This is a genomic window from Shewanella aestuarii (assembly GCF_014647215.1).
GTDB classification, from domain to species: domain Bacteria; phylum Pseudomonadota; class Gammaproteobacteria; order Enterobacterales; family Shewanellaceae; genus Shewanella; species Shewanella aestuarii.
Map to the genome: position 1 here is coordinate 115,344 of NZ_BMOT01000009.1, position 57,671 is coordinate 173,014.

The 57,671-nt window shown below is 42.8% G+C and carries 37 protein-coding genes and 4 tRNA genes (2 of these 41 cut by a window edge); 21 read left to right on the plus strand and 20 right to left on the minus strand.

Features of this window, described 5'->3' with window-relative positions; translation table 11 throughout:
- The 4 genes from IEY03_RS13565 to IEY03_RS13580 form a co-directional block, all read right to left on the minus strand.
- Nucleotides 1-2,551 carry the 5' portion of an EAL domain-containing protein gene (locus IEY03_RS13565; RefSeq protein ID WP_229778335.1) on the minus strand. The gene continues 1,964 nt to the left of window position 1, outside the view, so only the first 2,551 of its 4,515 coding nucleotides appear in the window; its start codon is at nucleotides 2,549-2,551; its stop codon lies off the left edge, out of view.
- Nucleotides 2,552-2,728: 177 nt separating this feature from the next.
- Nucleotides 2,729-3,655, minus strand: coding sequence for a 1-acylglycerol-3-phosphate O-acyltransferase, YihG family (gene yihG, locus IEY03_RS13570; RefSeq protein WP_188842596.1), 927 nt, complete (start codon nucleotides 3,653-3,655; stop codon nucleotides 2,729-2,731).
- Between the two features lie 6 nt (nucleotides 3,656-3,661).
- A complete protein-coding gene (yihG, locus tag IEY03_RS13575; protein WP_188842598.1) occupies nucleotides 3,662-4,597 on the minus strand; it encodes a 1-acylglycerol-3-phosphate O-acyltransferase, YihG family in 936 nt (311 codons plus the stop codon).
- A 74-nt stretch (nucleotides 4,598-4,671) separates the two neighbouring features.
- A complete protein-coding gene (locus IEY03_RS13580; RefSeq protein ID WP_188842600.1) occupies nucleotides 4,672-6,195 on the minus strand; it encodes a YifB family Mg chelatase-like AAA ATPase in 1,524 nt (507 codons plus the stop codon).
- Nucleotides 6,196-6,490: 295 nt separating this feature from the next.
- Between IEY03_RS13580 and paeA the strand changes: the two genes are divergently transcribed.
- A complete protein-coding gene (gene paeA, locus IEY03_RS13585) occupies nucleotides 6,491-7,783 on the plus strand; it encodes a polyamine export protein PaeA (RefSeq protein ID WP_188842602.1) in 1,293 nt (430 codons plus the stop codon).
- Here the strand turns inward: paeA and ilvY are convergent.
- A complete protein-coding gene (ilvY, locus tag IEY03_RS13590) occupies nucleotides 7,780-8,652 on the minus strand; it encodes an HTH-type transcriptional activator IlvY (protein WP_188842604.1) in 873 nt (290 codons plus the stop codon). The genes paeA and ilvY overlap by 4 nt on opposite strands.
- 193 nt (nucleotides 8,653-8,845) lie before the next feature.
- On the opposite strand from ilvY, the gene ilvC reads away from it, so the two are divergent.
- From ilvC to IEY03_RS13625, 7 genes are all read left to right on the plus strand, one after another.
- Nucleotides 8,846-10,327, plus strand: a complete 1,482-nt coding sequence (gene ilvC / locus IEY03_RS13595; RefSeq protein WP_188842607.1) for a ketol-acid reductoisomerase — start codon at nucleotides 8,846-8,848, stop codon at nucleotides 10,325-10,327.
- Between the two features lie 512 nt (nucleotides 10,328-10,839).
- On the plus strand, nucleotides 10,840-12,525 hold the full coding sequence (gene ilvG, locus IEY03_RS13600) for an acetolactate synthase 2 catalytic subunit (protein ID WP_188842609.1): 1,686 nt from the start codon (nucleotides 10,840-10,842) through the stop codon (nucleotides 12,523-12,525).
- Nucleotides 12,525-12,782 carry an acetolactate synthase 2 small subunit gene (ilvM, locus tag IEY03_RS13605; RefSeq protein WP_188842706.1) on the plus strand — a complete coding sequence of 86 codons (258 nt, stop codon included), beginning with the start codon at nucleotides 12,525-12,527 and terminating at the stop codon, nucleotides 12,780-12,782. The genes ilvG and ilvM overlap by 1 nt, the downstream gene beginning before the upstream one ends.
- Before the next feature lie 71 nt (nucleotides 12,783-12,853).
- A complete protein-coding gene (gene ilvD, locus IEY03_RS13610; protein ID WP_188842611.1) occupies nucleotides 12,854-14,713 on the plus strand; it encodes a dihydroxy-acid dehydratase in 1,860 nt (619 codons plus the stop codon).
- A gap of 1 nt (nucleotide 14,714) precedes the next feature.
- Nucleotides 14,715-16,280 carry a threonine ammonia-lyase, biosynthetic gene (gene ilvA, locus IEY03_RS13615; protein WP_188842613.1) on the plus strand — a complete coding sequence of 522 codons (1,566 nt, stop codon included), beginning with the start codon at nucleotides 14,715-14,717 and terminating at the stop codon, nucleotides 16,278-16,280.
- Nucleotides 16,281-16,579: 299 nt separating this feature from the next.
- Nucleotides 16,580-17,719 (plus strand): pyridoxal-phosphate-dependent aminotransferase family protein, encoded by a 1,140-nt coding sequence (locus tag IEY03_RS13620; protein WP_188842615.1) that lies wholly within the window; start codon nucleotides 16,580-16,582, stop codon nucleotides 17,717-17,719.
- 504 nt (nucleotides 17,720-18,223) lie between these two features.
- Nucleotides 18,224-19,018, plus strand: a complete 795-nt coding sequence (locus tag IEY03_RS13625; protein ID WP_188842616.1) for a substrate-binding periplasmic protein — start codon at nucleotides 18,224-18,226, stop codon at nucleotides 19,016-19,018.
- Nucleotides 19,019-19,063: 45 nt separating this feature from the next.
- On the opposite strand, the gene ubiK is transcribed toward IEY03_RS13625, so the two are convergent.
- On the minus strand, nucleotides 19,064-19,312 hold the full coding sequence (ubiK, locus tag IEY03_RS13630) for a ubiquinone biosynthesis accessory factor UbiK (protein ID WP_188842708.1): 249 nt from the start codon (nucleotides 19,310-19,312) through the stop codon (nucleotides 19,064-19,066).
- Between the two features lie 143 nt (nucleotides 19,313-19,455).
- Between ubiK and rep the strand changes: the two genes are divergently transcribed.
- Nucleotides 19,456-21,468, plus strand: a complete 2,013-nt coding sequence (gene rep, locus IEY03_RS13635; protein ID WP_188842618.1) for a DNA helicase Rep — start codon at nucleotides 19,456-19,458, stop codon at nucleotides 21,466-21,468.
- 120 nt (nucleotides 21,469-21,588) lie between these two features.
- Here the strand turns inward: rep and IEY03_RS13640 are convergent, their stop codons facing one another.
- Nucleotides 21,589-24,210, minus strand: a complete 2,622-nt coding sequence (locus tag IEY03_RS13640; RefSeq protein WP_188842627.1) for a sensor domain-containing phosphodiesterase — start codon at nucleotides 24,208-24,210, stop codon at nucleotides 21,589-21,591.
- Between the two features lie 220 nt (nucleotides 24,211-24,430).
- Here IEY03_RS13640 and IEY03_RS13645 point away from each other — a divergent pair.
- The 4 genes from IEY03_RS13645 to IEY03_RS13660 all read left to right on the plus strand — a co-directional run bounded on the left by IEY03_RS13645 (nucleotide 24,431) and on the right by IEY03_RS13660 (nucleotide 24,904).
- Nucleotides 24,431-24,507: transfer RNA gene (locus tag IEY03_RS13645), tRNA-Arg, on the plus strand.
- A 47-nt stretch (nucleotides 24,508-24,554) separates the two neighbouring features.
- Nucleotides 24,555-24,630 (plus strand) — tRNA-His (locus tag IEY03_RS13650).
- A 48-nt stretch (nucleotides 24,631-24,678) separates the two neighbouring features.
- A tRNA-Pro gene (locus tag IEY03_RS13655) sits at nucleotides 24,679-24,755 on the plus strand.
- A 72-nt stretch (nucleotides 24,756-24,827) separates the two neighbouring features.
- Nucleotides 24,828-24,904: transfer RNA gene (locus IEY03_RS13660), tRNA-Pro, on the plus strand.
- A 400-nt stretch (nucleotides 24,905-25,304) separates the two neighbouring features.
- Here the strand turns inward: IEY03_RS13660 and rimO are convergent.
- From rimO to IEY03_RS13700, 8 genes are all read right to left on the minus strand, one after another.
- Nucleotides 25,305-26,729: a 30S ribosomal protein S12 methylthiotransferase RimO gene (rimO, locus tag IEY03_RS13665; protein ID WP_188842628.1), complete on the minus strand. Its 1,425-nt coding sequence runs from the start codon at nucleotides 26,727-26,729 to the stop codon at nucleotides 25,305-25,307.
- Between the two features lie 180 nt (nucleotides 26,730-26,909).
- Entirely contained in the window at nucleotides 26,910-28,022 is a 1,113-nt protein-coding gene (locus tag IEY03_RS13670; protein WP_188842630.1) for a PepSY-associated TM helix domain-containing protein, read from the minus strand.
- A 111-nt stretch (nucleotides 28,023-28,133) separates the two neighbouring features.
- Nucleotides 28,134-30,278, minus strand: coding sequence for a TonB-dependent siderophore receptor (locus IEY03_RS13675; protein WP_188842710.1), 2,145 nt, complete (start codon nucleotides 30,276-30,278; stop codon nucleotides 28,134-28,136).
- A gap of 499 nt (nucleotides 30,279-30,777) precedes the next feature.
- Nucleotides 30,778-32,520, minus strand: coding sequence for a bifunctional UDP-sugar hydrolase/5'-nucleotidase UshA (gene ushA / locus IEY03_RS13680; RefSeq protein WP_188842632.1), 1,743 nt, complete (start codon nucleotides 32,518-32,520; stop codon nucleotides 30,778-30,780).
- A 156-nt stretch (nucleotides 32,521-32,676) separates the two neighbouring features.
- Nucleotides 32,677-35,334, minus strand: coding sequence for an endonuclease (locus tag IEY03_RS13685; RefSeq protein WP_188842634.1), 2,658 nt, complete (start codon nucleotides 35,332-35,334; stop codon nucleotides 32,677-32,679).
- Between the two features lie 74 nt (nucleotides 35,335-35,408).
- Nucleotides 35,409-38,657: an ExeM/NucH family extracellular endonuclease gene (locus tag IEY03_RS13690; RefSeq protein ID WP_188842636.1), complete on the minus strand. Its 3,249-nt coding sequence runs from the start codon at nucleotides 38,655-38,657 to the stop codon at nucleotides 35,409-35,411.
- A gap of 32 nt (nucleotides 38,658-38,689) precedes the next feature.
- Nucleotides 38,690-39,742 carry a porin gene (locus IEY03_RS13695; RefSeq protein ID WP_188842639.1) on the minus strand — a complete coding sequence of 351 codons (1,053 nt, stop codon included), beginning with the start codon at nucleotides 39,740-39,742 and terminating at the stop codon, nucleotides 38,690-38,692.
- Nucleotides 39,743-40,716: 974 nt separating this feature from the next.
- Nucleotides 40,717-41,820: a phosphoribosylaminoimidazolesuccinocarboxamide synthase gene (locus IEY03_RS13700; protein ID WP_188842641.1), complete on the minus strand. Its 1,104-nt coding sequence runs from the start codon at nucleotides 41,818-41,820 to the stop codon at nucleotides 40,717-40,719.
- Nucleotides 41,821-42,057: 237 nt separating this feature from the next.
- On the opposite strand from IEY03_RS13700, the gene IEY03_RS13705 reads away from it, so the two are divergent.
- Nucleotides 42,058-43,017 (plus strand): DMT family transporter, encoded by a 960-nt coding sequence (locus IEY03_RS13705; RefSeq protein WP_188842643.1) that lies wholly within the window; start codon nucleotides 42,058-42,060, stop codon nucleotides 43,015-43,017.
- Nucleotides 43,018-43,190: 173 nt separating this feature from the next.
- Here IEY03_RS13705 and IEY03_RS13710 read toward each other — a convergent pair whose 3' ends face one another.
- From IEY03_RS13710 to uvrA, 5 genes are all read right to left on the minus strand, one after another.
- Nucleotides 43,191-43,760: a LemA family protein gene (locus IEY03_RS13710; RefSeq protein ID WP_188842645.1), complete on the minus strand. Its 570-nt coding sequence runs from the start codon at nucleotides 43,758-43,760 to the stop codon at nucleotides 43,191-43,193.
- 9 nt (nucleotides 43,761-43,769) lie between these two features.
- Nucleotides 43,770-44,831, minus strand: a complete 1,062-nt coding sequence (locus tag IEY03_RS13715) for a hypothetical protein (protein ID WP_188842647.1) — start codon at nucleotides 44,829-44,831, stop codon at nucleotides 43,770-43,772.
- A gap of 168 nt (nucleotides 44,832-44,999) precedes the next feature.
- Nucleotides 45,000-46,859 carry a DEAD/DEAH box helicase gene (locus IEY03_RS13720; RefSeq protein WP_188842649.1) on the minus strand — a complete coding sequence of 620 codons (1,860 nt, stop codon included), beginning with the start codon at nucleotides 46,857-46,859 and terminating at the stop codon, nucleotides 45,000-45,002.
- Between the two features lie 206 nt (nucleotides 46,860-47,065).
- Nucleotides 47,066-48,076 (minus strand): M20/M25/M40 family metallo-hydrolase, encoded by a 1,011-nt coding sequence (locus IEY03_RS13725; RefSeq protein ID WP_188842651.1) that lies wholly within the window; start codon nucleotides 48,074-48,076, stop codon nucleotides 47,066-47,068.
- Nucleotides 48,077-48,115: 39 nt separating this feature from the next.
- On the minus strand, nucleotides 48,116-51,007 hold the full coding sequence (gene uvrA, locus IEY03_RS13730; RefSeq protein ID WP_188842653.1) for an excinuclease ABC subunit UvrA: 2,892 nt from the start codon (nucleotides 51,005-51,007) through the stop codon (nucleotides 48,116-48,118).
- A 227-nt stretch (nucleotides 51,008-51,234) separates the two neighbouring features.
- Here uvrA and IEY03_RS13735 point away from each other — a divergent pair, with 227 nt between their 5' ends.
- The 7 genes from IEY03_RS13735 to IEY03_RS13765 all read left to right on the plus strand — a co-directional run.
- Nucleotides 51,235-52,602: an MFS transporter gene (locus IEY03_RS13735; protein WP_188842655.1), complete on the plus strand. Its 1,368-nt coding sequence runs from the start codon at nucleotides 51,235-51,237 to the stop codon at nucleotides 52,600-52,602.
- Between the two features lie 54 nt (nucleotides 52,603-52,656).
- Complete coding sequence (locus IEY03_RS13740; protein ID WP_188842657.1) at nucleotides 52,657-53,334, plus strand: single-stranded DNA-binding protein; 678 nt, start codon at nucleotides 52,657-52,659, stop codon at nucleotides 53,332-53,334.
- Between the two features lie 163 nt (nucleotides 53,335-53,497).
- Nucleotides 53,498-54,511 (plus strand): glycosyltransferase family 9 protein, encoded by a 1,014-nt coding sequence (locus IEY03_RS13745; protein WP_188842659.1) that lies wholly within the window; start codon nucleotides 53,498-53,500, stop codon nucleotides 54,509-54,511.
- 50 nt (nucleotides 54,512-54,561) lie between these two features.
- Nucleotides 54,562-55,515, plus strand: coding sequence for an ADP-glyceromanno-heptose 6-epimerase (gene rfaD, locus IEY03_RS13750; RefSeq protein WP_188842661.1), 954 nt, complete (start codon nucleotides 54,562-54,564; stop codon nucleotides 55,513-55,515).
- Nucleotides 55,516-55,552: 37 nt separating this feature from the next.
- Nucleotides 55,553-56,398 carry a glycosyltransferase gene (locus IEY03_RS13755; RefSeq protein ID WP_188842663.1) on the plus strand — a complete coding sequence of 282 codons (846 nt, stop codon included), beginning with the start codon at nucleotides 55,553-55,555 and terminating at the stop codon, nucleotides 56,396-56,398.
- 46 nt (nucleotides 56,399-56,444) lie between these two features.
- Nucleotides 56,445-57,221 (plus strand): glycosyltransferase family 25 protein, encoded by a 777-nt coding sequence (locus tag IEY03_RS13760; protein WP_188842665.1) that lies wholly within the window; start codon nucleotides 56,445-56,447, stop codon nucleotides 57,219-57,221.
- A gap of 8 nt (nucleotides 57,222-57,229) precedes the next feature.
- Nucleotides 57,230-57,671 carry the 5' end (the start) of a glycosyltransferase family 9 protein gene (locus tag IEY03_RS13765; RefSeq protein WP_188842667.1) on the plus strand. It continues 668 nt past the right edge of the window, so the window shows 442 of its 1,110 coding nt (coding positions 1-442); the start codon lies at nucleotides 57,230-57,232; its stop codon lies beyond the right edge, outside the window.

The following is a 57,671-nucleotide window of genomic DNA, read 5'->3' on the forward strand; positions in this document are numbered from 1 at the left end:
CTACAATATTCCAGTCCCACATACCGTCACCCGATGCCCACAATGCAAGCTTTAGGCGTTCTTCTGATGCTCGAATACTTTGCTCAAATTCCCGTTGTTTTTCATGTTTATGATGTCTTGCATACATAAAGTATGACAGCAAACTAAAGCTCAATATGCCGTAGAGCATGTAAGCTAAGTGGCTCATATAAAATGGCGGGATAACCGAAACAGGGACAGTTAGCGTGTATTCATCGTAGGAGTTGAGCCCAAGAGAGTGACGAACAATAAGTTGGTAATTTCCAGGTGGTAAATTGGTATAGGTAATTTTGCTGCCAGTGGGCAACTTATGCCAAACCGAGTCAAACTCTCTTAAAAAGTAACTGTATTGACTGAGGTTTTGATAACTAAAATTGAGGGCGCCCACTTCAAAGCTGATTAGCTGTTTCTCATAGGGCATGTCAATTTTAGGGGTGTGGCTGAGATCCAACACCGGGTAACTGTGCTCACCTATTGTATATTTAGTCAGAGCCAATTTGACTGATGGTCGTTGCTGCGGGATCTCACTGGGCACAAAGTAATTTATGCCATTCACGCCGCCAAACCACATATCGCCATTGGCGTCTTTAAATCGCGCCGCGCCATTAAACTCGAGGGCTTGTAGGCCTTCATGGGTATTAAATGAGGTAAAACTCTTCGTTTGTGGGTTATAGCGAGCAATACCTGTGTTGGTACTGAGCCAGAGGTTTTGATCATTATCCTCAAGCAGGCTGTAAACGGTATTGATAGCTGAGTCATTATTGACTGCCAAACGTTCAAATTTAAAAATACCATAATCTGTGGTTAATTTGTCAATACCACCATGTGTTGCTACCCATAAATCGCCATTTTGGGTACGTAGAAAATCCCTGACACGATTATCACTTAAACTAAAGGGATTATTGGGTTCATTGCTGACAAACACTAATTCTTTTTCTTCCGGATTTAGGCGCACTAAGCCACCGATAGTGCCAATCCATAAATACCCTTCGCTGAAATGTAAGGTAAGAATTTGATGCTTATATGGCGAGTAATCTTTTTGAAACCCAAAGTTATAGGGCAACATTTGTTGATTATCATTAGAGATAAAATATAGCCCTAAGGTGCTTGAAAGCCAAACTCTGTCTTTATCATCAATGGCTATGCTACGGAAGTTTAAGTCATTATGCAGCGCAGGGTTATGTGGTTTAATTGGGACTAATTTATCTTGCTTATCTAAAACAAACACCCCTTGGGTAGTCGCAAACCAAAGGTTGCGCTGGCTATCTTCTTGAATATCATTGACGTGCAGGTCAAGGTCTGATTCGGGGATGTTCAATAACTGCGCAAATTGGCTATTTAGATAAATATATTCATTTTTATCATTTAAATATTTCGCGCCGTCACCATCGGTACCTATCCATAAACGTTGTTTATGATCGCGATATATGGAACGGATCATATTGCCCATGCGGGTATTTGAGGCATTGTTGTCGTACAAGTGCGCAAAGTATTGGTGACTTAAGTTAATTTTGTCTATACCGGAAAAACTGGTGCCTAACCATAATGTGCCGTTTGGATCTAACATCATGGTCTGCAGATCATTCTCGATTAAACTCTCCCGGTTATTGACCTTATTTTTATGGTACTGGCTATGCCATTGTTTACCATCAAAATCCAGTTGAATAAGTCCTGAATTACTGCCGATAGCCCATATTTGATTCGCATTCACAACCACAAAATCTTTAATGATTTTCTGTTTGCCTAATGCATCCGGACGTTGCCAGATGAGTTCTTTTTGATGAGTATCAAGGTTATAGCGCCAAATTTCATTATCTATAGCTAGCCAAACTGCAAAAATAGAGCTGGATTGTATGCGATTGACTTGAACACCACTTGGAATGTCTAAACGATTAATAGTATTAGTATCAATTGCATAAGTGCCAACTTTATCTGTGCCGACAATCACAAATTTGTCGTCGACATTCGCTAAGCTGGTAATGTTAGGCTCTAGACTATTACCTAGACCGATGCGACTTATTTTATGGGTTTTAAGCGACATCATGAATAGGCCTGAGCGAGTGCCTATCCATAATGTTTCTCCGATCACCGCAAGATGAGTGACTTGATTGTCGGTTAAACCGTGGTCATTACTGTAGCGTGTAAATTTGCCTGTTTTCAGGTCAAGTTGGTTTAAACCACTATTTAAGGTGCCTATCCAAAGTGTGCCATCGGGGGATTGGATAATATCTGTGATGAAGTTATCTGAAATGCTTTCTGGGTCGCCAGAGCGTTTAAGGTACATTTGGAAGTCAACACCATTATAGCTGTGTAAACCATCCTGAGTACCAATCCATAACATACCTGCGCTGTCCATAAACAGATCAGTGATGGTGTTCTGGTTTAAGCCTTGTTCACTATTAAAGTGTTCGAATTTGATCTCAGAAATATTGCCATATTTACCCTGATATTGCGCAGTACTTGGCGTTGCATACAATAATAATGTTGCAAAAAATAAGCCTGTACAGATAAATGTAAATAAGCGTGAAATCAAATGACACCTTTTTATTATTGTATTTTTATCGTTATAGGAAGTGTGCTAAAAAACAATATTACCCTGTAAGGGTTAGAATTCAATTAATAATCATACATCATTGATTTTATTTTTAGGTATTTCCCCCTGACAGGTCATTATAGTCAACTTCAATGAATCACGATCAGGTGGTTATGGTTATGGATTTTGCAGATGACTATTGTTGTATTGCTGCATAATAGCTTCGATTTGATCGTCTTTTTCAAGCCATAGGTCGTTCAGCCAACGCTGAAATTCAGCGCGGTATTCAGCTTGAGAAAAATACACGTCGGCATTCACTTCAGGAACAGGTAAAACCTCTACTCTCATAACGACTTTTTTCACTCTGCCATTCATTACCCCAAATAAGATATCTTCATCGGGCTTTGAGTCAGGATAGACTAAAGTAATATTTAAAAGGTTGGTGAATTGTTCGCCCATTGCCGACAGAGTGAAGGCTATCCCGCCAGCTTTAGCACGCAATAAATGCTTGTATGGAGACTGCTGACGCTGATGTTTTTCTAAAGTAAATCGACTACCTTCAACATAGTTGATAATTGAGGTGGGTAAGTGTTTGAAACGAGCACAGGCTTTGCGCGTGGTGGCTAAATCCTTGCCTTTGAGTTTAGGGTTTTTACGCAATTTAGCTGCGCTGGTACGGTGCATAAAAGGCATATCTAACGCCCAACAGCCTAATCCCATAATTGGCACGTACATAAGCTCTTGTTTAAGAAAAAACTTCAGCATGGGAATATGGTTACGCAGTAAATAGGTTTGTGCCGCAATATCAAAACCACTTAAATGGTTGCTGATGAGTAAGTACCAACTATTTTTATCAAGTTTATCAAGCCCTTCAACATCCCACTCAATATTTGAAATGATGGCAAGAATACCGCCATTACACAGTGCCCAGCACCACATAAAACGATTCATTAGATGGGATAGCCCCAAACGAATTGTTTTAATGGGTAGCAATAACTTAATAATGCCACCAAGACTAATTAATGACCCCCACAGAGCAGTGTTGATGATCAATAATGTTAGGCTGATGAAATATAAAATAGGGCCGGGTAAAAACGATAACATTGAAACTTACACCTCTCGTTCAGGCTTGCAGCTAATAGTGTTGAGGTCTTTCTTAGCACTATCACCAAGATAATATTGTTGTAACTGTTGATCTTTATTAAACCAAAATCGATTTAATTGCTCTTGAAAATCAATCTTAAACTGGCGATCGTTAATATAGTCACCACGCATGGTTTGCGGTATATCAGTTATTTTAATGTCCACTTTAATATGCGTCGTTTGCCCACAAAGGTATTCCCAAAATGAAGGGACTTTTTCAGGGTAATAAATGGTGACGTTGACTAACTTATTAATGTGTTCACCCATAGCTGATAATGCGAAGGCCATACCACCGGCTTTCGGTTTTAATAAATGCTGGAAAGGCGAGCTTTGCTTGTCATGTTTACTTTGACTGAAGCGCGTACCCTCAACAAAATTCATTACACTAACAGGCTTGGTTTTGAATTTTTCACAGGCTTTACGTGTGATTTCAATATCTTTGCCTTTTAACTTCGGATTCTTTTTTAATTGCGCATTGCTAAAACGGCGCATAAATGGAAAGTCGAGTGCCCACCAAACTAACCCGAGTACTGGCACATATAGCAATTCTTGTTTAAGGAAAAATTTTAAAAAGGGGATTTTGCCATTTAATATGCGCTGCAATACTAAGATATCGACCCATGATTGATGATTAGCCACCACCATATACCATTGTTTACGGTCAAAATCAGTATCACCTGTAATTTCAAACGTCACAGGGTGAAGGAGTTTTTCGCTAAGCGTGTTGCCATAAATCCATGCAGAGGCGCAGTTATCTGTAATATAACTGCATGTTTTGTCTATTATTTTCAGAGGGATAAGTTTTATTATCCCAAAAAGCAGAATAGGAATCGCCCAAAATAGGGTATTCAATAGGTAGCATAAAAATGCTAGCGCGCCTTTAAATTGTGAAAACAACGACATTTATCCCTCCTGCAAATGGAGGCCTATGTTACTCGTTGTATAGGTTTAGCTCAATCAGTAGCTATGTTATTTTGCTATTGCCTGCTTAAACTTGCCAATAAACGGTCCATCGCACGGTAGCCTAATGCCTGCGCTATATGGCTTCTTTCAGTGTTTTGACAGCCCTGTAAGTCGGCGATAGTCCTTGCGACACGTTGAATGCGATGGAAGCTGCGTACCGATAAGCCTAACTTAACCACGCTTTGCTCTAAAAAGGCTAAATCTTGTTGGTTGATGCCACTATGCTGGTTAAGTAGTTTGGGGCTTAGTTCGCTATTGAGTATACCGCATCGACATAGTTGTGTATCTCTAGCCTGTTGGACCCGCTTAGCAATGCTGGCGCTGGTTTCGCTATTTTTTGGGGGTTGAGTCAGCGAGCCCGCAGGTAATTTTGGCACATCAATGGTTAAGTCAAATCTATCTAAAAATGGGCCGGATAATCGAGATAAATATCGTTGAATTTGATCTGGAGTGGCACGGGCGTGCTCAGTATCGCCACAGGGACTTGGGTTCATAGCCGCAATTAATTGAAATCGACTTGAAAATGTCAGTTTGGCGGCTGCGCGCGATATGACAACTTCACCACTTTCCATCGGCTCCCTTAAACAATCTAATACCTTGCGAGGAAACTCCGCAATTTCATCAAGAAATAAGATACCACGATGGGCGAGTGATATTTCCCCTGGTTTAGGATGTGCTCCTCCACCCACTAATGATATCGAAGAACAAGTATGGTGCGGGGCACGAAAGGGGCGATTGAGAAAATTAGCCGGCTTTATCGGCAAGGCTGCAACTGAATGAATTGCAGCAACCTCAATGGCTTCTTCATAGGTTAGCTTGGGCATTAACGGAATAATGCGATTGGCTAACATGGATTTCCCTGTTCCTGGTGGGCCTAACATCAACATGTTATGACCGCCTGCTGCCGCAATTTCCAATGCATGCTTAGCTTGGTGCTGACCAATCACTTCACTCATACAATGATAGCCTTCATCTGTGGGTTCATCATTAATCCATTGTGGAAGATTATCGAGTTTGGGCAGTTGTGATTGTCCATGCATAAAGGCGGCTAAATGCTGTAAGTGGGCGACAAAGTAGCATAGCTCATAGCCAACTAGTTCGGCTTCATAGCGATTATCAAGAGGCATAAATAAATGATGGTTTTGATTTTTTGCCGCAATAATTGCCGGCAAAATACCGCTGCAAGGTCGGATCTGCCCAGATAAGGCCAGTTCACCAATAAATTCATATTGCGCAAGATGATTAGCGGGAATTTGTCCTGATGCAGCTAAAATACCAATGGCTATGGGTAAATCGTATCTGCCACCTTGTTTAGGTAAGTCAGCGGGGGCTAAATTGACAGTAATTCTTCGTTGAGGCACTTCAAAACCGGCATTAATCAACGCACTGCGGACACGCTCTTTTGCTTCTTTAACGGAGGTTTCTGGCAGACCGACAAGATTAAATGCCGGTAAACCATTACTTAAATGCACTTCAACAGTGACGATAGGGGCATCAACGCCACAACTGGCGCGAGTATTGACACAGGCAATTGCCATAAACAAATCCTTTGCGGTGATTAATCCTATTTCCATGGATTAATTGAGACGTATCAAAAAACATCAATATTTACTAAGTGTAGACTATTTTGTTGATAATTCTTCTAGTAGGATACGCCGCTTTAAACATCCCCCTCCAATATTTAAGTCGCCAGTGTTTAGGTTAGTCGCTGAATCTGTTCAGTGCTGATAAGGCTATGGGGTTTTATTCTTGTTAATTTGCTGTAATTGAACATTATTGAACCATGTTTATTAAAGCGTTAATCAGTCTGTATATTTATGGGCAGAGGTAGTAATGGGTTTTGTAGACAATTTTCTAATAATGATGGCGCTGATTGCTATTAGCTGCTTTTTTTCTATGTCTGAAATCGCTTTGGCCGCAGCGCGTAAAATTCGCTTACAAGCCCTTGCTGACGAGGGCGATTTTAGAGCATTAAAAGTGCTTAAGTTACAAGCGCACCCAGGCAGCTTTTTCACCGTAGTGCAAATAGGCTTAAATGCAGTGGCCATTATGGGCGGTATTGTTGGTGAGGGCGCTTTTAGGCCTTATTTTGAAACTTTATTGTCACCCTGGATTGAGCCTGAATGGGTAAGTCAAAGCAGTTTTGTATTGTCATTTATTTGCGTGACGTCTTTTTTTATCTTATTTGCCGACCTAATGCCCAAGCGCATTGCTATGGTGATGCCTGAAAAGGTCGCGGTCAATTTTGTGTCAGCTATGGTGCTGTGCATCAAGCTGTTAAAACCGTTTGTATGGTTATTTAATGGTTTGGCCAATACTTTATTTAAATTGCTGCGCATTTCGATGACTCGCAATGATCAAATCACCCATGATGATATTTATGCCATTATGAGTGCAGGTACGGAGGCTGGCGTCTTGGATAAAGGCGAACAGCAAATGATGGAAAATGTATTTGAAATGCAATCCGTGCCAGTGACTTCAGCTATGACCGCCCGTGAAAGCTTGATTTACTTTTTGCAGCAAGACTCTGAAGAGGTGATTAAGCGTAAAATTGCCGACGAACCGCATAACAAGTTTTTAGTGTGTAATGGTCAGTTAGATACCATTTTAGGCTATGTTGACGCTAAAGAGATTTTGTTAAGAGTCATCAGCGGTCAAAGCATTAATCTAAAAGATTCAACATTAGTGCATAACTGCTTGATCATTCCAGACACCCTGACGTTATCTGAAGCGATGGAGTATTTTAAAAATAGTCGCGCAGATTTTGCCGTAGTGATGAACGAATATGCCTTAGTGGTTGGCATAGTCACCACTAATGATTTACAAAGTGCGGTAATGGGCGCCTGGTCATTACATGAAAGTGAAGAGCAAATTGTTAGCCGTGATGATAGTTCGTGGTTAGTCGACGGCGTAACCCCCATTACTGATGTGATGCGGGCATTTAATATTGAGGTATTTCCCCAAAGCCAAAATTATGAAACCATCGCTGGGTTTATGATGTATATGCTAAGGAAGATCCCCAAGCGCACCGACTTTGTTAATTTCGCCGGTTATAAGTTTGAAGTGGTCGACATTGATTCGTACAAAGTCGACCAACTTTTGGTCACCAAAATCGAGTCGATTTAAATGACCTGTAAAAACGCATTGATGATGGGATCGTCAGTGCGTTTATCTTTGCAACAACAGCCTAGTTCAAACCCCGGTATCTCGACAGGTGAAGCCACCATTTGAATGCGTCCACGAACGGGACTGTTTTGAATAACAACATCAGGGCTAATACCTACCCCGCATCCTAATGCCACCATAGAGGCAATCGCTTCTTGCCCGGCAACTTGTGCATAGATATTAGGTTTAAAACCCATTTGCTTGAACCAATTATCAATTCGACGTCGGCCCGGACCATGGTCCGGCACAATAAACGGCAGTTGATCCCATTCAATATCTGTTTGAGACACCATTTGTTGCACCTGACATGGCATAGTCGGTGCAATAATCGATAACGGAACATAATCAATTTTACTGAAGTGTATACTTGGCGCTAAGCTGTCAGGCATCGCTAATATGGCAATATCGGCTTTATTTTGCTGCACTTCATTAATCGCATTGGCGGGATCGCCTGTGGTTAAATTAATTTCCACATGGGGATGTTCACGCCTGAAGCGTTCTAATAATGCAGGTAAATGACTATAGGCCGCAGTCACAGAGCAGAAAATATTCAGTCGGCCACGTAACACATTTTGTTGTGGGTCGATTCGTTGCCTCAGTTGTGCCCATTCAGATAAGGTTTGTTCAGCAAAACGTTTAAACTCAACACCAGCGTGGGTTAAGCTCACACTACGATTGTCTCGCTCCAGTAATTTACAGCCCACTTCCTCTTCTAATCTTTGCATGGCTCGGCTGAGTGTTGATGGGCTGACATGGGTTTGCTCGGCCGTTTTGGCAAAATGCAAACTGTCACATAAATGTAAGTAAAGCTTGAGTGATCGAATATCCATAACGCCCCATAGCACTTTGTGTGTTGTTTGATATCGCAAACTATATCATTTCATTAATTGCAATTACAAATGTCAAATATATCATTTTAAGCAATTATATGCTTGCGCTATAGTGAACCCAATCACAACTTCCGATAAGTTTAATTGTCAGAATGTTGCGTCTCAAATTAATGAATTTTATAGGTGGTATCAGATGGCTAACTATTTTAACTCTCTGAATTTACGTCAGCAATTATCTCAATTAGCACAATGTCGCTTTATGGACCGCAGCGAATTCTTAGACGGCTGCAATTATATTAAAGATTGGAACATTGTTATTTTAGGTTGTGGTGCCCAAGGTCTTAACCAAGGCTTAAACATGCGCGATTCAGGCCTAAATATTGCTTTTGCTTTACGCCCTGAAGCCATTGCTGAAAAACGTGCCTCTTGGAAAAAAGCCACAGATAACGGCTTCACCGTTGGCACATTTGAAGAGCTAATTCCAGCGGCCGATTTGGTATTAAACCTCACGCCTGATAAGCAGCACACTAACGTTGTTAATACGGTTATGCCGTTGATGAAGCAAGGCTCAACGCTTTCATATTCACATGGCTTTAATATCGTTGAAGAAGGCATGCAGGTACGTTCAGACATTACGGTAGTGATGGTGGCGCCTAAGTGTCCAGGCACTGAAGTACGTGAAGAATACAAGCGTGGTTTTGGCGTACCAACTTTGATTGCCGTTCACCCAGAAAATGACCCAAATGGCGATGGTTTAGACATAGCTAAGGCCTATGCGAGTGCCACAGGTGGTGACAGAGCAGGTGTCTTATTATCATCGTTTATTGCTGAAGTTAAGTCTGACTTAATGGGCGAGCAAACCATTTTATGTGGCATGTTACAAACGGGTGCCATTTTGGGTTATGAAAAAATGGTGGCTGACGGTGTTGAGCCAGGCTATGCCGCTAAACTTATCCAGCAAGGCTGGGAAACGGTTACCGAAGCGCTTAAGCACGGCGGCATTACCAACATGATGGACCGTTTATCAAACCCAGCAAAAATCAAAGCCTTTGATATGGCTGAAGAATTAAAAGAAATCTTGGCCCCGTTATTTGCTAAGCATATGGATGACATTATCAGTGGTGAATTTTCTCGCACTATGATGGCTGACTGGGCAAACGATGATGCCAATTTACTTCGCTGGCGCGCAGAAACCAACGAAACTGCATTTGAAAATGCACCGGTTTCTAGTGAGCACATCGATGAGCAAACCTACTTTGATAAGGGCATTTTCTTAGTTGCGATGATCAAAGCGGGCGTTGAACTGGCATTTGATACTATGGTTGCATCTGGCATTGTCGAAGAATCAGCCTATTACGAGTCATTACATGAAACGCCGTTAATTGCTAACACCATTGCCCGTAAGCGTTTGTATGAAATGAATATTGTTATTTCAGATACCGCTGAATATGGTTGTTACTTATTTAACCATGCAGCAGTGCCATTATTACGCGATTACGTTAACGCCATGTCACCAGAGTTTTTAGGTGGTGGTTTAAAATCAACATCAACTGGCGTAGATAACTTACGTTTGATTGAAGTGAATGATGCGATCCGCAATACCGATGTTGAATTTGTGGGTGCTGAATTGCGTGGCTATATGACAGATATGAAAAGCATTGTTGAAGCCAGTTAATACCTTGAAGTGGCTGCAAAAGTAGTCACTACAATTGTTGGGCTTGTTTTGTAAAAAGTACTGATGAAGTACCTGTTCAGTTTAGGTTGTTAAGTTAACAATAAGTTGTCGGACAGGCATTAAAGGGAGGTATATCTCCCAAGCTAATTTTTTAGTTTGTTGTTTGCATTGTCTCGGCAAGGAAGCTGAATTTTTTTTACAAAACTGATTTTTGCTTGTGTTTGGTGAAGTTTCTATGATATCACTTAAAACACAGTTGAAGTTCAACGTTAATAAATTAGGAATTCAGTTCTTTTATGTTTAACCAAGCAGCCCTACTCATTATTGCAATTATTACCGTAGTGATTATTAAGTCACAGCGGGGGCTGCATTTGGAAAAAAGACTGACCTAACGGTTACAAATTCCAAAAACCCCCGCTCCGAAAGGACCGGGGGTTTTTTGTTTTAAGGCATTTGTCACTTCGCAGTAACCATTGAGATCTAGCCGCGTAAATAAAAGTAGAGAGCACACTATGGAAGTAGGGCAAAAAATAAGAGGCGCAGACGCCGTCATTAAAGTTATCGCTGCACATGGCGTCACCACAGTATTTGGTTACCCAGGTGGTGCGATTATGCCGATTTATGATGCTCTTTATGGTAGCCCTGTTGAGCACTTACTAAGCCGCCATGAGCAAGGTGCAGCCTTTGCTGCACTAGGCTATGCAAGAGCAAGTGGTAAAACCGGTGTTTGTTTTGCCACATCAGGACCTGGTGCGACAAATTTGATTACCTCACTGGCCGATGCGCTGCTCGACTCTGTGCCTTTAGTGGCAATCACCGGCCAGGTTTCAACCAGTGTCATAGGAACAGATGCTTTTCAGGAAATAGACGTGCTTGGTATGTCTCTGTCCTGCACTAAGCACAGCTTTATGGTTACCGATATCAATGAGCTTATTCCCACCTTATATCGCGCCTTTGAAATTGCCGCATCTGGCAGGCCGGGCCCTGTGTTGGTCGATATTCCAAAAGATATCCAAATTGCTGAGCTTGAATACAAAACCCCATTGCAATCGGTTGAAGATGAACTGCAGGCGCAGCCTTGCGATCTTGCTGCTGCCGCTGAGCTTATCAAAGCCGCCAAAAAACCTATGCTGTATGTAGGTGGCGGCGTAGGAATGGCAGGCGCTGTTGCGCATTTACGTCAGTTTATTAACCAAACAAAAATCCCCTCTGTTGCGACATTAAAAGGCCTTGGCAGTATTGCCCATGACACGCCAGGTTACCTTGGTATGTTAGGTATGCATGGTGGCAAGGCGGCTAACTTAGCAGTACAGGAGTGTGATTTATTAATGGTGGTGGGAGCCAGGTTTGATGACCGGGTGACCGGACGATTAGCCAGTTTTGCCAGTAATGCAAAGGTGTTACATCTAGATATTGATGCTGCTGAGCTTGGTAAGTTACGTCAACCTGATGTCGCCATCGCAGCGGAGCTTCGTTATGTACTCCCAGCGTTATCTGCAGCGGTTGTCGATGCGGTGCATATTCAGCCTTGGTTACAAGATATCACAGATATGGCGCGTCAATATCAATGGGATTATAACCACCCAGGTGAATTGATTTTTGCCCCTTCAATGTTGCGCCGCTTAGCCAATAAGTTACCTGAAGATAGCGTGATCAGTTGCGATGTGGGCCAGCATCAAATGTGGGTTGCACAACATATGTGGTTTAGACGACCTGAAGATCATTTGTCGAGCGCGGGTCTAGGCACCATGGGATTTGGCCTTCCTGCGGCAATCGGGGCGCAAGTTGCTAGACCCGATGCGACCGTGGTCACCGTTTCTGGTGATGGGTCATTTATGATGAACGTGCAAGAGCTTACGACCATTAAGCGCCGTAAGTTACCGGTGAAAATTTTACTTGTAGATAATCAAAAGCTCGGCATGGTGAAACAGTGGCAACAATTGTTTTTTGAAGAGCGCTACAGTGAAACCGATTTATCCGACAACCCTAACTTTGTATTAATGGCGTCGGCTTTTGATATCCCAGGTCGCACCATTACCCGTGCAGATGAAGTTGAACAAGCATTAGATGAAATGATTAATACCCCTGGTCCATTTATGTTACATGTGGCCATTAATGATGCTTTTAACGTTTGGCCTTTAGTGCCACCAGGGGCAAGTAACAGTGACATGATGGACCAAATGGAGAAACAAACATGATGATGCATAACCTTGAAATCACCGTTAAACAATGTCCTGAGGTATTAGAGCGTGTGTTACGCGTAACCCGTCATCGCGGCTTTAAAGTAACGCAAATGCACATGAATACCCAAGGTGATAACAGTTTGGCTATTAATTTGTGGGTTGAAGCCGAACGTGCCATTGAATTATTAAGTAACCAATTAGATAAACTGATTGATGTGACCCAGTGTAAAGTATTACCTGGCGCGCAATTGGACAAAACTGTCAACGCTTAGGTCTTAGTTGGTCGTAGTAAACAAGAAACAAGATATCCTAAGTCGTCATGAATTAAACAAGGAATTAAGCAATGCCAAAATTACGTTCAGCAACCAGTACCGAAGGCCGTAACATGGCGGGAGCCCGTGCTCTGTGGCGTGCAACCGGTGTGAAAGAAACCGATTTTGGTAAACCGATTATCGCGATTGCTAACTCATTTACCCAATTTGTACCGGGTCATGTACATTTAAAAGATATGGGCTCTTTGGTTGCTAGTGCGATAGAAGAGGTCGGCGGTATCGCTAAAGAATTTAATACCATTGCGGTAGATGACGGCATTGCGATGGGGCATGGCGGTATGCTTTATAGTTTGCCATCGCGGGAGTTAATTGCTGACAGTGTGGAATACATGGTCAATGCACATTGTGCCGATGCCTTAGTGTGTATCTCCAACTGCGATAAAATTACCCCTGGCATGTTAATGGCAGCATTACGATTAAATATCCCTGTGGTATTTGTCTCGGGCGGCCCAATGGAAGCCGGTAAAACTAAATTGTCAGATAAAATCATCAAGCTTGATTTAGTTGACGCTATGGTCGCTGGTGCTGATACCAATGTTAGCGATGAAGACAGCAAACAAATTGAGCGTAGCGCTTGTCCAACCTGTGGCTCTTGCTCTGGTATGTTTACCGCAAACTCAATGAACTGCCTAACTGAAGCCTTGGGTTTATCTTTACCCGGTAATGGCTCAATGTTGGCAACCCATGCTGATCGCCGCGAGCTGTTTTTAGAAGCGGGTCGCCGGGTGATGAAACTGGCCGAACGTTATTATAAGCATGATGATCAAAATGCGCTGCCACGTAATATTGCCTCATTCAAAGCGTTTGAAAACGCCACCGCACTAGATATCGCCATGGGTGGTTCATCAAACACTGTATTGCATTTATTGGCAGCGGCGCAAGAAGCTGAAATTGATTTTACCATGGACGACATTGATCGTATGTCGCGCCTAGTGCCGCATCTTTGCAAAGTCGCGCCGTCTACACCGAAATACCATATGGAAGATGTACATCGCGCCGGTGGCGTAATGGGCATTTTAGGCGAGTTAGACCGTGCTGGTTTGCTGCATAATGATGTACCGCACGTCGCCGCAGACAATGGCGGTGACCTAAAGTCAGTATTAGCCAAATATGATATCAAACAGACCGACGATGCACAGGTTAGACGCTTCTTTAGTGCAGGCCCCGCAGGTATTCCAACCCAAAAAGCCTTTAGCCAAGATTGCCGCTGGGACTCGGTTGATGATGACCGTGAAAATGGCTGTATTCGTAGCCGTGAATTTGCCTTCAGTCAAGAAGGCGGCTTAGCCGTATTATCGGGTAACGTGGCTGAAAATGGTTGTATTGTAAAAACCGCGGGTGTGGATGAGTCAAACTTAGTGTTTGTGGGCAGTGCGCGGATTTACGAAAGCCAAGATGATGCCGTTAGCGGCATTTTAGGTGGGGAAGTGGTTGCTGGGGATGTAGTGGTGATTCGATATGAAGGCCCTAAAGGTGGCCCTGGTATGCAAGAGATGTTATATCCAACCACTTACCTTAAATCACGTGGTTTAGGGACAAAGTGTGCGTTAATCACCGATGGACGTTTTTCTGGTGGCACATCCGGTTTATCTATTGGACATATTTCTCCAGAGGCGGCATCTGGTGGCACAATCGCGTTAATTGAAAATGGCGATCAAATTGCTATCGATATTCCAAGTCGTAGTATCAAGCTCAATGTCAGTGATGAAGTATTAGCAACACGTCGTCAGGCGATGGAAGCTAAAGGGCTACTGGCGTGGAAACCATTAGAGCGTGAGCGTTATGTGTCACTGGCGCTAAAAGCCTATGCATTATTAGCCACCAGTGCTGATAAAGGCGCGGTGCGCGATCGCAGTAAGTTGGAGGGGTAATATGTTAGCCTTGGCATCTCAAACGCAGTTAGATTTGGCCCATTATTATTTACAGAAGATTTTGCTGTCGTCAGTTTATGACATTGCCAAGGTCACGCCATTATCTGGCATGAAAAAGCTGTCAGCCCGTTTAGGTTGTGATGTGTTTTTAAAGCGAGAAGACATGCAGCCCGTGCATTCATTTAAGCTGCGCGGCGCCTATAATCGCATTGCTGAGTTAACCCCTAAACAATGCGAAGCAGGCGTGGTATGTGCCTCGGCAGGTAATCATGCTCAAGGTGTGGCAATGTCAGCGGCAAGTCGTGGCATCAATGCTGTGATTGTGATGCCAAGCACCACCCCCGATATTAAAATCGATGCAGTAAAACGACTTGGCGGCACTGTGGTACTGCACGGTCAAGCATTTGATCAAGCCAATGATTATGCCAAAGCTTTATCAGAACAAGAAGGCCGAGTGTATATTGCTCCTTTTGATGATGAAGCTGTTATTGCAGGACAAGGCACTATTGCCCAAGAAATGCTCCAGCAACAACGCGGGCTAGAAGTGGTATTTGTGCCTGTAGGCGGCGGCGGATTGATTGCGGGGATCGCGGCGTATTACAAAGCAGTGATGCCGCAGGTAAAAATCATTGGTGTTGAGCCTGAAGATGCGGCGTGTTTAAAGGCGGCATTAGAAGCTGACGAACCTGTCACATTAAGTCAGGTTGGGCTATTTGCCGATGGTGTGGCAGTCAAACGCATCGGTAATGAGCCGTTTCGTCTTGCCAGAGAATATGTAGATCATGTTATTACCGTCACCTCTGATGAAATTTGTGCCGCTGTCAAAGATATTTTTGAAGATACCCGAGCCATCGCTGAACCCGCAGGGGCGTTATCTGTCGCCGGGCTAAAAAAGTACATGCTTCAACATGATGCTGAAACCGACAAACCGTTAAAAGTGGCGGCCATTTTAAGTGGCGCTAACGTTAACTTTCATAGCCTTCGTTATGTGTCTGAACGTTGTGAGCTAGGTGAGCAAAAAGAAGCGGTGTTAGCTGTAAAGGTGCCTGAGCAACCGGGTAGCTTTTTACGCTTTTGCGAGTTACTTGAAAAACGCGTGATGACAGAGTTTAACTACCGATTTAGCAGTCGAGATATGGCGGTGGTGTTTGCGGGTATTCGCTTAAGTGGTGGTCAAACTGAGCTTAAAAGCATTATCGCTAAGCTCGAGTCTGAAGGCTTTGAAGTGCAGGATTTATCGCAGGATGAAACCGCAAAATTACATGTGCGTTATATGGTCGGTGGTCATCCACTTGAGCCGTTAGAAGAGCGTTTATTCAGCTTTGAGTTTCCTGAGCATCCAGGGGCACTGTTGAAGTTTTTAACCACATTACAAAGTCAGTGGAATATCAGCTTATTTCATTATCGTAACCATGGCGCAGCATTTGGGCGAGTATTGGCAGGATTTGAAGTGCCGGCAAGCGATGATATTCCGTTTGCGCGTTTTTTAACGGATTTAGGTTTTGTATATCAAGAAGAAACTCACAGTCCAGCGTATAAATTGTTTTTAAATGCAAATAAATCGTAAGTCCAAGGTGATGTAAGGTTATTCACTTACCTTTTGTGGTAACTAAGGCGCGGCGCGTATTTCTTGGGTTTGCAGTAAGTTTGGTATTGCGGTTAGTGTATAAAATAAATTTTCGCATATTGGCGTGATTTAGTTTGTCAGTGTGCTAAGTTAGCTCACGCATTTCTTTTGAGGTGACCTTGGTTCATTTTATTACCAAAACGAGAGCATACTCGTAGGTAAGTAATTGTTTTTTATGTAGGGTAAATTTTAGACTCACACTATTTTAAAGATAGTTATATCTAGTTAAGGAGACATTGATGTTGCCCGTACCGCAAATTTCCGCTTTTAACCCTCCACGTCGTATTTTGATGGGCCCTGGGCCGTCTGATGTATATCCAGAAGTGTTAGCTGCTCAAGCTAAGCCGACCATTGGCCATCTAGATCCACTTTTCGTCAATATGATGGATGAGTTAAAGCAACTTATTCAATATGCGTTTCAAACAAAAAACGAGATGACATTAGCCGTTTCAGCACCTGGCAGTGCCGGTATGGAAACCTGCTTTGTTAATCTTGTCGAGCCAGGTGAAAAGGTCATCGTTTGCCGCAATGGTGTTTTTGGCGAGCGTATGCGCCAAAATGTTGAACGTGTCGGTGGCGTTGCTGTTGTGGTCGATAACGAATGGGGTCAACCCGTTTGTCCGCAGGATGTAGAACAAGCTTTAGTGGCGCATCCAGATGCAAAATTTTTAGCATTTGTACACGCTGAGACCTCTACAGGCGCCTTATCTGATGCTCAAACCTTGTGTACTTTGGCGCAATTGCATAATTGTCTGACCATTGTAGATGCCGTTACTTCGCTCGGTGGTGTTGAATTACGGGTTGATGAATGGGGAATTGATGCTATTTATTCCGGTAGCCAAAAGTGTTTGTCTTGTGTGCCGGGATTGTCACCAGTGTCGTTTTCAGACAAAGCGGTTGCCAAACTAAAGAGTCGCCAAACACCTGTACAAAGCTGGTTTTTAGATCAAACGTTAGTGATGGGATATTGGGGTAATGCCGCTGGTGGTAAGCGCAGTTATCACCACACAGCTCCAGTGAATGCACTATATGCATTGCATGAATCATTTAGAGTGTTAGCCAATGAAGGCTTAGAAAATGCCTGGGCGCGTCACCATAATATGCATGTGCTGTTGCGTGATGGACTCAGTAAGCTTGGGCTAAAGTTTGTGGTAGATGAAGCGTATCGCTTACCGCAACTGAATGCGGTGTATATTCCTGAAGGTATTGACGATGCGTTGGTGCGTAAGCAGTTATTGGAACAATACAATTTGGAGATAGGTGCCGGTTTAGGGGCGTTAGCGGGTAAAGCCTGGCGTATTGGCCTGATGGGCTTTGGTGCAAGAAGAGAAAATGTCGCCTTATGTCTTAAAGCACTGGAAGATGTTATACCCAAATAACTTGAAGATACGTGTTTCAGAGCTTCACCGTGTTTTCAATACTAGGCGCGTTAATGCGGTAATGTAGGTACCTTATAAATTAGCGCAACAACGCTCCTGATTTAAAAATCAGGGGAACACGGTGAAACTCCCTGAGGGCAAGTTTTACACGCGTTTATGCTGCGTTATTGATTTTGAAAAGGGAATAACCATTACCCGCAATCAATGCCTTGCCTAAACGCGTGTAAATTCTTGCTGAAATCGAGCATCTTCAGGTTGTTTGGGTATATACGCTAGTTGAAATAAGCAGGCATTTTAAAGCAGGTACCAATAAGGTGCCTGTTTGCTTATCAAGGGTTTGTGACTTGCTTTGTATGATTGGTTACAACTATGCTTACAGTCAGCCGTTGAGTAAAATATTGAGTGTTCAGGATGCCTAAATGGTGACACATTAGGCTGCTTTTGAATGATTCAGTGTTAAGAAAATCATTATTTTACGCAGAATTAACAGGACGAAAACCGTATATGCGAAGGTGTCAAATCAAGTCTCAGCAGTGGCTGACAATCTTCACCGTATTGTGGCTGTTGGTATTATCTTTATTTCAGGTTGTTCATGCTGAAAAAGCCGCTTTGCCAGAAAATAACAAAGTCATAAAAATCGCCTCAGCGGACTCGCGTCCGCCTTATATTTTACAGGAAGAACGTTCAGGTCTGGAGTTAGACATTATTCGCTCCGCATTTGCCGAACAGGGCATTGATGTGAATTTTCAATTTTCCTCACGTAATCGACAAATGCTCCATTTTGAACAGCATAAAGTTGATGCCATTATTACGGTGAATGAACATTCAGGTGTCAGTGGCTTTTTTTCAGATAATTACATCAGCTATCAGAATGTGGCGATTAGTTTGGCAAATAATGACTTACGCATTAGTGATATTAATGATTTGGGTAAATATAGCGTAGTGGCTTTTTTAAATGCCAATAATGTCTTAGGTGATGCCTTTCATACAATGGCAGAAAAAAACTTGTCATATTTAGAAGTGTCACCACAACAAAAACAAAATAAAATGCTCTACCTGAAAAGAGTCGATGTTGTGATTGCTGATAAATACGTATTTCAGTATTTAAACACCTTAATTGCCAGAGAAGTGGATGTTAGCGAGAATTTGCATTACCACATGGTTTTCCCTGCATCAGAGTATTTTGCCAGTTTTCATGATGAAAAATTGAAAAACACCTTTAACCTAGGGTTAAAAAATATTCGTCGTAATGGGGTTTATCAGCAACTTGTGCAAAAGTATGTGGGTGCAGCGCAATAAAATAAAGCCTCATTTTGAGGCTTTATTTGCGTTACGAATAGTAAACTAATCAGCTAAACGCTTTTCTAATTCAGTCACTTGAGCTTGCAGAGCTTCAAGTTTCTCACGGGTTTTTAATAACACGTGTTGCTGTACTTCAAATTCTTCACGTGAGACAACATCTAACTTCATCAGCTGGCTTTGTAAAACTTGCTTGCTGCGCTCTTCAAATTCTGCGGCAAACTGTTTAACGCCACTGGGTAAGTTACCACTTAGCTGCTTGGCAACTTCTTCAATTTTCTTTGGATTAATCATCATTTGTATTCCTGCGCCAATATTGCTGCCATTGTAGCTCAGCGATACCTCAGCCGCAAAATATGACGACAAAATTGTTAACTCTACCAAGTTGCCATCTGCTATGATCCGCCTTCGTGTTGAATCGTAGGAATGTTATTAAAATGAAACTCAATCCAGGACAAAATGATGCCGTGCATTATGTCTCCGGCCCTTGTTTAGTATTAGCAGGTGCGGGCAGTGGAAAAACGCGAGTTATCATTAATAAAATTGCCTACCTAGTGGAAAAGTGTGGTTACAAAGCCCGTAACATTGCCGCAGTCACCTTCACTAATAAAGCCGCCCGTGAAATGAAAGAGCGTGTGGCGCAATCTATGGGCAGAAAAGAAGCCCGTGGCTTATGGATCTCCACCTTTCACACCTTGGGCTTAGAAATTATTAAGCGTGAGCATAAAGTGCTCGGGCTTAAGGCCGGTTTTTCCTTATTTGATGACCAAGATACCTTTGCGTTATTAAAAGAGTTAACGCAAGACGAATTGGACGAAGATAAAGATTTAATTAAGGCTTTAGCCTCAGCCATTTCAAATTGGAAAGGTGGCTTAGTGATTCCGCAACAAGCCCGCAAAATGGTTAAAGACGAGCAAGGCCAGCTGTTTGCCATGTTGTATCAACGTTATGCCCAACATATGAAAGCGTATAATGCGCTTGATTTTGATGATTTAATTTTGATCCCTACATTGCTATTACGCATGAATGAAGAAGTCCGTACCCGCTGGCAAACGCGGATCCAATACTTGCTGGTGGACGAGTACCAAGATACCAACACCAGCCAATATGAACTGGTTAAATTATTGGTTGGTGAACGGGCAAGATTTACCGTGGTTGGTGATGATGACCAGTCCATTTATTCATGGCGCGGCGCTAAACCCCAAAATTTAGTTTTATTGGGAAGCGATTTTCCGAAGCTAAAATTGATTAAGTTGGAGCAAAACTATCGCTCTAGCCAACGAATTTTACGTGCCGCCAATATCCTCATTGCCAACAATCCGCACGTGTATGAAAAAGCCTTGTTTAGTGACTTAGCCTACGGTGAACCTTTACGAGTATTGATTGCCGCCAATGAAGAGCAAGAAGCTGAGCGCGTGGTGGCTGAAATCATACGCCATAAGTTTGTCGGGCGAACTCAGTTTGGCCAGTACGCCATTTTGTATCGTGGTAATCACCAGTCTCGTTTGCTTGAACGAGCCCTAATGACAAACCGAATTCCCTATAAACTCAGTGGTGGGACATCATTTTTTGCCCGCGCTGAAATTAAAGACATCATGGCTTATCTGCGTTTAGTGGTAAATCCTGATGATGATAATGCATTTTTAAGAGTGGTTAATTTACCTAAACGTGGTATTGGTCCAGCAACATTAGAGCGACTGGGTAACTTTGCTAATCAAAAACACATCTCAATGTTCGAAGCCATTTTCGATGCAGGGCTCAATCATGAGCTAGCGCCCGCAGCGGTTAAATCCTTATACCAATTTGGGCAGTTTATCGTTGATACGGGTGAAATTGCTAAGCGCGGTGAATCGGTAGATGCGATTAAGAAACTGATCCGCAGTATTAATTACGAAGACTACCTCTACGAAACCAGTACCAGCGCTAAAGCGGCTGAAATGCGTATGAAAAACATTTCTGAATTGTATCGCTGGGTGACTGAAATGCTTGAAGGTGATGAGCTTGATGAGCCGATGACATTACCGGAAGTGGTAACTCGGTTAACTTTGCGTGACATGATGGAGCGCAATAGTGAAGATGAGGGCGGCGATCAGGTGCAGCTAATGACCTTACATGCCTCCAAAGGGCTTGAGTTCCCATTTGTATTTATGGTCGGCGTTGAAGAACGTATATTGCCGCATCAATCGAGTATCGATGAAGATAATGTCGACGAAGAACGACGACTTGCATACGTGGGAATTACCCGTGCCCAACGTGAGTTATGGTTTGTTATTTGCCGCGAACGACGTCAATTTGGTGAAACCATGCGCTGCGAACCCAGCCGTTTTTTGATGGAGTTGCCTCAAGATGATTTAATTTGGGAAAACCGTAAACCACAGCAAACGGAGCAACAAAGGATGGCCACAGGAAAAAGTAATATTGCCAATCTTAGGGATATGTTTAAAAAGTAATGAAGATAGCCTTGGCTTGGTTATAAGCTAAGGCTTACTTGAAAAGCAAGCTAGCAATATTAAGCGATAGCTGACTTAGGGCGATGTTTAATATTGCCCCTTGAGGATTAATCGCCATGGTTAAGCGCAGTAATTTATTATGTTAACTCTGTTTTCGTTTTTTTTTTCCAATGTGCGTCCTGTTGCTAGTTGATAACCCATTTCAATAAATTGCAGTTTTTGCTGCAGAGTATCTATGCCAGTTGCAATCATATTTATGTCTAAGGCCTCTGCTGCTAAGCGGTAAGCTTTGACTAACTTTAATTGATTGTCATTGAGTAAATGTTTACTGATTTCTTGATCAAGCATTAAGGTGCTGATAGGTAAAAAACTTAAGCTGCTTAGTGAGCTATAGCCAGTTCCGAAATGATCTATCCCGATATTTGAGCCCAATTTTTTAATAATTTCGAAGGCATTGAGATGATTTTCAGTATCTTTAACTAATGATTTCTCATTAAAGAAAACCGTCAGTTTAGATAAATCTATTTTGCTACTTTTTAAGGTGTTTTTGAGGCCGCGCAAGGCATATTTATGGTTAACATGTTGGCTTGATATCGACATATACAGTTGCGTTACTGCACCATATTGCTGTTTTAATACCGGATAATCTTTGTTTAATTGCTGAAAAATATAATCATCAAAAATTAATGATAATTGTGCATTAGTTGTCAGTTGTAGCAGTTTATTATGATCCCAGACCCCATGCGTTTCATGCTGCCATTGTGCTTGTGGCTCTATTGCAACAACAGTTTGATGCACTAAATCATAAATAGGCCGATAGCTAACCTTGATAAGATTTTGACTAAGCGCCAGTGTTAATTGCTCATCCAAATCATTTCGTTGCTCAGATTGATAACTTAAGTCACTATCAAAAATTACATAGCAACCCTTACCATTTGATTTTGCTTGATACATGGCTCTATCTGCGTCACGCAAAATAGACTCACTGGTTTCTAATTTATCAGTGCGGCTAAAGGCGATGCCAATACTGGCGCCTGAGACAAAGTCTTTATTCGATAATGAATAAGCTTGGCCCACCTGATGTAAAATACGCTCGCTGACCTCTATCGCATCTTGAGTGCCGTGAATCGAATCAAGTAAAATAACAAATTCATCTCCTCCCATTCTGGCTAAGGTGTCATTTTCACGGATACAGCTTTTCAGACGTTTGGCGGTTTCAATCAAAAAACGATCACCTTCAAGATGGCCAAAGGTATCGTTAATTACTTTGAAGCGATCTAAATCAATGAATAGCAGGGCAAATTGATCTAATCCATGGCGCCTGACATGTTTTAATGCTTGCGATAATCTGTCCATTAAGAAATTACGGTTTGGGAGCCCCGTTAATCCGTCATGTTGTGCATCATGGACAAGTTGAGCTTCAATTTTTCTACGTTGATTTATTTCTGTTTGTAAGTTGCGATTGACTTGAGCAAGTGCTTGAGTGCGGGTGGCGACTTTTTCTTCTAGCAGTTCGTGGCTTCGCTTTAATGATTCAACCGCGTGTTTACGTTCAATCGCATTGGCAATGTGTTGAGATACAAATGTCAGCAGTTCAAGGTCTTTAATTTGATAGTTTTGTTTGCTGTCTAAACTATAAATTGTTAGGGCACCAACAACATGATCATTAATGATTAACGGTACACCTATCCATTGATGCATATGTTCCGTACGGTTCAACTCAGGTGATTTTGCATATATATCACCAAGCTCTACCAGTTTCTTGATGTCTATATTACTGAGTAATCTAGGTTGCTTATGCTGTAAAATATATTCGGTTAACCCATCTTGTACCGGGCGAGTTGAAGGGTAGTCATTGTCCATTTGCGAGACATAAAAAGGGAAGGACAACATGTTGTTATCAATTAATGAGATAAAACAGTTCTCAGCGGGTAATAACTGGCTAATAATTTGATGAATGTGGTTATAAAAGTCTTTCTGGGCAAGCTTAGATGAGGAAAGATCTGCAATTTGAAATAATGATTTTTGCAGATTTTCCGCTTTGATGCGCTCTTTTACCTCTGATTTTAAGCTGTTGTATGCTTGGCTTAATTCTCGAGTGCGTTCTTCAATGGCGACTTCAAGTTGTTCATTATGAAGCAATCGTTCCATTACTCCTGAAATATGTTGACTAATAAAGCCCATTAATTCCAGTTCAAGCTCGCCATAGCTAATTTCAGTGTTATAACTTTGAACGACTAAAACGCCGTTTACAACTTCTCCGTTTTTAATCGGCACACCTAACCATTGATGGCATGGAGAGCCTAGCCCTTGAATTTTACCTTGCGCAATCAGCAAACGAAATTCATCTTCATTACATAATAATGGCAACCCTTGTCTAAGCACATAGCCAGTAATGCCGCGATTTAATATTTGGGAAATTTCTTCATCGGGAAATAACTCGCTAGGGTGAGCGTCTTTTTCATCGGCGAAAAAAGGCAGGCTAATGAGACCCGTTTTGGGGTTTTGTGCAGCGATGAAAAAGTTATCTGCGGGAATGAGGCGCTGTAAGTGTTGATGAACTCCGGTATAGAAGTCATCTAAACTGTTTACATCATTAGCTATATTAGAGATGCCTAATAGTGCGTTTTGCACGATTTCAGCGCGTTTATATTTTTTAGCTAAACGCTTTAGTCGAGCAATACGACGTTGAAGAGAATCAACATCGGTAGGTAACTTAGGGCTATTAATTTCCTTATTCATACCTGCGGCCACACTATCCTATTAACAATACTCAGAAATTTATAAAGCCAACAAGTATATTTAACACAATTTAAAATGTGATCCAAGTAATATAATTCGGCGTAAAATGAGGATAAAACGCGCTGATTAGTCAAAACTTAATCACTCAGATAAAAAAAATGAATCATGACTAGACGTAGAGGTAATTTATCCCTACTATATGCGTCGCTAACCAAGGCGAGCGCCCATAGCTCAGCTGGATAGAGCGTACCCCTCCGGAGGGTAAGGCCGAAGGTTCGAATCCTTCTGGGCGCACCATTCGGTATATGCTTTTGGAATTTGGTTAGTAAGATTGAACATCAGTGGTGATTGTAGCTCAGTTGGTAGAGTCCCGGATTGTGATTCCGGTTGTCGTGGGTTCGAGCCCCATCAGTCACCCCATTCAATCTAAAACGTTGTTGATAACGTAACATGTTAAATATCAATATTCGGTGATTAGCGCAGCCCGGTAGCGCATCTCGTTTGGGACGAGAGGGTCAGAGGTTCGAATCCTCTATCACCGACCACATTTTCGCTTTTAATAGCGTGTATAACCCACAGGTTAAACAAATATTAAACTTGCCAGCAAGTAAAAATCTCGGTGATTAGCGCAGCCCGGTAGCGCATCTCGTTTGGGACGAGAGGGTCAGAGGTTCGAATCCTCTATCACCGACCAAATACAACAAAAAAGCCACTCTTATGAGTGGCTTTTTTGCTTTCTGGCTTTTTAATTTTAATTAACCCAACTTCGATTAAGCGACAAATAAACAACATTGAAATCGCCCTCATTCACTTACTTGCCGCCAAATTTGCACTTTGCCCTGATTACAAGGCGAATTTACGCCTCAATTGCTAGCCTATTATAAGTAAATGTAACACAGATTAGTTGTTCAAAGAGCAGTTTGAAATACAGTGTCTCTCCCAAACTGAGGTTGATGGCTTTAAGGCTATGAGCAAACACTGCCATTTAATCATTGCTGAGTTTTAGTTGAATGGATATCGCAGATACAAAAAAGCATGAAGGTGAGTTCATGCTTTTAGGAGGTTAACGGCAGTGATAGCAAGTCGTGGTAGCTTTAATCCTCTACGCGAACACCCCATACGTCATGTTCGTCAGCATGGATAATTTGCACCCAAATCTGATCACCAGGTTGTACATCAAACTCATCGGTTAAGTAAACTTTGCCGTCAACTTCAGGTGCGTCCATGTACGAACGTCCTACAGCGCCTTCGGTGTTTACCTCATCAATTAACACTAGGTATTCTTGACCTATGCGGGCTTGCAGTTTGTCAGCACTAATTTGCGCCTGTACAGCCATGAAGCGTTGTAATCTGTCTTCCATCACATCATCAGGTACATGATCGGGCAGGTCATTGGCTTTTGCCCCGGCTACGGGAGAATATTTAAAACAACCGACACGGTCTAATTGCGCTTCTTCTAAAAAGTCGAGCAGTTCTTCAAATTCTTCTTCTGTTTCACCAGGGAATCCGACAATGAAGGTTGAACGGATAACCAGCTCAGGACAAATCTCGCGCCATTTTTTGATCCGCTCTAATACTCTGTCCGAACTACCAGGACGCTTCATTAACTTAAGAATACGCTTGTTGGCATGCTGAAAAGGGATATCCAGATACGGTAAAATTTTACCTTCCGCCATTAATGGAATAATGTCGTCAACATGCGGGTAGGGATAAACATAATGTAAGCGAACCCAAACCCCTTGCTTAGCCAATTCCTCACACAATTGTTGCATATGCGTTTTTACTGGCATGCCATCCCAAAATGCCGTTTTATGCTTAACATCAACGCCATAGGCAGATGTATCTTGAGAGATAACCAATAGCTCTTTTACACCCGCTTTGACTAAACGCTGTGCTTCACCTAATACATCACCAATAGGGCGAGAGTCCAAATCACCGCGCATTGAAGGAATAATGCAGAAAGTACAGCGATGATTACAGCCTTCCGATATCTTCAGATAAGCATAATGTTTTGGCGTAAGCTTAATGCCATGATCAGGCACTAAATCCATCAGAGGGTTATATTTAGGTTTTTCAACATGCAGATGCACCTGTTTTAACACTTCGTCATAGGCATGTGGGCCTGTGACTCCAAGTACGTTAGGATGAAGTTCAATAATTTCATCTTTCTTAGCGCCTAAACATCCGGTCACTAATACTTTGCCATTGGCTGCTAATGCTTCACCAATGGTATCCAATGATTCCTGTACCGCAGCATCAATAAACCCACAGGTATTGACGATAACCATATCGGCATCGGCGTATGTGGATACTACGTCATAACCTTCAGTGCGTAGTTGAGTCAAAATTCGTTCGGAATCTACCAGGTTTTTTGGGCAGCCAAGGCTAACAAAACCAATTTTAGCTACGCTAGCGGAAATAGGGCCAGTGATTGATGCGGATTGTGCTTGTTCCTCTATGACCTTTTTGGGTGTCGCTAGGGTTGTGGTTTGTTTCGGGTCATAGTGATTAACAGTCATAGTGCCTCTATAGATAGGTATAAAATAGACCAGCATAAAATAGCCAAAATTGAGTGGCAGAATTATACAGCAGTATTTTAGGGAATTCAGCTATAGAAAATGATGCACAACAAAATGAAGGCTTAGTGGTTAGGCTAAACCTTGCTTATTGACCATGAATAACAGAGGCGAGTTTTGAGCTTAGGTGGCATTGACCATTTGCTGACGCTTTTGTTTTGATTGCACTTTTGACTGGCGGCGTTGCCAATACAAGTATAATCCCGTAAAGGCGAGCAAGACTGGCATCAAGCCTAAAACACACCAAATAATACGGGTAATTAATCCGCCAAAATAACCAAAATGCAATTTTCTGAAACTGTCTAAAAACACCGTCAACAAGCCTGCTTCACGAATATCTTGCTTTGATAGCAATTGAGCTGTGGTTTTATCAAAACTGACTATGCTGCTGTATTCACTATTGAACGGGTTGCTACTATCCACTTCACCGTAAAAGCTAATATCCCTGTCGGGTTCATGCGGCATAGCGAGATACCCAGCTTTAAAGCTGCTGATTTCTTTTGCCGACTGCTGCAGTAATGCTTCAAACGAGATATCTGCGCGATAAAGCGGTTGAGTGATATAAACATGCGCACCATCGCCATGTTCAGTCACTTCATGAATGATGCCACTAATGTTCCAATATGCGCCTGTAAATGCCAAAATAATCAACACAGGTGAGCTGATTATGCCAACCATTTTATGAATATCGCTATAGAGAATACGTTTTACTGCACCTAAACGCAGGGTGAACAACTTTGTCCAAAATCGACGGTATATGATCATGCCGCTGATCCCCAGAAATAGCATAATCAATGCGGCAACAAAAGCGATAGAGGCACCTTTAACATGTAATAAAAATGAGTAGTGCAATTCAAGTAGCCAATCGGTGATAAAGTGATCCATTGGTTTTGGTTGAGATAATAGCTCTCCAGTATATTGATTAATATAAACTTTATGCCAATCATCAGTGCCACGTTTAATTAGGTAAGCCGCGTCAGATCGTGATTTATCATCGTACAGCTCCCAGCCGCCTAACTCATACTCGGGGTTTTCGCTTAATGCGCTTTGCATTAAGGTGTCTAGGTTTATACGCGGTGTGGAAGATTGTGCCTCAACCAGCATATGACTTGGCCGCAGTAAACTGTCAATTTCTACTTTGAACACCAAAATACTGCCGGTGATTGATATGATTAAAATGGGCAACATGGCAATGAGTGCGCCATAAGAGTGCCATTTAAAGAGGGATTTTCTCATGCTTACCTCTGTTGGTACTAAGCTTGTTATTGCGGCTTAGTAGGGAAGAACGGCCAAAGACATAGCGCAGAGTTGTCTACGCTATGTTTACTTAATGACTTAGATGAATTGCTATAAGCGCCAGCTTAGCGTGGCACTGTAGTTGGCAGGGGCACCATAAAAACCTTGGGCCCAATAAAGGCTAGTTAGATACTTTTCATCGGTGACATTGTTGGCATTGACGGTCAGATCCATAGCATCGTTAAATTGATACTTCGCCATTACATCGACAATCGCATAGGCGTTTTGCTCAGTAATGATTTCCTGTCCTGCATTATCAAATCCATTAGCGACAACACCTTGTGAACGATAAATATCATCTTGCCAGCGCATGTTTACACCAAATGTTAGACCTTCAATTAGGGCAAGATCGTAGGTGGCGGCTAATTTAAATAGCTTGCTTGGGGTGTAGGCGGCCACTTTGTCGTCGCCTGAAATATCAAAGTCAGTGTAACCAATGCTGGCATTTAAACCGGGGTAAATCTCACCTGCAATATCGACTTCAAAACCATGGCTGCTAATACCATCAGCTCCAATATAACGTTGTTCTGTTGGTGGCAGTTGGCTGGTGCGCGGGTCGGGTGTCGCAAGATTTGTTTGTTGAATATCAAAATAAGCGACAGTGGTAATTAAGTTACCATTAAATAATTCACTTTTAAGGCCAATTTCTTGGCTTTCACCAGTGACAGGAGCAAGCGTATTGTCATCTATGTCTAGTTCTCGCTGCGCTTTAAATGTTTCTGTGTAACTTGCATAGGCAAGTAGTTGTGGAATAAATCGGTAAGTCACACCAACATAGGGAATAAATTGTGCATCTTCGACATCTTGTACTTTACTATAGGATTCGCCTTCTGCTTGCCAGTCGTTAAAACGTCCGCCAGCGATCAGATGGAAATCTTCCAAAAGATTAAATCGACCAGTAAAGTAAGCTGCTTTTTGGGTGGCGCTAACATCACTGCCACTTGGCGCATCTTTAAAGGTGGGTTTTGGAGTATTGCCATCCCAGGTATTTAAATCTGGCATTGCAGGGAAGCCATTTCCCGTGCTGTAGTCGTATAGTGAGGTGTCTGTGTAGTCCATTTGGGCATAATTGATGCCTGCAACAACTTGATGTTCTCGGCCAAATAGACTGAAATCACCATTCACATACACATCGGCTAAATTGTGTTGGTCATCTAAGTCATACTCACTGCCATAGCCAGTTAAGCCGAGTTCAGTTGTTTTATCTGGTGTCCCATAAACATAGAATAATTCGGTATCTTCATCGGTGGTTTTATGTGAATAAGTCGCGCGTAAACTCCAGTTATCAGCAAAGTAATGACTAAATTCCACTACAGTGTTTTGTTTGATCACCAGCCAGTTTGACCAGTCAGCCGAGGTGTTGGTTGATGTGCCATAGTGGGTTGCACTGCCATCTGTATAGAAAAGCGGTAATGCGCCCCAGTTATTGCCCTTGGCATCGTTATTGATATAACTATGGCTAACAGACAGGTTGGTATCATCACTCAATTTGGCATCGATAAATGCGTAAAGCACGGTTTTATCGGTTTGGTAGCGATCTAAATAGGAGTCTTTCGTTTGTTTGACGGCCACCATTCTTGCGGCAAAGGTGTCATTGATCTGCGTTGAACCATCGACCTCTAAGCGCAAATTATCCCAGCTGCCATAACTGGTAAGCAGATTCAGTTGGTTATCAGCCGTGGGTCGTTTACGGATGAAATTGACTGTAGCCGATGGATTACCCACTCCGGTCATTAAGCCATTTGCGCCACGGATCACCTCAACGCGATCATAAATTGCCGTGTCTTCATCGGCATGATTATTACCAGATGTGAGCGGTAAACCGACCCCATCCACCTGGAAGTTGGTGACATCAAACCCACGGGCGGTGTAATAGGTGCGGTCGGTTTCGATTCTTTCAACATTAATACCCGTTGCGGTATCCAATGCAGCATTGATGTCGTTAAGTTGGAAGTCTCGTAATTGGGCGTCGGTGATCACTGACACAGATTGCGGGATGTCACTGATAGCAAGATCTAATCTTGAGGCTCCACTGGCTGAATGGGCATTGTAGCCTTGAATATATCTTCCCTTAACCTCAATAGTTTCAACGTTAGGATCAAGTTGGTCGATAGCCTCTTTTGGGGTTTCAGCATAAAGTTGGCTGATGGGAGCTAAGGTGAGAAGTATGGAGCATGACAGCGTTAATGGTTTCATATTGTGATCATCTTGGTAACGAGTGTAGAAAGCGCGGTTACTGCGCAGAGTTAAATTCATTACCGAGTGTATACAAATACCACCAAGATCTAAATGAAAATAATTATCATTTACATTTTGGTGGTAATTGTAAAGATTTACCATCAAAGTGTTTGTGGTGATAACGCTGAAGAGAGCATTTTTTAGCGTTAAGATTATGAAAATAATGTTGGGGGGAGTTGATCTTTCTAGGTTATTTCAACTTATTCTGCTCTTCGTCATCGATATAGACAGCAAGATAGAGAATTGAATCTATCACGAACTCGGCGAGTGTTATTAACAGAGTTTGATTATCTAATGCATTATTTTCAGCGGCAATCAGGTAAGCCTGCGTGTCAAATATTGATTCCCTTGCTATATGTTTACCAGTCAGCCTTAAAATAAACAGCGCCAAACCGAAAGGTTAGGCGCTGTTTAAGGCGTTAAGGGAGCAGCTGATTAACCTTATTAGAACTTCAGTTTAACCGCCGCAGCCATTTGCATTTCTAGAGTTGATATAGCGAACATCTTTTGCTCTGTCATAGTCGACAGGATCGAGCTTGCCATGCTTTTTGATGAATTGATAAAGCATATCTGCATCAATAAAACCGGTGTCTCTGGCCTGTTCTTTCAACTTGGGATATTTGTTACCGCCCGCAGCATTATAGCTAGGTAGGGTAAATCGGTAGTTATCTTCCAGCTTGAAAGGCTTATCACCAACGGCACTGATATCAACATCTTTAGCTTTACAGTCAACGGTCATCTTGATGCCGCTGAAGTGGGCAAAACCTCCTGAGCCTTGAGTCATAAGCGCAACCTTAGACAAATATTTTTTCAGTTCAGCACCCTTCATCTCAGTCACAGTCACACTGTTGGAAAAAGGCAGCACCTCAAGCACATCACGATAACGAATAGGCCCTTTCTTTATGGTGGTACGAATACCGCCAGAATTCATGATGCCGAAATCTGCTGGCACAGGGAGCTGAGTTTGAGCATGGGCTATCATAATTCCTAGCGGTGTCGCTTGGGAACGAACCACCTTACGATCTCCTATGAAATTCGCCTTTGCCACACCAATTTCTTCCCGTAGCTTGACCTGACCGTTGCGCTGATATGGACGCAGTAACTCGAGGGTTTCTGGATCTTTGGGAGTATGCATAGAAGAATGCTGCATGAAACCATACTTGGTTTCAGTGTTTACTGGAACCAGCTCGTAGTGTGCTAGATGAAGCTCACCACCGTAGTATTCAAAGTCTGCACGGCCAATAAATTTGCCCCACTCGTAGGCTTGCATGATCCAAGTGCCATTTTGGCGATCAGGCTTACACGGCTCATCTCGAGCATATTTTTTTACATACTCACCCGTGTCACCTTCCATACAAACAGGTAATTGCGAGTGACCGCCAATGATTGCCTGAATTTGTCCTGGCTCAAGGCTGCGAGCTAGAGATACATCACCGGGCGCGTTACTACCATGCTTACCATTTTCATAGTGACCCATGTGGGTGAGACCGAATACCAGGTCTGGCTGATGCTGTTGTTCAAGCTCTGCCAAGATATCTTTCGCCTCAGCTTGAGCTGAAGTGAATTTTAACCCTGCAACGTATTCTGGATTGCCTATTTCAGCAGTATGCTCAGTAGTTAGACCGATTACAGCTAGTTTTAAGCCCTGAACGTCAAAGACCTTGTAGGGCTCAAAGTAGCGTTGCCATTCCCCATCGACTTGGCGATAAATATTGGCAGATAACCAAGGGAATTTAGACCAGCCTCGCTGTTTATCCATCACTGTTGATGGATTATCAAACTCATGGTTACCCACGGCCATGGCATCATAGCCTAGGTGGTTCATACCGATAAAATCTGGCTCAGCATCTTGAAGATCAGACTCTGGAACGCCAGTGTTGATATCGCCACCTGAGAGCAACAAAACTTGACCACCTTGCTCAACCACCTCTTTGCGGATCTGGTCAAGGATAGTTTTGCGGGCAGCCATACCATAACCACCATTTTCACTATGCCAAAAACGGCCATGGTGATCATTAGTATGCAGTAGGGTGAAGCGCTTGCAGTCATCGCCTGCGGCGATACAGGCGACAGATGCAGTCACCTTCGGCGCTTTAGGAGCTTCTTCAGGCTTCTTCTTATTACAGCCGCTCAATGCTAATGCGAGCGCGATAGCTGAGCCAGTAATAAGTAGGCCAGAAAGACGGAGTGAAGTATTCATAGTAATCCTTCAATATTATTCAGATAAGCGTTGTCATCAGCTTTAAGGGCTGAGTGTCATCATTGAGCATGGCGAGCCGAAGACAACGTTTTTATCGTTAAAAAAAGCAGCACCCAGAGCGATCCCGGTGCTGCTTTTTATAGGCTCAGCTGGTGGTTAGCCTTGGCGGCGACGCAACCAGATTAGCGGTAGCAGTAGAGTGATAAAACCACCTAAACTACCCGCGCCATCAGGCTTAGTCCAACCATTATCTTCGGCGTTTAACACCTCAATGCTAACCGATTGACTAAAGCTTTCTCCGTCAACAGATGCCGTAAGTTCGAACACAAGCACTTGATTAATATTGACGCTAGGTGAAGTCACATCAAGTGTCAGACCCGTAGCGGTAAACAGTGCTATATCACCGGATACCTGCTTCCAGCTGTAACTTGTACCTTCTGGTGCACCCGTAACCGTCGCTGTGATAGAGGTTTTATCGCCTTCGGTCACTTTCGTGGTCCCAGCAAACTCTACATTCAGCGTCAAAGGCACGTTAATTACATTCAGGCTAACATCTTTAGTAGTTTCCAACTTACCGTCGCTGATGGTCAAGGTGAAGTTCAACGTCTCGTCAGCTTTAACCATTGGTGCCGTCAGAGACAAGATAGCCTCGTTGCCAACAAGAATTTTCTCTTCAGCAACCATCTGTTCCCACTTATAAGTTAGGGTAACAGCTTCACCCGCTTTGATTGCAGAGGCATCGAGGGTGTATGCAGCGCCTTCGGTAACACTTTCAGGAGTGACGATATCGCCTTCGACTTCCAAAACAGGGTTTGGATCGTCTCCACAAACTGCACCATAAACCTGTTGCACTAACTCTGGACGGTCAATGAACGGGTTACGGTTTCCTTGGTATTTGTATACTTGGTTGTTACGGTTCTGCTCGTATGTATCAACAGCATCTAATTGGTTCCATGCATACAGAGTACAAAGCGTACCGATCAGCGGAGCGCTATCCTCGTCTGCCGTCGTTAGACGATCTACTGCAACGAGATCAGGCATTTGAGTTGTTGCTGTATCAGTGCCTTGGTAGCGAGTATCCATATACATGATCATACGCGCTACATCGCCTTTGACCTCATCACGAGGTTCCCAGCAATCCGTGGCTTTATCCAAATAGTTACCAGTACCTACACCGTTAAACAGTACCTCTTCACCGGTATCTTTACACGCACCGAAGTCATTGTTGCTTCGCGCAGTATTGATACCTGGATCAGAAGGACGTAGGTGATGGGCATCGGTATAGCCCCACTGAGACTCACTTGGGAAGCCATGGCTTTTGGCCCAAACGTGTTCACGGTTCCACTTGCCTACACCACTACCGCTAGTTTGGTTGTCGTATTTGGAAATAGAAGTGCCAGTGTAGATCTCAATCACTTTTTTATCGTCATTTGGATCTTGGTCTGCGTAGGTCAGTGTGCTCCAAACCTGCTTATAGGTAAGTTGCTTATGTTCTTTGGCTATGATTGCTGATAGGGCATTTTTCAGCTCTTCTGCATTGGCAAATTCGCCACTGACTATATCTGAGTAGTAGATTTCGGCATTGAACGTAGTAGGATCGGCAACCGGAGTCAGCGTCTCACAACCCGTACAAGGACCGGTTTCTGGCAGCGGAGGCTCTGGCGGCGTGACTGAACCATCACAGGTACCCTCACCAGCACAACCTAGACCATCAGCAGTATCAATATCGAAAACAGCCCACTGGTTGTTAGTACCAGGAAAATCTGCTTCTGCTATAGTATCACCAGCAGTGACACTGGCTTTACGGCGCAGGGTTTTATTCGCGGTGGAGAAGTTGGCGTCGTTTGGATCAGTCCAAGCAGAGCCTGGGTCTTCCCCACGCTTACCGAAGCGATCAATAACCACATCGTCTTTAGTTAATACTAGGGCGTCATCACCATTGAAGAAAGTGACAGTAGAAGCATTGCCCACTTTAAACGCATCTGCGGCACCAGAATTATGGAAAACCAAGCTCTTTCCTGGATCCAAAGTGCCAGTTAATGTTTCACTGTTACCAGGGTTTGATGCGTCAGCGCCATTGCCGAACAGAGTCAGCTTATACACGTTGGCATCTAAATCGATGGCGCTGCCACCTACGTTGGAAATCTCAATCGCTTTGTTGTTGCTGCTGCCTTCGATATATTCGGTTAGCAGCAATAAGCCTGGAGTCGCTTCTGAACTACAAGCGCCTTCACCAGAGCAGCCAAGGCCATCAGCAGTGTCAATATCAAATACTAACCACTGATTATTAGTACCAGGGAAATCAGCCTCAGCCACGGTATCACCAGTGGTCACACTGGCTTTACGGCGTAGGGTTTTATTCGCAGTGGAGAAATTGGCGTCGCTTGGATCAGTCCAAGCAGTGCCTGGGTCTTCACCACGTTTACCAAAACGGTCGATTACCACATCGTCTTTGGTTAATACTAGGGCATCATCACCGTTGAAATAAGTGACGGTAGAGGCATTGCCCACTTTAAACGCATCAGCTGCACCTGAGTTGTGGAACACAAGGCTCTTTCCTGGCGCTAAAGTGCCTGTTAAAGTTTCAGTATTACCTGGTTTTGATGCATCTGCGCCATTGCCGAATAGAATCAGCTTATACGCATTAGCGTCCAGATCGATGGCGCTGCCACCCATGTTGGAAACTTCAACAGCTTTGTTGTTGCTGCTACCTTCGATGTACTCAGTAATCACTAAATTTGCATTGGCGGCAGTAGAAAAGCAGCCCAAAACCATAGCAGTAGCCGCGGCAACTGCATTTATTTTAATTCTCATAATCGTATCTCTTTAGAATCTTTGATGGGAAGCGCGCTGTCTAAAGACAGGCGCTTCATTATCGAGATCAACGCTTACTTGCGAAGACGACGGCGCATTGCTGCTAACCCGAACAGGGATAGCAAGCTGATGAAGCCAGTGCTACCCGCACCACCGTCACCGCCAGTACCATCACTTTCTTCTTCTACAATGTCAGCAATCAAGCCGTCGCGGTTAGATACTTTCGCGAGGAAAGTTTGTCCAGACCCTTCTAAAATTTTGCCATCACGCATTAGGTTTACACTAACGTTGTAGATAGCAGATGGCGCACCAAAGACTTCGAAATTCACCAAAGTTGTAGTGTTATTAGAAATAACCACCTTAGGTTGTACCATCTGGTTCAAATCTAAGCGCTGTTCATCATCATACGGAGTCATACTGACGGTCGCGACATCGCCCACTTGAGGTGAAATACTCGCTGGGATTTGATAAGGAACCTTGATCAGCTTTCTCAGTTTTGGCAGGTATAGAGGCACGCTATCATCCGCATCACCAGGCTTATAGCTAATGGTAATGAGCGCAGGATCGTGATCCGATGCGCGATAGATGTCTGGCTTGTAAAACTTATGCGCACCAGTACCGTCGATACTACCTTTGAAGCTGTTTTGATAGTCATACAAACCCGTTTCGGCAGCATTAACATGCCAGTCTGTTGCATCAATCACACGATCTTTTAGCGAAGGTGAGATTAAGATGTGATCAAGCGATCCTAATTCGTCACTGAAAGAGTAACTCCAAGGCGTCTTGCCTTTCTCTTTGAACTTTTCACCGACGATATCAATGTAGCCGTAGGTCTTAGTGATAGTGACTGGTGAGCCATCTTGGTTAAACTGTGGCTTAGGTCCAAGGAAAGTATGGCTCGCGGTAACGATCGTCTTGTTGCGTGGGTTCTCGGTAAGCACCAGCACAGGATCTTCTTTACCATAAGCGTTCAAATCACCAAGGATGATTTTATCCCCAGGAATGTCTTCCATCTCTTCACCTAAGTGAACTGCACCGGCAACGCGGAACTCAGCACAAGCTCCTTGGTAGTCTAGATCGGGCGCTTCACGGTTATTCCAAGTCGTGGCATTACCAAACTCAACACCTTGCCATTCTTCCCAACAACCAGAGCCTTTTGACTTAAGGTGATTTACAGATAGCGTTAAGCGCTTACCTGTTTGGTTAATGATAAAGGTAACCACTAGAGCATCGCGGTGGTAGTTTTGGCCATCTTCCAAGATCTCTTGGTTTTGATCTTTGATCACTTCGCCTAAGTCGTTGACGATGGTTGGCGCTTTTTGCTGAGGCATTGGGATAACGCGAGTGCGCTCAATGCTCATTTTACTTGGGCGATAGATAATACCTGTAGCAATAGCGTCAGAACCAATGGCGTCTAGGTTATCCAGCATTTGATTGCCGTTGTTGTCAAAACCAACAAACACATAACGGTTTTCAGTAGAGTTAGGGCCATTGTAATCTTGGGCGCGCTCATCTACATACTTGATATTGACTTGGTTGACAATCTCAGCAATAGCACTGTCATCGCCAAAACCGTTGTTTTCAATCTCCATCAGGGCCATGACATCAGCATCCTGAGCACGAATAATTTCTACCAGCTTGGTTCTCTGGTGGATGTATTCATCGTAAGTATCAGCGCCTCGGCTTTGGCCATAGTTGTTATTGTCGCCACCAAAAGGAGAGTTAAAGAAGTTAAACAGGTTTTGACTGGCAACGCGGATAGCAAATTCATCATCTGCCACAGTGTCATTCAGATCAGGTTTCTTAGTACGAGGTAAGTTGTGAATAAAGTTATCACTGGTCAACTGATTCGTTATGGTCAGGCTATAGTCCTGGTCAAACTTATCAGTACCTGGGATCAACTCAGTTTCATATTGACTGATCACACCTTGTGCATTAACGAGACTATCATCGATACGGATATAGTTGGTGTGTGGGTCACTGTTAAAGCCGGCGTAGTAAGGTAAGTCTGTACCGTTTGATTTAGGTGAGCTTTCAATCACTAAACGATAGTCATTGTTTTGCTCATAAGCAGCTTTAGATTCAGGGCTTCCTGCAACATGCAAATGGTTAGGCTGTAAGTTAGGACGCTTATACGCCGCTACCATGTTGTTGCGACCGTTAGGAGATGACAGATAGTTGTAACTGAAGCTGCGAGTAATACGCATATCTTGGTCACCATCAGTCTGAGGATCCAGATCGGTAGGCAGATTAACCAACATACCCTCATAACGCTCTAAGGTCTTATCGAAAGAATCGTTATCAGCGCTAATAACCTCAATATCGACAGGCTGTGTGAGGATATCTGTATTCGTCACGTTCCAGCTAAATGCTGTATCTGCAGACAGTTGTGTTTGACCTTGGTATTCAGCCACTTTACTACCGATACAAACAGTTTGACCTACTTTAAGATCGCCCGCTGCACTAGAGCTAACAAAGAGGCCATCAGAAGTCTCAGGATCATTATCAGAAACAAGGTTACGAAGATAGAAACCATCGTTAGGAATAGAGACCTTAGCCGAGATAATCCCTTCTACGGCAATTTTTTCATCTGACTCAGTCTTACCTTCGGCAATCAAAGGCGAAGTAAAGCCTGTACCCTGAACTTCGCTAGGAGACAAGATTTCACTGCTATCAGTTGGGCAAGTAAAGATGTCCATGATGTCTTCAGCATCAGCAGCAGGCAGCTCTGATTTACCTAGATCATCAAATCTCATCGGTAAAATGTTCTGCCAGTTAGCAGCATCGAAGGTGCCTGATTGAGCAGGATTGCTGCCATCGGCCGCTTTTTTACGACGTAAAGTAGTATTAGGTGCCCACTTACTAGTTTCATTCTCGGCGCCAACACGATCGATAACAGTATCACCATTTTTCAGGAAAAACCCGTCATCACTGGTCATAAACAGGTTGTTGTACTTATTACTGGCATCATAGGTAGAGACAACAACAGTGCCACCTTGAGTAGTAATGGCATTACGAAACTCTTCACTAGCTCTGCTATTGACAACAACCATAGCTGCACCTGGTGCAAGCGTGTGGCCAGTTAATAGCGGCTTAGCATCAGCATTAAGCAACTCATTGTCATACTTGCCACTTGAACGTTGGAAAGCGGTAATTTCATCGGTGAAGGTGAAGGCCTCAGATCCAGTATTGGTGATCTCAACCGCGCCAACATTGGCATCGGTACTCTGGGTCATTTCGGTGATCAGCAGGTCTTGAACGCCAGCGAAGGCGCCCATGCTGATGGTGCTGGCAATAGCCAGCGATAGGAAACTTTTTTTCATAGTAAACTCTATAAAAGTGAATTCAATTCGGACTAGAAATACATACGCGCGTAGGCATATGCTGCTTCAGGGGCTTCGCCTACTCGGCCTTCTAGTGATAAAACGATGTCGCGGGCAGGGCGATAGTTGAAACCTAAACTGGCCCACTGACGCTCTTTTCCGTATTCAGGCGGTAGCTCAGAGTAATCGTAGTTAGGACCAATCAGATCCCAGCCTTCATATTCTTCGTGGTTTACTGAGCTGATGATTTCCCAGTGTTGATTAAGATCATACTTGGCACTGAGCGTTAGCCCTTGATTGCGGAAAGTTTGATAATCGAGGTGTACATCACCGCCCTTACGCGTAGACAAGTCTTCATCTTCTACAAAGCCATTTAAACCAATAGATAAATCAGGCATTAGTTTCAGGCGTGCCCCAAAACCTACTTGTTGTTGTTCACCGTATTTACTGACACCGTTTGAGCCGCCGCGAGTTTCTAAACCAACGACTACAGACAGCAGATCAGACATCCACCCCATGTATCCGTTAATGATGTCACCTTGTAGTGCACCACTCTTATGCTCACCGTCGTATGAGTAAGAGGCGCCGAAAATAAAATTGTCAAATTCAGCTTGATATTTAACCGTGTTTTCTTGGTCACCAGCTTCACCGGTTTCAACTGACTTGTTGAAGGTGAAATCACCGAAGTGGTCGTAATCATCGAATGCTGTATCGGTCAAGCCTAGCTCGATCCACTGTTGATCGGTAAAAGCATAACCGACGTACATTTTGTCAATGGCCAATTCGAATTCACCATCGCCGCCAAGCCAGTTGCGGCGTTGGTAATCTAATTCAAGACGGTAGGTAAACTGTTGACGTTTTCCCGTTACGCCCATGGTGGCGAAGCTATCATCTACATAGCCTTTGGTATCGTAGAACTCATCGTGGTTGTAATCTGGATGAGTATCAAAATGCCCACCGACACCCACTTCGCCATACAAGCGAACGTGGTCGCCTTGACTGTCACCATCTAGCATTACAGCGCTCACTGAACCCGCACTAAACATAGTGAAGATAGCAATTGCAATTGTTGATTTTTTTAACATTACTGTTACTTCCGAATAGTAATTTGTCAGCCTATATTTGAAGGCCAAACTTAAAATTAAAAATATTAATTAGTAAATTTTTACACTGCTAGCTGCTGATAGGAGGTGGAGCATTTGATGGCGAAAGCGCCGAGACTTTTGTTACATATTTCATAAATTGACCCCATATTTATAATATTGTCGCTAATTTTTATTAACGTGAGGCGCGATTGTTGCAGAGTTTGATAACAAAAAAAAGGATGTTTAGTCACATTTTTAAAACACAAGTATTTGTTAAACAAGGATAAAAAGACGTTTATTGAACACATCAGAGAACGGGTGGTAACACAAACTGCTTTATAGTGCTAAAAATCAGGATCTTAAGGGAGAACGTGGTCGGATGTGTTTGCTGTAAACTGACGTGAGAATTAAAGGGGATTTTTATGAATAAATTAGACACTCAAGTGCATGAGCCATAGCGGTGCGATGGATAAAACCTGTGACTGATCTTTAAGTACCCAAGAACGCGGCCACGTAACGTCATTCATGCGTTAAGTTGCCCTAGTTTAACTGAGCATAGGGGGTGTGGAAGATTGGCAACATATATGCCATTGAATCTTACGAGCTTGGGTATGGCAGTCAGTTTACGGGAGATTGAGTTCAATTTGATAATGATTTTTCTTCATCTGGCCATGGCTCAGTGATGCAAGGATAAGTGATCATTGTGTTTGACCCATGGCGAGAGGTGCCAATAAGACTTGAGCTACATGGTGAGTATATAAGCGGGGGAGGTTTAGGTTGTTTGAACTTATGCTGTTTCAATGCTTAGCTTAGGTAAAGTTTAAGCCTTAGTTGATTGCACGATCATTAGGTTGTCTAACCTTAGTTTGAATGAAATAACCGAAAAAAGGATGACATTGAGTCATCCTTTTTCTATTGGTAATATCCTGATTACCAGTTCATCAGTATTGCCTGCTGAACTGTCTTACTCAAATTTAGACGATTAAATCATATTCATTTTTCAAAATTTCAATAATGTCGGCTTTGGGATTGGACGACAAAATGATTTTTTGACCGGTCACTTTTTCCGCTACGCCGGTATAAGTTTCTGAAACAGCCATCATGGCGGCTAAAGGCAAATCATTATCACGAGCAAGTGCCTCACGCTCCGGCATTCTATCTTTATTGAGCAAGATATCAGCATCGTCAAAATGATTGAGCAAGAATTGGCGGAAACCTTCTTTTGAGTTTTCGACAATCTTACCTTTACGATAAGCTGCGCCATCCCAAATGCGCGAAGAATCAGGCGTACCCACTTCATCCATGTAAATGAGCTTTGAGTGACCATCTTTATCTGTGACATAACCAAATTCAAATTTGGTATCTACAAACACTTGGTCTAACTGAGCTAAAGCATCAGAAATGACTTTAAAGCCTTGCTTTAATAGTGTTTCGTATAGATCGATATCTGCAGGTTTTTCAAATCCAAATGCTTGATAATTGGCTTCAATGTCACTGCGGCTGATGTTGACATCATCCTGCTCTGGTACACCAGGAATACCGGTTAAAATGCCTTTAGTTGACGGGGTAATGAGTAACTCAGGTAACTTTTGATCTTTGGTCAAGCCTTCAGGTAAGGTGATGCCACAAAACTCGCGCTCACCTTTCGCGTAAGCACGCCACATTGAGCCAGTAATATACTGACGACAAATGGCTTCCACTTTAATTGGGCGAGCTTTTTGTACTATCCACACAAACGGATGCGGAATATCCAGAATATGGCTATCGGCTAGTCCATTTTCGGCAAATAACTTAAACCAGTTATTTGAAATGGCGTTCAATGCAGCGCCTTTACCCGGAATACCTTGTAGATTACCTTCACCATGAAAAATACAGTCAAATGCAGAAATACGATCACTGATAACCATGATTGCTAATGGTGTATTTTCAGGGACATTATAGCCTTTGTCTTTGATTAAACGACGACTATCAGCTTCGGTTAGCCAATATACACTGCGTACTTTACCGCTATGCACGGGTTTGTCTGTGCGAATTGGTAAATCGTTATTAACGGCTAAAACGGAATCGGCAAGACTCATGACGAGTATTCCTCTAGTTGAAGGGGTAAGGGCTATTTTTTATGGCGGCTATTTTACCCGTATTCTTTGGTTTTGCCACGTAAAAAGGCGAGGTTAAAATAGGCTTTTTTCACTACAGAACAATCCAATGCTGAATTGCAGCCTATAAATCCTCGCTTGTTATTGCAGCATAATATTAGCTGACACGCATGCGCATATCAGGCAGTATTCAATTCTTCAATATTAAGAGCCAATACCGTGAAAAATACTCAAGTGGATAACACTGCCAAGCTAGGTCTTATTTTCGTTTCCGTTGCGGTTTTTTTTTGGGGGATTTTACCCATAGCATTGAAGCTGTCGGGGCGATTTATCGATCCTGTGACTTTGACTTGGTTTCGGTTTTTAATGGCGTTCGTGGTGACCTTATTGCTGCAATGGCGATTTGGCCAACTAAAGCAATTTACTCAACTAATTGGCACCGATTGGCTTAAATTGGGACTTGCTGGCACTTTGTTAATGTTTAACTATGTGTCTTTTGTTTATTCACTGGATTACCTTGCACCGGGAACAGCCCAATTGAATTTTCAAACTGCACCATTCTTCTTAGCCTTTGGTGGTGTGCTGTTATTTAAAGAGCGCTTAAATGCAGTGCAATTAACTTGTTTTGCGACCTTGGCCATTGGCATGCTGATGTTTTTTCATCCTAATTTGAATTTTGGCAACGCTGATAACCATCAAATTATGTTTGGTGTGCTAATCGTGCAGTTTTCGGTATTGTCCTGGACGAGTTATGCATTATTGCAAAAGTCTCTAGGGGCTAAATTATCCCCGAGTAATGTGTTGTTGTTCATCTATGGCTTAGGTATTTTCGCCATGGCGCCATTGTGTGACTTTAGCCATTTTGAATTAATGAATTTAGCTGATTGGGGGATCGTGGTTTTTTGTGGTGCAAATACACTGATTGCCTATGGCTGTTTTGGCCAAGCAATGAAGTATTGGCCGACTGCGCAAGTCAGTGCCATGTTGGCGCTGACGCCAGTGTTGAGTTTTAGTGCCACCGCTATCGTGGTGAGTCTTGGTTGGTGGAGCAGTGTTTTTAGCGCTGATAATCTGGATGCGTTATCTTTATCTGGCATAGCGCTGATCATCAGCTCGGTATTTGCGGTGCAGATTTGGCCTTTGTATGCCAAACGTAAACGCGCTAAATCGAGTGGGTGATCATTGGCTGATTTGAAATCGCCAGCATCAATATCGACCGTTATGATACTGGCTAGAGACTCGCTTTCAATTGCGAGTCACTTTGATTCATCGGCTGAGCAATACGAACCTGAGATTGAGCGGTGATCTCAGTTGCTATCAGCACTGGGTTATAAGCTAAATCTCATTCGATATTAAAATTTAGGTTTATATTCAAACTCGGCCTGTGCTTTACTGTCACTAAACACTTCAATAGTCTGTTTTTTATTAAAAAAACTGTTCACTAAGTTATTCGGGAAAGACTGAATACAGCCGTTAAAATTGGCTACATTTTGGTTGAAAATACGCACAGCAGCGCCTACATTTTCCTCTTGTTCGGTGATTTCATACATAAACTTGGCAAAAGATTCAGAGGCCTTTAGTTCTGGGTAAGCTTCTACCGCAACATGTAGCCCTTTCATTAAGGCTTGCGAAGCTTGATCGACATCATTTTGCAGCTTGGTATCAATTTTATTGTCTTGAAGCGCATTGATCCCTTGGCGCAAAGCAGTAATTTTAGGTAATAGATCTTTTTCATAATCTTGATGCTGCTGGAGCACGCGATCAAGTTCAGGAATAATTCGACTGCGCTGCCTTTCTTGGGTAAGCACATCCGCCCAGCCTCGTTGTACCGCATTGTGCTCTTTGACGATGGCATTATAAATACTGAATACAATGATCGCGACCACAACTAAAATGGCAACAATGATAAAAGATAGATCCATAATTTTTCCTTAATGTAATGGGCTAGCGCTGTGTTTGATGATCTGATTAACAAAACCAAATATACGGTTCACTGTGAACAAAGATGTGTCATTTAGCAATTCTTGTTTGAATTTTTCTGGCTCAGTGATGTCATAATTCATTGCAGGATTAAGTAAGTGAGTATTTTTTTGGTTGATTAATAAGCTGCCATCGTAGGCAAACTCAATGGTTAAATCATCAAGCTTATTCGCCAATTGTTCACAAGCAATTACCACTACAGGCTCTAAAAATTTAGCGGCGTTGAATTCTGAATCTGTTTGCACATAAAAGCGTTTTTCAAACTCGCGTGATGCGGGCATGAAACGCTGTTGCCAATGTTTTGTCAGCCTTGAACTGCTGATGACTAAATGGGTGGTTTTGTTGATTGCAGGAAAGATAACCCCTTGACGATAATAATGATCGTACACAGTTCTCGTGCGTGTTCGAGTGCCACCTTTGCCGTCTGACTCCTGATACGTTTCTGTTCTTTTATCCACATAGTGATGATAAACCACCGCGGCGCGGATAAGACCCGACTCAGAATGGAAGTCAATGAGTTTACCCCATTCAACATTTTGCGAGTAATTACCGCGGTTAAAGTCGATAAATTTATGCTGGGCATTATTCAAGAAGCCAGCATCACAATGAGTGATATTGTAAAGGTGCTTTAAGATTTCATCGCGAAATAAATTCGATAGAGTTGAAATGCGCTTTTTGCGGGCAATAATTTGATAGATGGCGACGATAGCGACTATGGCGCAGACTCCCCATATGAATAAGTCGCCGTTGGAAACTCGAGTATATTGGCTTTGTGCCTCAAGATAAAACCAATAACCAATAGCGAAGATCACTGACGCTAAAATACACAGGTATAAAGCACTATTTTGGTAAGTAAGTTGATTTGGATAAGCAATGGCTTTATCTAAACAGGCTTTAACGACATCAATAGATTGAGATTGAGCCACCTTAGCTTGCAGCTTGGTGATAAATTGAGTGAGCGCTTTGTTATTGATGGGTTTGATTGCATGTTCAGAGACATTTTTGGCCGACATTTTACATCCTTGTCATAAATCTTATGTTTATGTTACAAGGAAAACTAAGCCTGTAAAGTGTTGCATTGAGGCTTATTGAGTTGAACAGCACAATGATGACAGTGTTTAAAAATAAAAATGGAGCCCAAAGGCTCCATTGTTTAATCATTCGTTGGCTTCAACGTTTTATTAACCGTTATCACGTGGTTTACGTGGACGGCGTTCAGCTGATGAACGATCGCCAGAAGGACGGTCACCACCACGAGGACGACGGTCACCCGATGGGCGATCTCCACGTGGGCGACGAGGTGCGGCAGCACCACGACCTGAATCAACAAATGTTTCATCACCGGCTTCACGAATGTTGAGTGGACGACCACAAACACGCACTTTTCTCAGGTGAGTTAATACATCTTTTGGCATGCCATCTGGTAAATCAACGGTAGTGACTTGATCGTACAGTTGAATTTGACCGATATAGCGGCTGTCGATGTTAGCTTCGTTAGCAATCGCGCCAACAATGTTACCTACACCAACGCCATTTTCACGACCTACATCAATCACATAGCGATTCATTTTAACATCAGGATTATCTTTTAATCCTTCTGGTTGGCCGAAGCTAGTAGGTGATGGACGGCTGCTACGCTCGCGACGAGGACGGTCACCGCCATCGCGTGAGCCACGGTCTTCACGAGAACCACGTTCGTCACGTGAATCACGTTGACGCTCTTGGATCTGTGGTAACTGTAATGGACGCTCTTGTTGTACTTGCTGTAATAAAGCCGCAGCTAATAAATCGGTATCGATTTCTAACTGAGTACATAATTCAGCAACAGCATTTTTCATGAAATCTAAATCAGTGTTTAGTGTTTCTTGAATTTGCTCACCTAAACGAGATAAACGACGCTCTGCAACCGTTTCTGGGCTAGGGATTTTCATTGGCGAAATACGGCTATTTGTAGCACGTTCGATAGTACGCAACATGCGCATTTCACGGTGTGTTACAAAAAGGATAGCCATACCAGTACGACCCGCGCGGCCAGTACGACCAATACGGTGTACATAGGCTTCTGAGTCATAAGGAATATCGTAGTTTACTACGTGACCGATACGTTCAACGTCTAGACCACGAGCAGCAACGTCAGTGGCAATCAAAATGTCTAGCTTGCCACTTTTTAATTGCTCAACAGCACGCTCACGGGCTTGTTGATTCATGTCGCCATGTAATGGTGATGAAGCGTAACCACGTGCTTCTAGCTTTTCAGCCAACTCAACACAGCTATTACGAGTACGTACGAAAATAATAATACCTTCGGTATTTTCAACTTCTAATACACGTACTAATGCTTCTAGTTTATTGTGTTGTGATACTTGTACGTAACACTGTTCAATAGACTCAACCGTTGTATGGCTGGCAGCGATACTGATGTTAACTGGGTTAGTTAAGTGCTTGCTAGCAACACGCTTAATTTGCTCAGGCATAGTCGCTGAGAATAAGGCTAACTGGCTGTTTGCTGGCTTATGTTCTAATACCCATTCGATATCATCGATAAAGCCCATTTTTAGCATTTCATCAGCTTCATCAAGTACTAATGCTTTTAACGCATCTAACTTTAATGTGCCGCGACGCATGTGATCCATTACACGACCTGGCGTACCAACAATCACTTGTGGTCCACGCTTAAGGGCGCTTAATTGTTGATGCATGCTTTGACCACCGTAAATCGGTAGTACATGGAAGCCTTTCATGTGCTTGGCATAACTGCCAAACGCTTCAGCAACCTGAACTGCAAGTTCACGTGTTGGTGCTAAAACTAAAATTTGTGGGGCATTAAGACGAATATCGACTTTGTTTAGTAAAGGCAGTGCAAACGCACCTGTTTTACCTGTACCTGTTTGGGCTTGGCCGATAATATCTTGACCAGCCATAAGCGGATCAATACTTGCTGACTGGATCGGTGTTGGTTTCTCATAACCTAACTCGTCAAGAGCACGCAACAGATTCTCAGACAGGCCGAGTTCGCGGAAAGTTCTTTCATTGGATGACATTGGGTTGTAGCCTTGTGGATGTGCACGAAATTCGGATGCTCGTGCTGAGTTTCACAGACAGAAAATCAACCCCGTGTCGATTTCCCGCGCCGAAAGGGCGATATTATAGCAGTGGTTCTGCATTTTGACTATACAAAATCTGATATATATTTAAATGTGGCCTGATTTTTGCCTTATCTTGAGAATTATTCACCCCGTAGATGATGTTATTGTGGGTTTATTTCAATTTGAGGTTGGCTGATAAAGCTGTAGGCCATTTCGGTCACACTGGCTAAAAAGTCAATCTTTAGCGTGTCGATAGTATCATCCACTGTGTGATATTGATTATGTGGTGGTACGCCGAAGTAAACCCAAGGTATGCCTGCTTTATGAAAAGGGTAGTGATCGGATGCTTTTAACCAATTCATTCGTTTTATACCGGTAGAACTATTTTTTGCATAACTTAAACGTATGCACAATTGATGTTTGTTGGTGATATCCGTTTTTATCTGTTCAAAATGGGCAAAGTTTTGTTCGCCTTCAATATATATCGCCCTAGGACGCGAAGGGTGGCCAATCATATCTAAGTTCATGGCTAATTCTATTTGCATCTCAGAATGAGCTTGTATTTGCTCGACCAATCCATAACTACCATATAAGCCTTGCTCTTCAGCATCGGTTGCAACCAGCATTAAATTGACCTCAGCCAGTCCAGTTGTCTGCCATTGCTCGGCGATGGCCAATAAACCTGCAATACCAGATGCATTATCATCGGCACCATGAAACGTGCGCATCCCTTGCTGCCCAAGATGATCATAATGAGCCGTAATAACTCGCCAGCGATTTGATGGTGTGCGGCTGGGGATGATGCCAACAATATTCACGCCTTGTTGCTGACTAAATTGATACTTGTATGTAAACGGGACTTTAAAAGCGGTTTGCCAAGGTTGTAAACCAAGATCTGTAAAGCGCTGCACTAGATAATTTTGACTCAGTGTGGCGCCATCGCTACCGGTTTTTCGACCGGCGAATTCTACAGAGGTGAGGATGCGGATATCATCGATGATTTGGGGGCTATTTACCCATTGGTGTTGTAAAGGCAAATTACAATCTAGGCTATCTTTACTGGCACAGCTACTCAAGATAAATACCAAGGCGAGGCTATATAGTATAGCCCCTTTGGCAGTGGTAATTGGGTTGAAACAGGGTGCTTTTATCGATGCGCCTGATGTGCTCATATTTGTCCTTTATCGCATCAGATAATCCAAGTAAAAATCCTAAGTCGATTTATTAGCGGGCTTTTTAGCACCAATGCTGGGCTTTTTAGCCGCTCGTTGTTTATGCAGAGCCAACATAGGTTTTAAAAAACGTGCCGTATGCGATGTTGGGTGTTCAGCGACATCTTCTGGGCTTCCAGCCACTAAAATAGTGCCGCCGCCTGAACCGCCCTCAGGGCCTAAATCAATAATCCAATCAGCAGTTTGGATTACATCTAAGTTATGTTCGATAACGACTATGGTGTTGCCGTGAGATTTTAGGCGATGTAAGACATCTAACAATAGCTGAATATCGGCAAAATGCAGTCCCGTGGTGGGTTCGTCAAGGATATACAGGGTTTTACCGGTATCGCGTTTGGATAATTCTTTAGCCAGTTTAACCCGTTGCGCCTCACCACCGGATAAGGTGGTCGCGCTTTGTCCTAAACGAATATAAGACAAACCCACATCCATCAAGGTTTGTAGTTTGCGGGCTATGGCGGGAATCGCATCGAAAAACTCACGCGCTTCTTCTATGGTCATTTGTAGCACTTCGTGAATGTTTTTACCTTTGTATTTTACTTCTAAGGTTTCACGATTATAGCGCTTGCCTTTACAGGCATCACAAGGCACGTAAACGTCGGGTAAAAAGTGCATCTCAACTTTGATTAATCCATCTCCCTGACAAGCTTCACAGCGGCCACCTTTAACGTTGAATGAGAAACGGCCAACTAAATAACCGCGTGTGCGCGCTTCTTGGGTGCCGGCAAATATTTCTCGCACTGGGGTGAAAATACCCGTGTAAGTGGCAGGGTTGGAACGTGGGGTTCTACCAATCGGACTTTGATCGATATCCACTACCTTATCGCAGTGTTCCATGCCTTTGATTTCTTTGTACGGTGCAGGTTCATCTACTGTGGCACCATTAAGCATGCGATGGGCAATTTTGAAAAAGGTATCGTTAATTAAGGTTGATTTACCTGAACCCGACACGCCAGTCACGCAAGTTAATAAACCGACAGGAATGGTTAAATCGACATTTTGCAGGTTATTACCTGTTGCGCCGAATAACTCGATCACTTTTTTTGGATCGATAGGGGTGCGTTGATCGCTAATATGAATTTGTTTTTTACCTGAAAGGTATTGGCCTGTAACCGAGGCTTCACAGTCAAGAATATCGGTTAAGGTGCCTTGTGCAATAATTTCTCCGCCATGCACACCCGCACCTGGGCCGATATCAATGACATGGTCAGCCATGCGTATCGCATCTTCATCATGCTCAACCACAATAACGGTATTACCTAAATCACGTAGGTGAATAAGGGTGTTGAGTAATCGCTCATTATCGCGTTGATGTAAACCGATTGAGGGCTCATCGAGTACGTACATTACGCCCACTAAGCCGGCACCAATTTGGCTCGCTAAACGAATACGTTGCGCTTCACCGCCAGATAAGGTGTCGGCAGAGCGCGATAAACTTAAATAATTCAAACCCACATTGACCAAAAATCCTAAACGCTCACCAATTTCTTTTAAAATTTTGTCAGCGATTTGAGCCCGTTGACCTTCAAATACTAGCTCGGCGAAATAACTTTTAGCTTCACCGATTGACCAGGTTGTTAGTTGCGGTAAATTTAAATCGCCAATAAACACGTTGCGGGCTTCTTCACGCAAACGTGAGCCCTCGCAACTGTTACAAGGCTGCATGTTGATGAATTTAGACAACTCTTCGCGTACCGAGTTACTCTCGGTTTCACGATAGCGTCTGTCCATATTATTCAAAATTCCCTCAAATGGATGATTACGAACCACCACATCCCCACGGTCGTTAATGTATTTGAAAGCAATATTTTGTTTGCCTGAACCAAATAGCACTAGCTTTTTCACTTTATCGCTTAGCTGTTGGAACGGGGTTTCAACATCAAATTTGTAATGTTCTGCCAGTGAACTGAGCATTTGGAAGTAATAGAAGTTTCTTCTATCCCAGCCTCTAATCGCGCCGCCAGCTAACGACAGTTCATCATTACTGATCACTCTTTCAGGGTCAAAAAACTGCTGAACACCTAAGCCATCACAGGTTTGGCATGCCCCCGCTGGATTGTTAAATGAGAAAATCCGCGGTTCTAGCTCGGTCATGGAGTAACCGCAATGGGGGCACGCAAAGTTGGCTGAGAAAATCAGTTCCTCAGTGCTAGTGTCTTCCATTGAAGCAATTTTTGCGATTCCGCCGGATAGTTCTAATGCGGTTTCAAAGGATTCAGCCAAACGCTGTTTTAAATCTTCGCGTACTTTAAAACGGTCAACGACAACTTCAATGGTGTGCTTCACGTGCAAGTCGAGGGTTGGAGGATCGGTTAAATCACACACTTCGCCATCAATTCTGGCGCGAATGTAGCCTTGAGCCGACAAGCTTTCGAGTAGTTTTACATGCTCACCTTTACGATCGTTAACCACTGGGGCAAGTAACATTTGGCGGCTGTTTTCGGGTAAGGCTAATACTTTGTCAACCATCTGGCTTACCGTTTGTGCCGATAACGGCTGTCCATGAGTCGGACAGCGTGGTTCGCCCACTCGCGCAAACAATAAACGTAAGTAGTCATATATTTCGGTCACCGTGCCTACGGTAGAACGTGGGTTGTGTGAGGTCGATTTTTGCTCAATTGATATTGCTGGGCTTAAGCCTTCAATGTGGTCAACATCGGGCTTTTCCATCAAACTTAAAAATTGACGCGCATAGGAGGACAATGATTCAACATAACGACGTTGTCCTTCTGCGTAGAGAGTATCGAAAGCGAGTGAAGACTTTCCTGATCCAGATAATCCTGTGATAACAATGAGTTTATCCCTTGGGATAGTCAAATTGATGTTTTTAAGATTGTGGGTTCGGGCACCGCGGATTTCAATATTGTCCATCTACTCGCTCTATGTTCGCTATGGGGCAAAAATGGGTTTCAGTATCGCACATTAACTGACACCTGTTTAGTCAATCGTGACTATTTGCCATTGTGATTTGGTTTACGATGAAACCCTAAAAAAAGTTTAATTAAGCTTAAATTCATAATCTGTGATTTCCTTTTGAGCATGTGATTCAGGCTATGGTAATATGCGCGACTCATCGAATTGGTTAAAAGGGTATATGAATGGCCAGTAATGGACTGTCGGGCATGGAAAAAAAAGTCGCATTTTCGTTAGCCAGTGTGTTTGGCCTACGTATGATGGGGCTATTCATGATCATGCCTGTTTTTGCGTTATATGGGCAACACCTTGAAGGTTTCTCACCACTTTGGGTTGGTATTGCAATTGGTGCATACGGACTTACCCAAGCCATTCTACAAATTCCTATGGGTATTCTGTCTGACAAATATGGCCGTAAACCTATCATCATGGCGGGATTGGTCTTGTTTGCCATTGGCAGTTTAATTGCCGCATCGTCTGATCATATTTATGGTGTGGTGTTTGGCCGAGCCGTACAAGGCATGGGAGCAATAGCGGCTGCCGTGTTAGCACTTGCTGCCGATTTAACCCGCGATGAGCAGCGCACTAAGGTGATGGCCGTAATTGGTATGTGTATCGGATTTTCATTTGCATTATCTTTGCTCGTCGGCCCCATCGTTGCGCAATATGTTGGATTAACAGGGCTGTTTTTACTGACAGCTGTGTTAGCCGTAGTGGGTATTTTGATTGTGCAGTTTTTTGTGCCTAACCCGATTAGTCATGCCCCTAAAGGTGACACCTTAGCCACACCGGCTAAATTAAAAAAAATGCTACTTGATCCGCAATTATTTCGATTAGATGCCGGTATTTTTATTCTGCATTTAGTGTTAACAGCAGTGTTTGTGGCGTTACCTTTAGATTTAGTCGATGCGGGTTTAGTGAAAGAAAAGCATTGGATGTTATACTTTCCGGCTTTTGTTGGTGCATTTTTTCTGATGGTGCCGTTAATCATCATCGGCGTGAAGAAAAATAATACTAAAACCATGTTTCAGATTTCATTATTGTTGATGATAGCCTCGCTGGGCGCCATGGGCATTTTTGCTGACAATCTTTGGGTGTTGAGCGCAGCAGTGTTGTTCTTTTTCACGGGGTTTAATTATCTTGAAGCATCACTACCCAGTTTGATTGCTAAGTTTTGCCCCGTTGGTGATAAAGGCTCTGCCATGGGGGTGTATTCAACCAGCCAATTTTTAGGCGCATTTTGTGGTGGCATGTTAGGCGGTGGCGCGTACCAGTTAGTCGGCGCCTCGGGGGTGTTTTTTGTCGCACTGGGGTTAATGGTCTTATGGTTGTTATTAACTTTTGGGATGGCAAAACCTGTACTGTTAAAAAGTTATACCCTTGAAGCGAATATAAAAGATAAACCTCATGCTCAAACTATGGCCTCTCAGTTATCACAGTTAACTGGTGTGGCTGAAGCCATAGTGGTGTTAGAGGATAAAGTTGCCTATTTAAAGGTGAATGACGATTTCAATTTAAGCGAAGCCAGAGCTGTGTTAGGCTCTGTTAATTAGATCATTTTGATCAACCGAATAAGTATATAGAAAAGATAATCGCAGGAGATTTCGATGGCCAGTCGTGGTGTGAATAAAGTTATTTTAGTGGGTAACTTAGGTAAAGATCCTGAGGTACGTTACATGCCAAATGGTAATGCCGTTGCCAATTTTACTGTTGCGACCAGTGAGTCGTGGAAAGACCAACAAGGTCAACTACAAGAGCGTACAGAGTGGCATAATATTGTCATGTATCGCCGCTTAGCTGAAGTTGCTGGTGAGTACCTAAAAAAGGGCTCTAAAGTCTATTTAGAAGGCAAATTACAAACCAGTAAATGGCAAGACCAAACGACGGGTCAAGACCGTTACAAGACTGAAATTAATGCAATGGAAATGCAAATGCTTGATAGCCGTAACAGTGGTGCGGGTCAAGATAACGCTCAATATGATCAAGCGCCGGGGCAACGTGCGCCGCAAGCGTCTCGTCCAGCAGCACAGCCTCAGTATAATCAAGGTGGCGTAAACCAGAGCGCACCACAAGGTGGTTATCAGCAAGCACCCGCTCAAGGTGGTTATGCACAACAAAATAAGCCAGCACCACAACAGCCTGCTTATGCACCTAAACCACAAGCGCCTCAAGCTAATTACCAGCCTCAGCAAAATGTGGCACCGGCTCAGCGTCCAGCACCTCAACCTGCGCAAAACTTTACCCCAGATTTAGATGAAGGTTGGGATGACGATATTCCGTTCTAGGATTCTTGTTACAGTAACTTAACGCAAGTTAATTAAACTTAAGACCTGCTTGCAGGTCTTTTTAATTTTTGTATGTTGATATAAAAGAGTGGGTTCTTTCTCTTTTGTATGCAGGCTCTGGTAAACTCAGCTGAGATTATTAGGCAATCTTAGAAAGAAGATAATGATGGAAAAAATTCTGTTCATTCGCCATGACAAAATCGGAGATTTTATTCTCACATGGCCTGCTTTTTATATATTAAAAAAGGCATTACCTAATACGCGTATTGAGGTTTTCGTTGCGCCAGTAATGAAAAGCTTCGCACTGACCTGCCCATATATTGATGATGTTGTTGTCGATACGGGTGATGATGTGCAGTTAATTGAGCAAATCAAAGCCAATCGTTATGATGCCGTGATTGTGTCGCACTCAGATTTTCGAATTTACAATTTAGTCAGTAAAGCTGATGTTCCATACAAAATTGCCCCTAATCATGGTTGGTTTCGATACCTATATCGTCATCGAGCGAATACACAATATAAAAAAGGCGAACCCTGTTGGCGCGGCAGTTATATGTTAGCCGAGCAGTTTTTGCATAATCATCAGATCACCATACCAGAGTTACCATTACAGCTGTGGGATGTGAGTTCAGAGCGTGAACAGTGGCGTAAATACTATCAACAACAAAATGATGAAAAACTGATTTTTATTCATCCAGGTACTGGCGGTTCTTCAGGGAGTTTGCCCGAGGCTCATTTTGCAGAGTTGATAACAAAGATTGATCAGCGCACAGATTTAGATTGTCGTTTCATATTAACCTATAGTGGTGATGAAAAAGCACTGGCGCTTAGCATTCAATCATTACTGGTTAAGACCAATATCAAAGTTGAATTAGCCACACCATTGAAAAGCTTGGCTGATTTTGCCCGTTCGATTGTGGCGGCAGATATGTTTATCGCAGGCTCAACCGGCCCTCTGCATATTGCAGGGTTACATAATGTGCCAACGGTAGGCTTTTATGCAGGTCGACGCTCTGCACCAAAGTTGAAATGGCAGACATTAACAGAACCGGCTAAACGTTTAGCATTCACTCCACCTGTGGGGCGAAAGGGGCGAAATATGGCCTTGGTTGATGTGGATCACGCGGCAAATGAAATTAGCGCCTTTTTAAACCAGCATTATGCTGAGCAAGTGTAATTTGAATGGTGTTGTAAACAACATAAATCCAACCTAGTGGAAGCAATATTATGATCGTAATTACTGGAGCCGCAGGCTTTATTGGCAGTAACTTAGTTAAGACATTAAATCAATTAGGTCGCAATGACATTATTGCCGTTGATGATTTGACTGATGGCACAAAAATGTTCAATTTAGCGGATTGTGAAATTGCCGATTATTTAGACAAAGATGCTTTTCTTGCTCAGATAAAGTCGGGTCAACTCAACTACGAAATCGAAGTCATCTTTCATCAAGGTGCTTGCTCATCTACCACCGAGTGGGATGGCAAGTTTATGATGGAGAATAACTTTGAGTACTCCAAAACCTTGTTGCATTTTTGTCAGGCTAATAAAGTACAATTTATTTATGCATCTTCGGCTTCGGTTTATGGCGGCAGTGACACGTTTGTCGAAAAACGTGAACTGGAAAAACCGTTAAATGTTTACGCATATTCTAAGTTTTTATTTGACCAATATGTCCGTCAGCAAACATTAACTACCCAGGTTGCAGGACTGAGATACTTTAACGTTTATGGTCCTCGCGAGCAGCATAAAGGCGGCATGGCGAGTGTGGCATTCCACTTTAACAATCAAATTAATGCCAATGGCTTATGTCGCTTGTTTGAAGGTGTAGATGGCTATGAAAATGGTCAACAATTACGTGACTTTGTTTACGTAGAAGATGTGGTAAAAGTGAATTTATGGCTATGGAAAAATGCGACCGTCTCAGGCATTTTTAATTGTGGTACGGGTAAGGCTCAAAGCTTTAATGATGTGGCTAATGCGGTGATTCAATATCATGGTAAAGGGCACATCGAATATATTCCGTTCCCAGATAAGCTAAAAGGTGCTTACCAAAGCTACACTCAAGCTGATTTAACCCAATTAAGAAAGGTAGGTTGTCACCATGAGTTTAAGACTGTTGAGCAGGCCGTTCCTGAATATCTGGACTGGTTGAAAGCGCAACACTTTATTGGTCAGTAACCTGTTTTTAACTTTTTGAAGTAAAGTGGAACAACAAATGAAAAAGGCTATTTTTACATTGGCAATTGGTGATACTAATCCAATGTATAACGCAGCATTGCTGGGTTTTAAGTTGTATGCTGAAAAAGTGGGCGCTGATCTGATTGTGTCAGATCAATTTCATTACCCCATTAACATAGAAAACCCACAGCATACCGCAAGTCCAGCGTGGACCGAGAAGCTGTACATTAAAGAGTTACTGAAACAATACGATAGAGTTTTGTATGTGGATGCGGATATTATTATTACGCCGCATGCGAAAAATATATTTGAACAATATGATGATTTAGAATCCATTTATATGTTCAATGAAGGCGCGTTACTCGAACGCCAACCTGTGTTAGATAAAATTTTTGCCATAAAAGGACCTGTTGAAAACTGGCCTCAAGTTAACGGTCGTCCGGTGTATTTCAATTTGGGTTGTATGCTTATTTCAAATCAAAGCAAACTATTTGATATCGCTAATCTAGAGGATTTGCAGCAGGTTTGTAACCACATTAAGTACTATGAGCAAACCTATATCAATTACCTTATTCAGCGAGATGGATTAAAGCATCAAAGTATTGATGCAGAATTCAACCGTATGGATGTGTTAGGCGCAGATGGCTATCGGGATGCGAGCTTCATTCACTATGCAGGACGTGGATATACCAATTCGTCATTGAAGCGCGAAGTGAGATTTGTGAATGATTTTTGCGAGTTGAATAAAGGATTGATCGCAGCAGAAACATTGGCTGACATTAAGCAAAGTGGTTGGGATCTTTTTATTAATAAAGCCCATAAACGCTATAAGCTACCGAAAGTGATGGTGGATTATTTGGCGAAAAAGTTTGTCACTATCTAATTGCAGATGATTTATAGTATCCACCAGTTTATTTGGAGCAATGATTTTGCTTACATACAAAGTGCTTGTTATTAACCTTGCGCGTTCGCCTCAGCGTTTAACTGCTATATCGACTCAGCTAGCACAACTTGGTATTCCCTTTGAACGCATAGAAGGTGTTGATGGCGGGTTACTGAGCGCTGATGATATAGAAGCAGTATCACCTAAAGAGCTAGCTGAAAAAAGTTACCATAGAGCGCTAGGTAAAGGTGAGATTGGTTGCTCGTTAAGCCATAAACGCGCTTGGCAAAAAATTCTGGATGATGATTTAGATTTTGCATTTGTATTGGAAGATGACATTGGCCTTGAAGATAACTTTGCCGATGTAGTTAATTTAATGGCCAATTTACCGCATGCAAATTGGGACTTTATTAAGTTATATCCACTGCGACGTGGCGGTGGTAGCAATATTAGGGACTCGTTTGATTACCAAGGGCATCAATTTGTGAGTTACCATAAGTTCCCGATCAGTGCGGTCGCGCAGGTAGTGAGTAAACAAGGTGCAAGGTCATTGCTTAAGCACATGCCTTATATTTTAGAGCCTGTAGATGGCCACATTAAATCTTGGTGGTCGTTAGGTATTTATCCATTTGGGTTAATGCCTTACTGCGTTTCTGTGGATTTAGATGGTCTTTCAGATATTAATCCACACGGTGGGTTAGAGAAGATGAAACAACGTAAATTAACAAAGTTACGTTTAAATTGGACCCGCGCGTTTAAACGCATGTTAGCGACACCATCATTAGACAAGCATTTTAACCAATTTAAAAATAGTTTGAAGTAAGGAATATTGTGAACGGATTAGTCAGCCATCAGCAGCTTCTAGATGCCAAGCGAGTACTTTATATGACTCATTTGGCAATTGGTGACTTTGTTTATCAAGGTGTTTGGTTATCGGCGTTAAAAGCCAAATACCCACACTTAAGCATTGATATTTGGTTTGATGATTGCCGTAGAAGACCACATGAATGGGCCAGTGGCCGTAATCAAATTTTAACCGAATGGATTGATGCTATTGGTGACTTTGGTCATGTTTACCCTATCGTGTCGAATATTGCCCAACGCGAACAGTTTATTGCTAAAGCGCAACAACAAGATTACGACCTAGTGGTTTTTGTTGGTAAGAATCGTGCTGTTCAATATGCTCATCTGGCGAGGAAAATATCTCCTAAGGGAAGGGTAGTTGCCACAACTAGTGGGGTTAACTTTTTAAGTAAGTGGTTATATTTTAATA

Bases quoted from the DNA above. Each gene is read 5' to 3' on its own strand.
- yihG (WP_188842596.1), bottom strand. From the start codon at position 3,655: ATGTTATCGTTTTTACCCGGCCCTATTTTATATTTCATCAGCCTAACA.
- yihG (WP_188842598.1), bottom strand. From the start codon at position 4,597: ATGTCGTTGTTTTCACAATTTAAAGGCGCGCTAGCATTTTTATGCTAC.
- IEY03_RS13580 (WP_188842600.1), bottom strand. From the start codon at position 6,195: ATGGCAATTGCCTGTGTCAATACTCGCGCCAGTTGTGGCGTTGATGCC.
- paeA (WP_188842602.1), top strand. From the start codon at position 6,491: ATGGGTTTTGTAGACAATTTTCTAATAATGATGGCGCTGATTGCTATT.
- ilvY (WP_188842604.1), bottom strand. From the start codon at position 8,652: ATGGATATTCGATCACTCAAGCTTTACTTACATTTATGTGACAGTTTG.
- ilvC (WP_188842607.1), top strand. From the start codon at position 8,846: ATGGCTAACTATTTTAACTCTCTGAATTTACGTCAGCAATTATCTCAA.
- ilvG (WP_188842609.1), top strand. From the start codon at position 10,840: ATGGAAGTAGGGCAAAAAATAAGAGGCGCAGACGCCGTCATTAAAGTT.
- ilvM (WP_188842706.1), top strand. From the start codon at position 12,525: ATGATGCATAACCTTGAAATCACCGTTAAACAATGTCCTGAGGTATTA.
- ilvD (WP_188842611.1), top strand. From the start codon at position 12,854: ATGCCAAAATTACGTTCAGCAACCAGTACCGAAGGCCGTAACATGGCG.
- ilvA (WP_188842613.1), top strand. From the start codon at position 14,715: ATGTTAGCCTTGGCATCTCAAACGCAGTTAGATTTGGCCCATTATTAT.
- IEY03_RS13620 (WP_188842615.1), top strand. From the start codon at position 16,580: ATGTTGCCCGTACCGCAAATTTCCGCTTTTAACCCTCCACGTCGTATT.
- IEY03_RS13625 (WP_188842616.1), top strand. From the start codon at position 18,224: ATGCGAAGGTGTCAAATCAAGTCTCAGCAGTGGCTGACAATCTTCACC.
- ubiK (WP_188842708.1), bottom strand. From the start codon at position 19,312: ATGATTAATCCAAAGAAAATTGAAGAAGTTGCCAAGCAGCTAAGTGGT.
- rep (WP_188842618.1), top strand. From the start codon at position 19,456: ATGAAACTCAATCCAGGACAAAATGATGCCGTGCATTATGTCTCCGGC.
- IEY03_RS13640 (WP_188842627.1), bottom strand. From the start codon at position 24,210: ATGAATAAGGAAATTAATAGCCCTAAGTTACCTACCGATGTTGATTCT.
- rimO (WP_188842628.1), bottom strand. From the start codon at position 26,729: ATGACTGTTAATCACTATGACCCGAAACAAACCACAACCCTAGCGACA.
- IEY03_RS13670 (WP_188842630.1), bottom strand. From the start codon at position 28,022: ATGAGAAAATCCCTCTTTAAATGGCACTCTTATGGCGCACTCATTGCC.
- IEY03_RS13675 (WP_188842710.1), bottom strand. From the start codon at position 30,278: ATGAAACCATTAACGCTGTCATGCTCCATACTTCTCACCTTAGCTCCC.
- ushA (WP_188842632.1), bottom strand. From the start codon at position 32,520: ATGAATACTTCACTCCGTCTTTCTGGCCTACTTATTACTGGCTCAGCT.
- IEY03_RS13685 (WP_188842634.1), bottom strand. From the start codon at position 35,334: ATGAGAATTAAAATAAATGCAGTTGCCGCGGCTACTGCTATGGTTTTG.
- IEY03_RS13690 (WP_188842636.1), bottom strand. From the start codon at position 38,657: ATGAAAAAAAGTTTCCTATCGCTGGCTATTGCCAGCACCATCAGCATG.
- IEY03_RS13695 (WP_188842639.1), bottom strand. From the start codon at position 39,742: ATGTTAAAAAAATCAACAATTGCAATTGCTATCTTCACTATGTTTAGT.
- IEY03_RS13700 (WP_188842641.1), bottom strand. From the start codon at position 41,820: ATGAGTCTTGCCGATTCCGTTTTAGCCGTTAATAACGATTTACCAATT.
- IEY03_RS13710 (WP_188842645.1), bottom strand. From the start codon at position 43,760: ATGGATCTATCTTTTATCATTGTTGCCATTTTAGTTGTGGTCGCGATC.
- IEY03_RS13715 (WP_188842647.1), bottom strand. From the start codon at position 44,831: ATGTCGGCCAAAAATGTCTCTGAACATGCAATCAAACCCATCAATAAC.
- IEY03_RS13720 (WP_188842649.1), bottom strand. From the start codon at position 46,859: ATGTCATCCAATGAAAGAACTTTCCGCGAACTCGGCCTGTCTGAGAAT.
- IEY03_RS13725 (WP_188842651.1), bottom strand. From the start codon at position 48,076: ATGAGCACATCAGGCGCATCGATAAAAGCACCCTGTTTCAACCCAATT.
- uvrA (WP_188842653.1), bottom strand. From the start codon at position 51,007: ATGGACAATATTGAAATCCGCGGTGCCCGAACCCACAATCTTAAAAAC.
- IEY03_RS13735 (WP_188842655.1), top strand. From the start codon at position 51,235: ATGGCCAGTAATGGACTGTCGGGCATGGAAAAAAAAGTCGCATTTTCG.
- IEY03_RS13740 (WP_188842657.1), top strand. From the start codon at position 52,657: ATGGCCAGTCGTGGTGTGAATAAAGTTATTTTAGTGGGTAACTTAGGT.
- IEY03_RS13745 (WP_188842659.1), top strand. From the start codon at position 53,498: ATGATGGAAAAAATTCTGTTCATTCGCCATGACAAAATCGGAGATTTT.
- rfaD (WP_188842661.1), top strand. From the start codon at position 54,562: ATGATCGTAATTACTGGAGCCGCAGGCTTTATTGGCAGTAACTTAGTT.
- IEY03_RS13755 (WP_188842663.1), top strand. From the start codon at position 55,553: ATGAAAAAGGCTATTTTTACATTGGCAATTGGTGATACTAATCCAATG.